The following is a 57,671-nucleotide window of genomic DNA, read 5'->3' as shown; positions in this document are numbered from 1 at the left end:
GCCGTTGAGGTAGACGACGTCGGGCAGTTCACGGGCCCGGAACCGGAAGAGGTGGTAGGCGCCCGCCCGCAGCGCCGGGTGGGGGCCATTGCTGAACGGCATGAGCTGGACGGTCACATGGGGCAGCCGGTTCACCTCCAGGAGGTGGTCGATCTGCGCCCGCATCACCTCCGGTCCGCCGACCGGCCAGCGCAGCACCGTCTCGTCCATCACCACCCACACACGCGGCGGCGCCTTCCGGGCCAGCAGCTCCTGGCGGCGCATGCGCAGCGCGACCCGGCGCTCGGTGGCCTCGGCGGAGGCGTGTGGATTGTCCGCGCCGATCAGGGCGCGGGCGTAGTCCTCGGTCTGCAGCAGGCCGTGCACGAACTGGTTCTCGTACACGCGGATCTGCAACGCGGCCTGTTCCAGGCTGAGATACGCGGCGAACCAGTCGGGCATCACATCGCGGTAGGTGTGCCACCAGCCGCGCTTGTTGGCCTCGCGCACGGACTTCAGGAAGGTGTCGATCTCGTCCTGGTCGGTGACGCCGTAGACCTGGAGCAGCTTCTCGGCGTCCGCGAGGCGCAGCCGGGCCACCTTGGCGGCCTCCATGCGGCGGATCGTGGAGTGGCTGACCCCGATGGCGGCGCCCGCCTCAGCGTAGCTGAGGCCGGCCCGGGTGCGCAGCTCCTCCAGCTGCCGGCCGAGGATCATGCGCAGGACGGAGGGGGCACCGCCCCAGTCGGTCTCCGCGGTCATGCCCACACCCCCCTCACCAGGTCACGGGAACACCGCCGCACACGGTCCGCGTCCCCGGCCCATTCGATCACGTTCTGGCCGGAGCAGCATGCACTTCGCCACTTGCAAATTTCAATGTGACGGTTGCGGAGCGTTGTTGGCGGGTGGGAAAGTGGATCCAACTGCTCCAGCCGACCAAGGAGCAGGCGGCGCGGCCGGGTTGGGGGAGACCGGGCCGCACCACGGCCTCGTGGGAGGCGTGCCGTCTGCTGCGCGGCCGGCCCGACACCGCACCCCACGCGAGGCCGGACGAAAGGCGTACGGCGATGGCTCCGCCCTCCCTCCCCCGACCGCTCCACCACCCGCCCGAACACCGGAGCCCCGCCCAACCACCCCTGCCCGGCGGCCCGTTGCACCTGCCGGCCGTACCCCGCCGGAACCGGCCCGCCGACCGCCATGACCAGTCCGCGGCTTCCGTCCAGCCCCGGCACCGGTCCGCCACCCCCGGGGACCGACCGGACCCGACCCCGGGCGGCGCAAGCCGGTCGGACCGGGCTCCCGACGTCGCGGACCAGGCACACCCGGCCCGGGACGGCGTGAACCAGCCAAACCAGAGCCTGGTCGGCACCGATCGGGCACACGCGGCGACGGACGTCCCGGACCGGCCCTCCAACGGCACCGAGGACTGGCGACGCCCAGACCCGGACGAAACCGGGGAACGCCTGCTCCCCACGCCGTACGACACCGGGGACCGCCCACTCCCCGCCCCGGAGACCCTGGAGCATGCGCACCGACCGCCGGTCCCGGCCGGCGTCCTGAGACCACCCGGAGGCGGGCGTCACGGTCGACTCCCTGGGCCCCTCGGCCCCGACCGGCTCGCCTCCGGGGCCGCGCTCGCCCGGTCCGCCGCCGCGTTCGACCTGCCCGCGCAGCCGGCGGCCGTCGGCACGGCCCGGCGCGTCGTACAGGACCTGCTGACCGCCTGGGGCGTGCCGGACGGCACCCGGGAGGACGCGGTGCTGGTGACCTCGGAGCTGGTCACGAACGCCCTCGTGCACGCGGCCGGTGAGCGGATCGCCTGCCGGCTGCACGGTACGGCGGACCGGATACGGATCGAGGTCGAGGACCAGGACGGCGGCCCCACCCGTCCGGCGGCGCGGCGCCCCGGATCCGACGACCAGCACGGGCGCGGGCTCTTCCTGGTCGACGCGCTGTGCCGCGACTGGGGGGTGACGCCCGCGCCCGGCCGGCCGGCCCGGGTCGTCTGGGCGGAGCTGCCGTCCGACCACGACTGACACCCCACCCCCCGCCCCCCACTCCACCCCCCCACGGACCATCCCCCCACCAGTCCGAAGGACACCCATGCACCCCATCGCTCCCGCCGCCCCCGTCACGGCCCCGTCCGCCGACCCGTCCTGGACCCGGACCCGTCCCAAGGCGGGCTCCCAGGAACAGGCCGACTGACCCCGGGCCACCCCACCACCCTGCCGACTCCGTCATCACTCTCCCGTCCCAAAACCACCCCCACCCACACCCCACCCCGTCCCGAACCCCGGTACATTCGCCGCCGGTGCGGATCGTCCGCATCCCTCGGGGCCCGACGTCCGTACGGGTTCCGTGGTCGTCGCGCGGGCCGTTCCCCGGGGGTGCGCATGGTCTGGTCGGTGATCCGCCGGAGGCGGGCCGCCACGGCCGGGCTGCCCGTGCCCGGGCGGTGCGGGCCCGAGGCCGGCCGGCATGTCCTGGCCACGGAACGGCTGTTGCTGTTCACGCCCCGGACCCGGCTGGACGTCGCGGCGGCCCTGGCCGCCAGCGCGGACGCCGAGGCGCAGCGCTGGCTCGGCACCCAAGCGGACGAGGTCTTGCCCGACCCCGGCACCCGCAAGGCCCTGCTCGCCTGGCGGCCGGCCGGCGACGACGGCCGCCGGGTGCCCCGGAAACTGGCCCAGCCCTACGCACCCGGCCCGGACGATCCCCTGCTGCTGGTCTGCGTGCGCAGGTCGGACCTCGGCTATGCCGGCGCCCTGGAACTGGAGCACCGCACGGGCGAGATGGGCGGCTGGCTGGCGCCGTCCTGCCGCGGCCAGGGCCTGGGCGCGGAGCTGTTCCGCGCGGGGGCCGCGCTCGCGCACACCCACGCCGGACTGACCACGGTCCGGGCGGGCGCGGAGCCCGGGAACACCGCGAGCCGACGGGCCCTGGCCCGGGCCGGCTTCGTACCGGACGAGGGACCGCCCCGGCACACCCTGCCCGACGGCCGTGTGGTCGAGACCGTCTGGCACCGTCACGACAGCGCGGCGGCCGCGCGCTGCCGCTGACGATCACCCGATCACCCCCCACCCCTTCACGGAGAGCCGACGTGACAGACACCGGATTCAGCCCGGAGCGGATCGACACCGGCAAGCCGCACTCGGCACGGATGTACGACTGGTACCTGGACGGCAAGGACCACTACGTCGTCGACGCCGAGGCCGCGAGCAAGGTGCTGGAGCTCTTCCCGGGCGCCAAGGACACGGCCTGGGCCAACCGCGAGTTCATGCACCGGGCCGCCCGCTTCGTCGCCGGCCAGGGCGTGGACCAGTTCCTGGACGTGGGCACCGGGATCCCCACCGGGCCGAACCTGCACCAGGTCGTCCAGGCCGTCACCCCGGGCGCGCGGGTGGTGTACGCGGACAACGACCCGATCGTGCTGCGGCACGCCGAGGCGTTGCTGCACGGCACGCCCGAGGGCCGTACCGCCTATCTGCACGCCGACGTCCGCGAGCCGGAGCGGATCGTGGAGTACGCCCGCGAGCATCTGGACCTCGGCCGGCCGGTGGGCCTGTCGCTGATCGCGCTGCTGCCGTTCGTGACGGACGAGCAGGACCCGCACGGTGTCGTCCGGACCCTGCTGGAGCCGCTGCCCTCGGGCAGCTACCTGATGCTGTCCCACGGCGGCACGGAACTGTTCGACCCGGAGGTGTGGGGGCGCATCGACGCCGTGTACCGCTCCGGGGGCACCTCGGTGCGGTTGCGCTCGTACGCCGACGTGGTCCGGTTCTTCGACGGCCTGGAGCTCGCCGAGCCGGGTGTCGTCCAGGCCACCCACTGGCACCCCGAGCCGGGCATGCGGGTCCGCACGGAGCAGCCGGTGTACGTGGGGGTGGCCCGCAAGCCCTGACCGTCCCGGCTCCCCGGCCGGGGCCGGCGGCCCGCCGGTGCGAGCACTCAGTCCCAGGCCCCGGCTCGGGTGTGAATGTCCAACGCCTCGGCGGCGGTGCGCAGTTGCTCCGCCGCCGTCGTGCAGGCGGCGGCCTGCTGCTCCAGGGTGGGACGGCTCCGGTCGGGCGCCGCCGGGCAGCCGCTCAGAGTGGCCGCGGTGGCGAGCAGCTGACGGGCGTACCCGTCCATGAGGTCGGCGTCGGCCCGCAAGGTGCGGACCTGCGCGAGGAGTTCGTCGGCCGAGGCCGTGATCGATCGCGGGGACTCGGTCACCATGGCGGCTCCCACTCGACTGGGGTGAGGACAGGGGGCTTCAGCGCGGCAGGACGGCACCGGCGCTGCGGTGGAGCATGAACTGGGGGCAGCTCAGGACGAACCGGGGCCGGGCCCGGTCGACGCCGAGCCGGCGCAGCTGCCCGGCGAGGGGTTCGGCGGCCGCGGTGTCCAGCCGAAGCCGCACGCCGGCGCCGGGATGCAGCCGCGGCCTGCCGTGGACCCGCACCAGGGTGCGTACGGTGCTCTCGGCCCGGCGGCCGTAGAGGATCCAGTCGGCCTCCGGGCAGCGGATGCCCGGGCCGAGCCGGCCCTCGACGGAGAGGCCGAGGTCGCCGGACCGGACGGCGATCTCCCGGCCCGTCAGATCGGCCTCGGCGGTCGTCCGCATCGCGGGCTGCCCCCAGATCTCCTGGGCCACCACCCGGGCCTCGTCGCTGGTGACGGCGAGGGAGAGGACGTAACGGCCGGTGCGGCGCAGGTCGACGCGGCGCAGCAGGTCCGCGGCGACGTCGTACGGGCGCGGCCGCCACAGGTCGTCCACCAGGAGGGACAGGACGATCTCGGTGTACGGGCCGACAGTGGAGCAGCGGTGTTCGTACAGCGACAGCAGCGCCAGGGCCCGTCGGCCCAGCCGGCTCGGGGTCAGCCAGGTGGCGCCGGGCAGCAGGCCCCGTGCCGCGTCGGCGGGGACGGGGAAGCAGAGATGGACGGCGGAGGAGTCGTAGTAGCGCACCGGCACGTCGACCGGGCCGGCCGTCGTCGGCAGCGAGGTGGTCGGCACGGTGAGGAAGGGGTAGCCCTCGGGCGGGTGGGCGCGGTCCTTGAGTTGGTAGGCCTGGGTGCGCACGATCGGGCCGCGGTAGGGGGTGAGCGCCGCGTCGACGTCCTCGCGGGCGTCGGGGACGATCGTGCGCAGATGTTCGATGTACTCGCGGAGCATGTGGCACAGCGGGAACTCGTGGGTGGGCCCGGCGTAGTCGACCGCGTACCAGTGGGGGTGCGGGTCGAACGCGGAACCGGCGTCCCGGCCGTCCACGGCGGCCGCGATGTCGTGCTGGTTGGTGATGCCGGCGACCCAGGTGCGCGGGTCGGCGGGCTTCGTGCGGTCGACCGGCGAGCCGACGGCGACGACGTGCGTGACCCGGTAGGTGCGGCAGAACTCCTCGTCCCGGGCGAGGTTCATCAGCGCGACGCCGCCCTCGCCGTGCCCGATCAGCGCGAGGTCGGCGCCGCGCGGGACGCCGTAGTGCGCCAGCGCGAGCCGGACCGAGCGGGTGTGGGGCGAGTCGGTCGTGAACAGGTTCCGCCAGGCGCCGGCGAAGTCCGGCGCGGAGTCGTTGCGCGGCCGGCCCGGCGCCAAGCCGGGTGCCTGCACGACATAGCGGACGACACCGTCGGGACCGCGCACGTTCTGCACGAGGATCCGCCCGTCGGTGGACAGCACGTCGATGTTGCGCAGGAATCCGAGGAACGAGCCCTCGGTGGCGATGAACTGCTTCTCCTGGTCCGTGAGGTCGACGGCCTCGGCCGCGCCCCGGTCCATGGTGGCGAGGGGCGAGGCGCCGATCCCGTGCGGTGGATCGTGCGGCGGACCGGCGGACGGCTCGCGCCCCGCCACGAGCGGCCGGCCGGCGTCGTCGTGCTGCGGAGCCTCCTCCAGCAGGGCGCGGACGGCGACCAGTTCGGCCATCAGCGGGGCCAGCCCGGACAGGGCCCGCTGGGCGCCCGGGTCCCGGAACAGCGCGCGCAGTGCCCGTACGGCCTCCCGGTCGCGGTCGGCGGTGACGGCCGCCAGCAGCCGGCGCATGCCCGGGTCGCGTGCGAACTCCGGGTGGTCCACCAGTACGGCGGCGATCCTCAGGCGCAGCGAGGTGACGGCGACCAGCGCGGCCAGGCTCTCCCGGCCCAGCGCCTCGCCGGCCGCGCCGAGCACCTGGCCCACGCCGTTGGGCGCGCTGAACGCCGAGCCGCCGAGGGCCTGTCTGTTCGTCAGGGCCCGCAGCAGCGCCCACTGGGCGGCGAGGCCGGTACGGGGACGGCGGCGCGCGGAGGCGGTCAGGGACGGCGCGAACAGCGCGGCGCCGGTGCGTGCGGACACCGCACGGATGCCCTCGGCGACGTCCACCACGTCCCGTGCACACCGGCGCAGCAGTGCGCCGGCGTCCTGACCGTCCGGCGTGGGCCGTCCGGGTGCGTGCCCGTCCGCTCGCATCCGACGCTCCCTCGCTCGACGACGTACGACGACACAGGACAGGGGTCAGCCGCGCCGCAGGAGCGCGACCCCGGTCCCATCGTCGGCCAGGCACCCCGGCCCCGCACCTTCATCCCGCCAGCCGGCGGACGCCCACCCGGGCCGCGCCCCGCCCACCGTGCGTACAGGCCGGGTGCCGTCCGAGGAGCGCTCGCGTGTCCGCCCGCGGGCGAGCGGCCTCACGCCTCGGGCATCAGCCCCGCCGCGACCGTGGCCCCGAGTTCCCAGCACGCCTCGGTGTCGGCCTTGGCGGGCTCGCCGGTGACCGTCACCGCGTCGGCCGCGCGGCGCCAGCCGAGGCCGGTGGTGATGGCCTCGATAGCCCGGACGGCGCCGGTGACGTCATTGCCGCCGTGGACGTAGTAACCGAACGGCCGGCCCCGGGTCTCGTCCAGGCAGGGGTAGTAGATCTGGTCGAAGAAATGCTTCAGCGCACCAGACATGTAGCCGAGGTTGGCCGGTGTGCCGAGGAGATAGCCGTCGGCCGCGAGGACGTCGGCGGCGGTCGCGGCCAGGGCGGCCCGGCGGACGACGCGGACGCCCTCGATCTCCGGTGTCGTGGCGCCGGAGACGACGGCCTCGAACATCGCCTGGCAGTTGGGCGACGGGGTGTGATGGACGATCAGCAAGGTAGGCACACCCCGCACCCTGCCGTGCCCCCGCGACGTCTCGCAAACGACGGGGCGGGGCGGGCGGTGCGGCGGGGTGGATGCCGTGCGCGGGAGGACCGAAGGGGCTGCCGTGACCGGCGCGGCCGCAGTCGGGGCCGGTCCCGGCCCGCAGCGGCTACCGGTGGCGGCAGGCGACCACCGCCGACGTGGAGGCGGTCCATGACCTGGTCGCCGCGTACGGACACGCGCTGCAGGGCCGCACGGTGACCGGGGCGGACCGGCTCACCGCCGCACTCACGCGGCCCGGCCCGCGGCCGGAGGACGACACGGTGCTCGTGCACGACGGCACGGGCGTGGCGGCCGGCCACGGCTGGGTGAAGGGCCGACGGCCCAAGGCGCATGTCCTCGCGGCGGGCGGCGCTGCGAGGCGAACCGAGGTGCGGGATCCGCCGGCGGGCGTCACCGTACGACCGTTCCGGCACGGCGACGAACGGGCCGCGTACCGGCTCACCGAGGACGCCTTCGGCGAGTGGCAGCCGCGGCGGAAGAACCCTCCGGAACGGGCGGCAGACCGCTCGTCACCGGTTGACCGTCAGTGTCCTCGGTTACAGTTGCGCCCCTGACCAGGAGGGGAGCGGTTCGTGCAGGTCAAGGTGGGGTCCGTGCGGGGCGCGGTGGTGGTGGCGGTGGCGCTCGCCACGACGCTGGGCGGCTGCGCGAAATCGGCGGACGGTGACGGGAAGAAGGCCTCGGGCGCGACCCCGGCCGCGAAGAGCGAAGGGGCCGGGGGTGCGGCGACGGCGAGCGGCGGTTCGATCGGTGCGGCCGGTTCGGCCTGCGAGCTGCCCGTCCGTTTCGACCTCGCCAAGCACTGGAAGGCCAAGGCGATCGACGCCGAGGCGGAGCTGTCGAGGGCGTCGAAGGGCTCCGACGGCGACCTGAGCGGGTCGCTCGCCGACGCCTTCCTGCGCCAGGGACCGGTCACCGCGGCCTGCGAGATCGACGCCAAGCCCGCGGGCCTCATCGGCTTCCTGCGCGTGTGGACCGGCAAGGCGGGGAAGGCCGACGCGGGCAGCGTGCTGCGGGAGTTCGTCGCCGCGGAGGACAACGTCGGCAAGGAGCGGTACCACTCCTTCCGGACCGCCGGCGGGCTGAGCGGCGTGGAGGTGGAGTACCTCTACACCAGCAAGCTCCTGGGCGAGACGAAGAAGGAGACCGCGCTCGCGGTCGGCACGCCCGGTGGCCCGGTCGTCCTGCACCTCGGCGGAATGGACACCGAGGAGCACGAGGCGATGCGGCCCGCCTACGAACTCGCCAAGCAGACCCTGGAGTTGACCTGAGCGCCGCCGTCCGGCCGGCGCTCATTTCGGGTACGAGCCACGCGCTCCGGGTGGTGCAGGAGGCGGATCATCTCCTCGGTGGGCGTGCAGGCCGGCGCGGTGGGTTCCGGGGCCGGGTAGCGGCCGGCCGGCCGGGGAATCCAGGTCCCCTACAGGGCGCCGCCGTCCAGCGCGGTACGGACACAGACGTCGGCCACCGCGGCACGGGGCGTCGCTCGGGGGACCGCTCCGCGGAGGAGGCCCATCCGTGAAGTGGCCCTCCTCCGCTGGACGGTCGGCCGTCCCGGGCTGATGCCGTCAGTACCGCAGACGCCTGGCCCTGAGCAGCATGATCAGGCCCGACATGGCGAGCAGGGTGCCGAGCGCCGCGGGCCACAGGTGCGCTCCGGTCTCCGCGAGCGCCCCGTGCGTGCCCTGGGGCTGGGGCTGCGCGGAGGTGGGCGGGACGTATCCGGCGGCGGTCGCCTGGGCCGACTCGGACTGGGTGGGCACGGCCTGGGCGGACTCGGCCTGGGTGGACGCCGGCCTGGCGGGCGAGGGCGTGGAGCTGGGCGTGGGCCGTGCCGGCGCGGTGGGCCGGTCCGCCTTGGCCGTGCCGTGATTCCCGGTGCGGTGGTCGTGCTGGGACGTGCCGTCGTGGGGAGCGGTGGTACGCCGGTCCGGAGTGGTCGTGCGGTCCGGCGTGACCGTCGCGTCGGTCCTCGGTTGCTCGCCGGGCTGTGTGGCCGAGGGCGCCGGGGCGGAGGTCACGGTGGCGGTGTCGCCGGGCTGTCCGGTCGTACCGTAGCTGGGGGCGGCCGTCGTACCTGAGCCGGGGGCGGCCGTGGTACCTGAGCCGGGGGCGGCCGTCGTGCCGGAGCCGGAACTCGCCGTGGGAGACGCCGTCGTACCCGGCTGGTCGCCGTCCGAGCCGCAGGTGCGGCCGGCGTTGATGCAGTCGACCATCTGGCGCATCAGGTCCTCGTCGAAGACGTTGATGAAGTCGCCGTGGTCGGTGACGGGCTTGTGCAGTTGCTCGGGGAAGGAGTCGACCGCGAAGAGCGGGGCCGTCCGGCCGCCGTCCTGGAGGCTCGGCGCCTTGACGTCGTAGACGATGCGCTCGACCAGCTGCGGAATGGCCTGGAAGCCGGCCGGGCAGGAGCCGTCGGGGCCGGTGAAGGCCACATGCGTACGGTGGTTGGCGCTGTCGATGTTGCGGCCGTCCCAGCAGCTCTGGAACCGGAAGGAACGCACCACGTCACTGCCCGGCGGGCACAGCGGGTACTTGTCCTTCAGCTGCCGGTCCTCGTAACCGGTGCAGCTCCAGGAGGCGTTGGCGTTGCCGGGACCGTTGACGAAGGCCTTGGCGTCGCCGGTGATGATGCGCAGCAGGCGGGGCATGGCGGTGACCTTGCCGCGCGGGTTGCCCGTGAAGGTCAGCGTGACCTGCTTGGGCGTGACGATCTGGCCGGCGTTGCCCTCCGTGCCGCCGCCCGGGGAGCCCGCGTCCCGCTCCTGTGTGCCGTTCTGCAGGCGCAGCACCGGCCAGTAGTACGAGGACTTGTCGCCCTTGTCCACGCAGCTCGTGCCGGCGTTCGCCAGGTCGTCGTCGCTCGCGAAGGCGTTGTTGCCCTGGTTGCCGACGTAGTCGTGGAAGTGGTGGGCGCCGTTGGAGACGCCGGGGGCGACGATGACGTTGTCGGAGTTGAACAGACCGTTCGCGTTGACACCGCAGTCCGAGGTGAAGCTGCCGCGCGAGGCGTCGGCCTGCTGCGGCGGGTTCGGCGCGGCGGGCGGTACGGAGGTGATGTCCGCGTAGTCGGAGACGACGGGTCCGTTGCCGCCCTGGCCGGCGCCGCCCGGCTGGGCACCCGGGCTCGGGGTGGCGGTGGACTGGGGGCCGGCGCTCGCACCGTCGCCGCCGGGGCGCAGGGAGCAGGCGGCCATGGCGTCGAGGCCCTGCGGGCGCTCCCCGGCCCGGTCGATCGCGTCGGTGATCCGGCCGATCGCCGCGGCCCGCTCGTCCTTCAACGGGTTCATGATGGTGGCGTCGACCGAGCCGGAGTCCTGCCCGCCGGCCTGCCCCGACTGCTGGAGCTTCCGGTAGGCCTCCGCCGTCTGCCGGTCCAGCAGGGCGAGTTCACGGTCCACGTCGGGACGGGCCGCGTCCGGCACGGCGGTCAGCCGGCTGCCGACGTCGGGGCAGTAGATCGTGGCCATGCCCGCGGACAGAACGTGTCCGGTTCCGTTCGCTCCGGATCCGTCACCCCAGCCCTCGGACGCCGAGGCGTAGACATTGGCCGCGACGAGGCCGCCTCCGCCCAGCATCAGAGCCATCGCTGCGAAGGTCGCGCGTCGTGCGCCGGTCGGGCGTCTGCGCCTGTTGCGTACCAAGGTCGTCCCCTGTGTGGTGTGTGCGCCGGTCGGGCATGGAGCTCCCGGGCCCCATACGGAGGGCGGCGCCGATGTGTTCAACGGAATCGCGAATTCACCGGGACCTCACAGGAAAACGCGGAACGCGCCCCTTCCCCTTCGAACGTCACCACGAACATCACAAATACGTATCGGACATTTCGCACCTCAACCTTCACACGAGGTACACACGTTGGCTAGGTTGACGCGAGGCCGCCCGGTCCTCGACTGACCGGACGCAACGGCCCAACTGCCCTGCGGGGCAAGGAAGGAGCGTGTCTTCCATGGCGCCGGAGAGCCGCGACGAGGCTGCGCGGGACGAGGTTCGGCAGCGGATCGACTCCCTCTACGACCAGGCCGAGAACGCGACCGGGAACTACAACGCGACCCGGGCCATGGCCTCGGTGACCCGCTCACGGGGTGTCCCGCTGGCCAAGCGCCCGGGGCGGCGACCGGATCCCGCTCTCGACGAGATCGCCCGGCAGTGGTTCGAAGGGGCACGGGCCAAGCTCGGCCCGACCGTGCCCGCCGTGCTGCCCGACGGCCCCGCGGCGACGGGACGCTCCCGGGGCCGGACGGGCGGCTCACCGGGCGCCCTGGGCCGGAACTCGTCCGCTCGACGGTCCGAGGCCCTGGAGCGGGCCGCCGAGCGCGCGGTGACCGAGCTGACGGCCGGCCGGGCGACGGACCCGGAGAGCCTAGCCCTGGCGGCACGCGAAAGCGCACGCGCCGCACTGCCCGGCCCACGACGCCCCGAACTGCCCAGCGGCGGCACCCGGTCGACACCCCTGAGCGGGACCGGTACGGCCGGCGCGAGCACGGCGGGCCTGGCGCTGTCCGGCGCGGCAGCCCAGGCGGCACCCGATCCGCGCGGAGTACCGGCCGACCTCGCCCCGGTACAGCCGGGCGGCCTCGGAACGGTGTCCCCGGCCGGTCTGGGAGCGGCCGAGCTGACCGCTCTGGGAGCGGTGTCTCCGGCCGGTCTCGCAGCGGCCGAGCTGACCGGTCTGGGAGCGATGTCTCCGGGCGGCCTCGGAACGGCAGAACCCACCAGCTTCGGAACGACAGGATCGGCCAGCCCGGGAACGGCGCAACCGACCGGCCTCGGACCGCTGCAGCCGGGCAGCCTCGGAACGGTGTCCCCGGCCGGTCTGGGAGCGGCCGAGCTGACCGCTCTGGGAGCGGTGTCTCCGGCCGGTCTCGCAGCGGCCGAGCTGACCGGTCTGGGAACGGTGTCTCCAGCCGGCCTCGGAGCGGCGGAACCGACCGGCCTCGGACCGATGTATCCGGCCGGTCCCGGTACTGCGCCACCGGACGGGCCCGGTCCGGTCGAGACCGCCGTCCTCCCGGTGACCACGCTGTCCGCCGCGCCGGGTACCCCGGTTCAGGAAGCGTGGACGCATGCCGGGCCCAGCGCGCCGGGCCGTCCCTCCCCGGCCACCTCCAAGGCGAGCAACCAGCGCAAGCTGGCCGCGGCCAGTGACGTGATCACCCGGTACACCGCCCGGCTCACCACGGCCGCCGCGGCCGCTCAGGCCGCGCCCATGCCGGCGTCGCTGCCGGAGTCCGTTGCGGCCGCACCTCAGGCATTCGTCACGGCCGCACCGCCGACGCCGGTCACCACCGCACCCCCCACGCCCATGACGGCCGCACCCCCGGCGCCACTTGCGGTCACCCCACCCATGCCGGTTACGACCACACCGCTCATGCCGGCACCAACCGCCCCGTCGGCTCCCGTCACCGCGGCACCCCCCGCCCCCGTGACAGCCGTACCGTCGACCGCACCTCCCCTGCAGGCCGCCTCCCCCAACCCCGCAACCACCCAGTGGCAGCAGCCGGTCGAGGCGACCCCTGGCGCGACGGCAGCCGCGATGCCGGTCACGGACGCCTCGCCCGCCGCCCCGGCCCCCGTGGCCGGCCCCGCTTCCCTCACCGCCCTCGCCGAGTCGTCCCGGGCCGGGCGGGCCGCCAAGGCCATCACGTTCGCCCGGGCGCAGATCGGCAAGCCCTGTGTGTGGGGCGCCACCGGGCCGGACTCCTACGACTGCTCCAGCCTCACCCAGGCCGCCTGGCGGGCCGCCGGTGTGCCGCTGCCGCGGGCCGCCTACCAGCAGGCGCTCGCCGGTGCGCCGGTCACCCTCGCCGGGATCGAGCCCGGCGATCTGGTCCTCTTCTTCGACGACGACCGGCACGTGGGCCTCCATGTCGGCGGCGGCATGATGGTGCACGCGCCGGGTCCGGGGGCGTCGATACGCGAGGAGTCGATCTACGGCGCCGGGGAGTCGGCGATCCACCGGATCGTGCGGCCCGCCTGAGCCGGGGGCGGGAAGCCGCGCCGGGCGTCAGCCGTGGCGCCGGGACGCGCGCCGGCTCTCGTAGTGGTCGAGCAGGGTTTCCTCCAACGGCCGGTAGCTGAGGCCCAGTTCGTGGATGCTGCGGCTGTTGTCGACGCGGAAGCGTATGCCGAGGTGCTTGCGTATGTAGTCCTGGGTCAGGCCGAAGGCGGGGCCCAGGACGCGGACCGGCCAGTGCGGCAGCCTGGTGCGCGGGAGCCGGAGGTCGCGGGGGTGGCGGGCGAGGATGACGCGGGCCATCTCGTGGAACGACGTCATGGTCTCGGCGGCCACGATGTACCGCCCGTGCGCGGACGGGTTCTCGGCGGCGGCGATGTGCGCGCCGGCCACGTCCCGGACGTCCGCCGTGGTGAAGCTGAAGTCCGGTGCGCCGTACCAGAAGTAGCCCTTGAACAGCTCGTCCAGCAGGAAGAGGCTCCAGCACGTCGGCATAGTCGCCGAAGACCGCGCCCACGGTCGAGGTGAACACCAGCGTGTGCACCTGAGGGCTCCGCCCGATCGCCGCCAGTACGTTGCGGGTGCCCAGCAGCGCCGGGTCCACGACGTCCCGTCGGCCGTCCTTGATGCGCTCCGGCATCAGGAACGGCGAGGCCACATGGAAGACGACCGAGCAGCCGCGGAACGCCTCGTCGAAGCTGCCGCCCTTGAGCAAGTCGGCCTCGAAGAGCTTCAGTTGACCGGGACAGGCCTCCTGGAGCTCCCACAACGGCCGGAGTTTCGCCGCGTCGGCCCTGTTGCGTACGGTGGCGTGGACCAGGTAGCCCCGCTCCAGCAGGCGTCGTACGAGATGGCTGCCGACGAAGCCGCTGCCGCCCGTCACCGCCACCGTCGTCCCCGCGCGTCCGCCCACGCCCGTCCCCCTTCCCCCACCCCTCGGCCATAAGATGATGCTGGGCCAGTCATAAGATCCCCTTATGAGGTCATAGACCGGACCCGCGTACCAACTTAGGTGTGCCTTAGTTTAGGCTTCCCGATCGAGTCGCCCATTCACGCTCGAAGGGAACCTGATCATGCCGCGCCCCCTGCGGGTAGCCATCGTCGGAGCCGGCCCCGCCGGGATCTACGCCGCCGACGCCCTGCTCAAGTCCGAGGTGGCCGCCGACCCCGGCGTCTCCATCGACCTCTTCGAGCGGATGCCCGCCCCGTTCGGCCTGATCCGGTACGGCGTCGCCCCCGACCACCCGCGCATCAAGGGCATCATCACCGCCCTGCACCAGGTGCTCGACAAGCCGCAGATCCGGCTGTTCGGCAACGTCGACTACCCGACCGACATCAGCCTGGACGACCTGCGCGCCTTCTACGACGCGGTGATCTTCTCCACCGGCGCGATGGCCGACCGCGAACTGTCCTTGCCCGGCATCGACCTGGACGGCTCCTACGGCGCCGCCGACTTCGTCTCCTGGTACGACGGCCACCCGGACGTCCCGCGCACCTGGCCGCTCCAAGCGGAGAAGGTCGCCGTACTGGGCGTCGGCAACGTGGCCCTCGACGTGGCCCGCATCCTCGCCAAGACCGCGGACGAACTGCTGCCGACCGAGATCCCGCCGAACGTCTACGACGGCCTGAAGGCCAACAAGGCCGTCGAGATCCACGTGTTCGGCCGGCGCGGCCCCGCCCAGGCGAAGTTCAGCCCGATGGAGCTGCGCGAGCTGGACCACTCGCCGAACATCGAGGTGATCGTCGACCCCGAGGACATCGACTACGACGAGGGCTCGATCGAGACCCGGCGCGGCAACAAGCAGGCCGACATGGTCGCCAAGACCCTGGAGAACTGGGCGATCCGCGATGTCGGCGACCGGCCGCACAAGCTGTTCCTGCACTTCTTCGAGTCGCCCGCGGAGATCCTCGGTGAGGACGGCCGGGTCGTCGGCCTGCGCACCGAGCGCACCGCCCTCGACGGCACCGGAAACGTCAAGGGCACCGGCGAGTTCAAGGACTGGGACGTCACCGCCGTCTACCGTGCGGTCGGCTACCTCTCCGAGAAACTGCCCAAGCTGCCCTGGGACATGGAGACGGGCACGATCCCGGACGAGGGCGGCCGGGTGATCGAGGAGGGCGGCACTCATCTGCAGTCCACCTACGTCACCGGCTGGATCCGGCGCGGCCCCGTCGGCCTGATCGGCCACACCAAGGGCGACGCCAACGAGACCGTCGCCAACCTGCTGGACGACTACGCGAACAGCCGGCTGCACACCCCGGCCTCGCCCGAGCCGGAGGCGGTGGACGCCTTCCTCGCCGCACGCGAGGTCCGCTTCACCACCTGGGAGGGCTGGTACAAGCTGGACGCCGCCGAGCGCGCCCTGGGCGAGCCGCAGGGCCGTGAGCGCGTGAAGATCGTCGAGCGCGAGGACATGCTGCGGGAGAGCGGGGCGTAGGACCGGGACTCCGCAGGGACTCACGAGGGGCCGGTGCCGATGCACCGGCCCCTCGCCGTGACCGCGCCGCGCGGGCCCGGGCGCGGCCGCGCAGACCGTACGGCCGGCGCGGGGCGGGACAGCACCGGGGTCGGGCCCCGAAGACCCCGAGGCGCTCAGCGTGCCGCGCGTTCGCGGCGGCCGGCCACCGTCAGGAGCACGGTCAGCAGTGCGAGCGCGGCGGTCTGGGCGAGAGCCCCGCCGGTGTACGGGCCGGCGCCGGGCACCCGGAGCCACGGGTAGACGGCGGCGACACGCGCGGCCAGCAGGAGCAGGCCGAGCGCGGCGAGGCCGAGGGCGCCGCCGGGCGCGGCGCTCGCCGCGCGGCGGGCGCTCCACAGCAGCCGGCCGAGGGCGGCGACAAGGAAGCAGTTGGCGGGCCCCCACACCAGGTCGTCGGCGGTGGGCAGCAGCACCAGGGACGCGCCGGTCACCACGCACGTCGCCATGAGGACCAGACCGGGAGTGCCGGCGGGCAGCCGGGCCGGGGGTGCGTCGCGGTGGTGGGCGGCGCACAGCGCGAGGGCGGGCAGCCAGGCGAGCAGCGCCAGCGTCACGACGAACGCCGGCTCGGTGACGACCGTCGCCCCCGTCAGCGAGCTGACCAGCGGCCACAGGGTGGGTACGGCGGCCCCCAGGGCGCCGATCCGGGCGAGGCGACGGCGGTCGTACAGGAGGGCGAAATAGGCGACGGCCCAGCCGAGCGGCAGGATCCACTGGGCGACGGCGACGATCGCGGTGAGGAGTCCGTGGTCGGTGAAGTCCGCCAGGAACAGCCGCCGTTCCGCACCGCCCCGGGTGAACGACCAGGTCAGCCGCAGGACCGGCGCGACGATCGCGGAGGCCGCCAGGAGCAGGACGGCGGCCAGTGCGAAGAGCCGCGCGCCCGATCCGAGCACGACGTAGCGCCGGGGCGCCCCGGCGGCGCCGAGGCGGCTGCGCACAGCCAGGGCGGCGATGCTCGCCACCTCCCCGAGCGTGGGCCGGCTCTGGTCCTGGGTGTCGCGATCGAGGTCCTCCAGGTACGTCTCGACCATCTCCTCCTCCCGCTCCCGCCGGTAGTAGGCGGGGAGCAGGCGCAGGACGGTGCGGTACCGGGCCTCCAGCAGCGTGGTCATGCGTAGCCTCCCGCGAGTCCGGGTGCGGTGGGGGGTTCCAGCCCGGCCGGGCCCCGGGCGGGGCGGGCGCCGGCGCGGCGGCCCTCGGCGATGCGGCGCTTGGCCGCCCCGGCACCGGCGGCCATCCGCTCGGCCTCCGCCTCCAGGGCGGCCACTCCGTCGTCGGTGAGCCGGTAGTAGCGGCGCAGCCGGCCCTGCCGGACCTCTTCCCGGTCCAGCACGATCAGGCCGTCCGCGGTGAGCCGGTCCAGCACTCCGTACAGCGTGCCGACCCGCAACTGCACCTCTCCGTCGGAGAGTTCCGCCGTCTCCCGCAGGATGCCGTAGCCGTGCCGGGGCTGGTCGGCGAGCGCCGTGAGGACGAAGAACGCCGCCCGGGTCATGCTCTTCGCGGTCATGCGGCCAGGATATATCGCCTGCCGATATATATCGAGCAGCAAGATCTGAAGACCCAATAGCCCGCCTACCTCCCCCGAGCAGGCAGAACGGGGTCCGCCCCTAAGCGGATGGATGGGCGGACCCCGTTCGCCGGACCATTGTGGGGGCCGTACGAGGCCCCGACCACGTGTGAACGACGGCCACCCGACGCGTGCCCCGTGCGCCCCGGGTGGACCGCGCGCGTCCCGTGCGCGGGGGCGTGCGGCCGCCGCCACACGCCGCCATCCGGCCCCTGGCGACGTGAGCCCGCGCCGAGCGGTGATACTGGGAGGCACACCCGCCCCCATCAGCAGATTGGCTCATGTCGAACTCCACCGCCGACCGCGCCACCGTCCCGCAGACCCTCTGGGCGGTCCGTGGCCGCCACACCGGTCCCGCCCCCGAGGAGGTCGTCCGCCGCACCCTGCGCCGGCACCAGGAGAGCGGCGACATCGACGACTTCGCCGAACCTCCCGTGCCGGAGGACTCGGCCCGGCGCGTGTTCGAGGCGCGCTGGCGGGTCGCCGGCACGGTGACCGTACGGGCCCGGCTCACGCTCGTGGCGCAGGAGGGCCGGCGCCAGGGGCACGAGTGGCGGCTCGTCGCGGAGGCGGAACGCCCGTGGGACGAGGCGTGGCCCTCGCCGGCGACGCTGTTCTGGCCCGAGGCGGCGGTCGGCGAGGACGGCTCCTGGGACCACCACGCCATGGTGACCGGGCTGCGCCTGAGGCAGGTCAACGCGCTGCCCGCGGACGACAAGGAGATGCGGCGCCGGCTGCGGGACGCGGCGCGCGAGGCGTGGTGCCTCAATGTCGTCGTGCACGAGGCGATGACCCCCGACGAGCAGGGCAGGCTGCCGCTGACCCGGCTGCTGCCGCCGGGCCTCAGGCACCGGGTGGTGGAGCACCGGGCCGCGCCGCACCAGTTCCGTGCCGTCAACTGGGCGCTGAAGGACCTCGGCGTCGAGGTGCCGCGCGGTGGCGCGGTGCTGCTGCCCCCGGACCCGGCGCCGGAGGGCTACGACAGCCGCGAGCACACCGTGCGCAGCGTCTTCCTGGACGGCTCCGAGCCCGCCGAACTCCTCGCGGCCCTGCGGCACTTCGCCGCCCTGCCCCGGCCCCTGCCGCAGGAGGCCGAGGAGGCGCTGACCGACCTGCGGGAGAACTGGACCCTGCTGACCCTCCAGGAGGAGCTGGAACGGGAACGGCGGCTGGTCGCGCGGTACGCCGAGGCGCTGGAGGCGATGACCAGGTCCCGTGACCTGTACAAGGAGGCCGCCGAGCAGGCCCTGGAGGCACTGGCCGCCTACCGTGACGTCCCCGCGCCCGCTCTCCCGCCGCAGCGGCCCGCGTCCCGCACGCCGGGCGCGTTGCAGCAGCTGACCCGGACGTTCGAGCGGCTGCGGTTCGCCCCCAAGGGCCGGCAACAGCCGGCGCCCGCCCCGCAGGGCCCGGCGCCGGGCTCGGTGAACGGCGCGCCGGACGCATCGACGGGGAACGGCAGCACCGAGCCCGCCGACGGCACGGACCGGTCGTCGTAGCCGAGAAGGTGGGGTCGGGCAGCCGTCGTAGCGGTCACCGCGCGGCCGGACAGTCGTCGTAGCCGTACCGTTGCACTCTGGAGGGAGGCCGGATGGATTCCACCACCACCGTGCTGGTGATCGGCGCCGTCGTCGCGGCGGTGCTGCTCGCCGTCGCCCTCGGCCTGCTGGTACGGCTGGTGCGCGCCCGGCGCACGCTGCGGCGGGCCGGGCTGCCGACGGGGCCGCGCTGGGTGTTCTGGGGCGCGGTCGCCTATCTGCTGCTGCCCACCGACCTGCTGCCCGACCCCGTCTACCTGGACGACATCGCCGTCCTGCTGCTCGCCCTGCGCAGCCTGCGCGCCACCCGGCCGCTGCCGCCCGGTCCGGCCGAGCCCTGAACGGCCGCCGCAGGCCTCATCATGGACCGGTGCAGACCGAGTTCACCGGTATACCCGGTACGCCGAAGGCCCCGGACGTGGCCGTGGTCGTCGATGTCATGCGGGCGTTCACCGTGGCCGCCTGGGCGTTCCGGCGCGGTGCCGAGCGGATCGTCTTCGCCCGTACGCAGCAGGAGGCACTGGACCTGAAGGCCCGTCGCCCGGGCTGGCAGGCCTTCCAGGACGGCGCTCCGGTGCCGGGGTTCGACCTGGCCAACTCGCCCGCGCGGCTGCGTTCCCTGGACGTGCGGGGCCGTACGATCGTGCAGAAGACCACCGCCGGGACGGCCGGGGCGCTCGCCGTGGCGGACGCCGGACTGCTGCTGTGCGCGAGCTTCGTGGTGGCCGGTGCGACCGCCGAGGTGCTTCGCCGGGCCCGGCCGGAGAGGGTGACCTTCGTCGTCACCGGGGACGACGGCCGGGCCGAGGAGGACCTCGCCTGCGCCGAGTACATTGCGGACCGCGTCCGGGCCGCCGACGCGGACCCCGCCCCCTACCTCGAACGGGCCCGGCGCTCCGACGCCGCCGGACGGCTCGCCGACGGCGTGCGGCGCGGCTGGACCGGTGTCCATCCCGAGGACGTGGCGATGTGCCTGGAGGCGGACCTCTTCCCGTTCGCCATGGCGGCCGCCCGGGTGGACGGCCATCTGGTGCTGCGCCCGCTGCACGCCGGGAGCCCCGGGCTGGGCCCTGCCGGACCGGCACGACCGGCCGGCTGAGCCGGTCCGCGCTCCCGCGGCAGGTCTTCCCCGCCCCTCTCTCCCCTCTCTTTCCCGCTTCTTTCCCGCTCCTCCCAGGTGCGTCGAAGGCTCCGTCGGGCGCATTCTTGCTGTGTCATCCACCCGGAGGCGCACGGGACGAGGTAGGGGCGATGACTGGGAGCGGTGGGGAGCAGGCGGTCCGTACGCGGGCCCGGCTGGCCGCGCTGCTGGCCGACACCTCGACCGGCGCGCTCGGTGCGGCCGGTGGGCGGGTGGCGGCCGTGTATCTGCGCTCCGGCACGCCGGGCCTGCTGCGCCTCGCGGCGCTCGCGGGGCTGCCCGGGCCACTGTTCCGGCCCTGGTGGCGCATGCACGTCGACCGCCCCTTCCCCGTCGCCGACGCCTACCGCCTCGGTGTACCCGTGGTGCTGGCGAACGCCACCGAGACGGTGCGCCGGTATCCGCAGTTCGCGGCGAGCCTGCCCTTCCCGTTCGGTTCGGTGCACGTGCCGGTGCCGGGCGGGAGCGAGCCGCTGGGGGTACTGATGGTGCTGCGCCCGGCGGTGACGGACACCGCGGAGGAGCTGCTGGACCGGGAGCTGCTCGACAGGCTCGCCGAAGGCCTGGGCGCCGAGCTGCTCGGACTGGCCGACGGCGACCCGGGCGCGGTGATCTGGGACGGTGAGCCACTGTGCGTACGGCCGCCCGCGAACCGGCCCGCGCAGGCCGTCATGGCCCGGTTCGGCTGGAATCCCGAGACCTCGGTGGTGCGCGCGGACGACCGGCTGCACACCCTTCTCGGGCTGCCCCCCGGCGACTTCGAGGGGACCGACACGGCGCTCGCCGACGCGCTGACCCCGCACGACGCGCACCTGGTCCTGGCCGCGCTGCGCGACGCCGCGGCCGGTAAGCCGCCCGCCGCGCCGCTGAGCCTGCGGGCGCGGGACGGCACGCCGCGGCTGCTGGACGTGTGGCCGACCGCCGGGGACGGGCCCGTGGAGCAGGTCGCCGGGGTGGTCGTCGCCCCGGGGCCCGCCGTCTTCGCGGACGGCGCGGCCGACCTGCTGCCGCAGGGCGTGTTCTGCCTGGACCGGCTGGGGCTGATCGTGTACGTCAACGAGGCCGCGGCCCGGCTGGCCGGCCGGGACCGGGAGTGGCTGCTCGGGCGCCCGTTGTGGGAGGCGATGCCGTGGCTGACCGGTGCGCCGTACGACGACCAACTGCGCGGCGCGCTGCTGTCCCCGGGTCCGGTGCACTTCCATGTGCGCCGTCCGGCCGGGGGACGCGGCGAGACAGGTGCGGGCGACTGGCTCGCCGTGTCGGTGCACTGCGGCGAGGACCTGCTGTGCTGCACACTCGTCCCGGCCGGCCGCGTGGACGCCCCGGTCGCGCCGGCCGTCGAGGAGCACGTCCTGGAGGACGTCGTGGCGGCGGGCGGCCCGATGACGCCGCTGTACCGGCCGATCGCCCTGGCCATCGCGCTGACGGACGCGGTGACCGCCCGCCAGGTGTCGGCCGTGGTGGTGCAGGAGCTGCTGCCCGCGTTCGGCGGCGGGTGCCTCGCCATCTACCTGCTCCAGGAACGGCATCTGTATCTCGCCTGGGAGAGCGGCTTCCCGCGGGGGTTCCTCAACCAGTTCGAGGGGGTCGGCCTGGACGCGCGACTGCCGGGCGTGGAGTGCCTGACCACGGGCAGACCGCTGTTCTTCGAGTCGATGGAGCAGATGGCGGCCGCCTACCCGGGCATGCCGCTGGACGCGGACGAGGGCGCCCGCGCCTTCCTGCCACTGATCGCCTCCGGGCGGCCGGTGGGCTCGTGCATCCTCGGCTTCGACCGCCCGCGTGGCTTCAGCACCGAGGAGCGTGCGGTCCTCACCGCGCTCGCCGGGCTGATCGCCCACGCCATGGAGCGGGCCCAGCGCTACGACAGCGAGGCCGCCCTCGCCCGCGGCCTGCAGCAGGCGCTGCTGCCCCGCCGGCTGTCGGCGCATCCGCAGGTGGAGACGGCGGGCCGGTATCTGCCGGGCACCCAGGGCATGGACGTGGGCGGTGACTGGTACGACGTGGTCGAGGCGGGTGACGGACTGGCGCTCGTGATCGGCGATGTGCAGGGGCACGGGGTGCAGGCGGCGGCCACCATGGGGCAGCTGCGCAGTGCCGTACGGGCGTTCGCGCTGGGCGACCGGCCGCCCGACGAGGTGCTGAGCGGCACCAACCACCTGCTGATCGACCTGGACCCCGGTCAGTTCGCCAGCTGCTGCTATCTGCGGCTGGACCCCGCCACCGGCCGGGCCCGGATCGCCCGGGCGGGACATCCGCCACCGCTGCTGCGCTCCCCCGACGGACGGACCCGGCTGGTGGACGTCCCGGGCGGTGTCGTCCTGGGGGTGGATCCGCGGGCCCGGTACCCGGTGGCCGAGCTGCTGCTGGAGCCGGACGCGATCCTCGCTCTGTACACGGACGGGCTGGTGGAGCGGCCGGGCGCGGACATCGACGAGGGCATCGAGACGCTGCGGCTGGCGCTCTCCAAGGCGGGGGGCGCCGCCGGGCGCCGGGGCGGGCGGTCGCTGGCCGGGGTCGCCGACCGGCTCACGGCCACCGCCCGGCACGCCACCGACCGCCCGGACGACGTGGCGCTGCTGCTCGCCGCCCGCCGTTCGGTCCCCGTACACCGCCGGTGAGCGGATCGTGCCGTCCGATCGGCGGCAATCACCTCGGGTGACAGTCTCGCCGGAGCGAGCCGGGCAGTGTAGACATGGGCACATGGTGCGACTGTCCGGCCGGAGCGCGACCCGGCCGCCCCGTCCTTCCGAGCCCCCGCGCGTCTCGGAGGGCCCGCGGCCGCAGGGCCCGGGCGGGAGCGGCGGCGCGCCCGGGGCGCTGCGGTCGGCGGTGACCGGGCGCAGCGTCGCCGGACAGGTGTTCCTGCTCCAAGTGGTGATCGTGCTGCTGCTGATCGTGGCGGCGGTGGTGGCGCAGGTGCTCCAGGTGCGGCGCGACAGCGACCTGGAGGCAAAGAACCGTTCCCTCTCCGTCGCCCAGTCGTTCGCGAACGCGCCGGGCACGGCGGCCGCGCTGCGCTCCGCGCACCCGACGGCCATCCTCCAGCCGAAGGCCGAGGCCGTGCGCAAGGCGACCGGCGTGGACTTCGTCGTCGTGATGAACACCGACGGCATCCGCTACACGCACCCCAACCCCGACCGCATCGGCAAGAAGTTCGTCGGCACGATCGCCCCGGCGGTGGCCGGCGGCACGGTCGTCGAGCACGTCAACGGCACCATAGGGCCGCTGGTGCAGATCGTGGTGCCGGTGAAGGACGCCTCCGGCAAGGTCGTGGGCCTGGTGTCGTCCGGGATCACCACGGCGCACGTGGGCGGGGCGGCCAATCAGCAACTGCCCCTGCTGCTCGTGGCGGCAGCGGCGGCGCTCGCACTGGCCCTCGGGGGCACGGCCCTGGTCAGCAGACGGCTGCTGCGCCAGACCCACGGCCTGGGCCCGTACGAGATGACCCGGATGTACGAGCACCACGACGCGGTGCTGCACGCGGTCCGGGAGGGCGTGCTGATCGTCGGCGACGGCGGCCGGCTGCTGCTCGCCAACGACGAGGCGCACCGGCTGCTGGACCTGCCGGAGGACGCCGAGCGGCGCAGCGTGCTGGAGCTGGGGCTGGACGACGAGACGGCGGCGCTGCTGGCCTCGGGCCGGGTGGCCACCGACGAGGTGCACCTGGTCAAGGACCGGCTGCTGGCGATCAACCAGCGGCCCACCGATGTGCGCGGCGGCCCGGCCGGCAGTGTCACCACGCTGCGCGACTCCACCGAGCTGCGCGCCCTGTCGGGCCGGGCGGAGGTGGCGCGCGAGCGGCTGAACATGCTGTACGACGCCGGGGTGGGCATCGGCACCAGCCTGGATGTGACCCGTACCGCCGAGGAACTGGCCGGCCTGGCGGTGCCCCGGTTCGCGGACTACGCGACCGTGGACCTGTTCGACGCGGTCCTGCACGGCGAGGAGCCCAAGCCGGGCACGGCGCTGCGCCGCGCCGCCTGTGCCGGCATCCGCGAGGACACCCCGCTGTATCCGGTGGACGAGCGGATCCGGTTCGTGGCGACCTCGCCGCAGGCGCGCAGCCTGACCACCGGGCAGTCGGTCCTGGTGCCCCGGCTGCGCGAGGCGCCCGGCTGGCGCGCGCAGAACCACGAGCGCACCGACCGGGTGCTGGACTACGGCATCCACTCGCTGATCACCGTGCCGCTCCGGGCGGGCAGCCTGGTGCTGGGCGTGGCGAATTTCTGGCGTTCGGAGAAGCCGCAGCCGTTCGACTCCGAGGAGCTGGCGCTCGCCGAGGAGCTGGTCGCTCGGGCGGCGGTGTCCATCGACAACGCCCGCCGGTACACCCGCGAGCACAGCATGGCGGTCACCCTCCAGCGCAGTCTGCTGCCGCGCTCGCTGCCGGAGCAGGGCGCGCTGGAGATCGCCTACCGGTATCTGCCGGCGCAGGCCGGGGTGGGCGGGGACTGGTTCGACGTGCTGCCGCTGTCCGGTGCCCGGGTGGCGCTGGTGGTGGGGGACGTGGTGGGACACGGGCTGCACGCGGCGGCCACCATGGGCCGGCTGCGCACGGCGGTGCACAACTTCTCCGCGCTGGACCTGCCGCCCGACGAACTCCTCGGTCTGCTGGACGAGTTGGTCGGCCGGATCGACCAGGACGAGACCGCGGCGGACGGCTCCGCGGCGATCGCCGGCGCGACCTGTCTGTACGCGGTGTACGACCCGGTGGCACGGCGCTGCAGTGTGGCCCGGGCCGGTCATCCGCCGCCCGCGGTGGTGCGCCCCGACGGCGGGGTGGAGTTCCCGGAGGTGCCGGCCGGGCCGCCGCTGGGTCTGGGCGGGCTGCCGTTCGAGACGGCCGAGCTGGAGCTGGCGGAGGGCAGCCGGCTGGTGCTGTACACCGACGGGCTGGTGGAGGACCGTGAACGGGACATCGACGTCGGTCTGGAGCTGCTGAGCGACGCGCTGAGCGGCACGCCGGGCGGCTCGCCGGAGGAGACCTGCCGCGCCGTGCTGGACCGGCTGCCGGCCCGGCCGAGCGACGACGTCGCGCTGATCGTCGCCCGGACCCGGGTGCTGGGCGGCGACCGGGTCGCCGAGTGGCAGGTGCCGTCGGACCCCGCGGCGGTGTCCGAGGTGCGGTCCGCGGTGACCCGCCGGCTCGCCGACTGGGGCCTGGAGGAGCTGGACTTCACGACGGAGCTGGTCCTGAGCGAGCTGGTCACCAACGCCATCCGCTACGGCCGCGGCCCCATCGGAGTACGGCTGCTGCGCGAGCGCACGCTGATCTGCGAGGTGTCCGACCGCAGCACGACCTCCCCGCACCTGCGGTACGCGGCGACCACCGACGAGGGCGGCCGTGGCCTGTTCCTGGTCGCCCAGCTCGCCGAGCGCTGGGGCACCCGCTACACCGCCAACGGCAAGATCATCTGGGCGGAACAGCTACTGCCGTGACGTACGCCGAGGTCCCACCGGTGGGGATTGCGCGACCGGGCCCGGCGGACGACGCACGCATGCGTTCCGCCGGGCCCGTTCCGGGTTACCGGTTCCCCTGAGCGGAGGAGGCGGTCAGGCGCTCAGTCGCTCGCGCAGCAGCTGCTTCCCCATCTCCGCGCCCTTACGGCTGTCCGCCTGTGCCTTGTGGAACAGGTCCACGAGCTCGTTGTCGTGGTCGCGTTCGGCGTCCTGGATGTACGTCTCCAGGCGAAGGGCGTTGTCCAGGCACGCCTCCACGTACCAGATCAGGTCGTAGTTCTTGTCGCGCGTACCGGTGACGCCGCCGGTCTCGCTGGTGCTGGTCATACGGGGTCTCCTCCTTCTGTCGACCCTGCGTCGTTCTCCTTCCGGAGACCTCCGGGTACCCGTACGACCTGCGGACACACCGCCCCGATGGTCAGCCGAGGGCGCGGTCGAGGTTGAAGGCGGCGCTGATCAGGGACAGGTGTGTGAAGGCCTGCGGGAAGTTCCCCTGTTGCTCACCGGTCCGGCCGATCTCCTCCGCGTACAGACCGAGGTGGTTGGCGTAGGTGAGCATCTTCTCGAAGGCCAGCCGGGCCTCGTCGAGCCGGCCGGCCCGCACCAGCGCCTCGACGTACCAGAAGGAGCAGATGGAGAAGGTGCCCTCGTCGCCGCGCAGTCCGTCGGGGCTGGCCTGGGGGTCGTAGCGGTAGACCAGGGAGTCGGAGACCAGGTCCTCGGTGAGGGCGTCCAGGGTGGACAGCCACTTGGGGTCGGTGGGGGCGATGAACTTGGCGAGCGGCATCATCAGCAGCGAGGCGTCCAGCACGTCGCCGCCCTCGTACTGCACGAAGGCGGCGCGCCGCTCGGACCAGCCGCGGTCCATGATCCGCCGGTAGATCGCGTCGCGGGCCTGGCGCCAGCGCCGGTGATCGGCGGGCAGTCCGCGCCGGTTGGCGAGGCGGATGGCCCGTTCGATCGCGACCCAGCACATCAGCCGCGAGTACAGGAAGTTCTTGCGGCCGCCCCGGGTCTCCCACACGCCCTCGTCGGGCTGGTCCCAGTGGGCGCACACCCATTCGACCAGACGGCTCACGTCGTCCCACTGCTGGCTGGAGATCGGCTGGGCCCACTTGTCGTACAGGTAGATCGAGTCGATCAGGGCGCCGTAGATGTCCAGCTGGAGCTGGCCGGCGGCGTCGTTGCCGACCCGGACCGGGGCGGAGCCCTGATGGCCCTCCAGGTGCGGCAGCTCGCGCTCGGGCAGGTCGGCGCGGCCGTCGATGCCGTACATGATCTGCAGCGGGGGCGTGCCGTCGGCGCCGTCGCAGGGGCTGACGTGCGTGGTCAGGAAGCGCATGAAGGCCTCCGCCTCGCCGGTGAAGCCGAGCCGCAGCAGCGCGTAGACGGCGAAGGCGGCGTCCCGCACCCACACATACCGGTAGTCCCAGTTCCGCTCGCCGCCGAGCTGCTCGGGCAGGCTGGTGGTGGGGGCGGCGACGATGGCGCCGGTCGGCGCGTAGGTGAGCAGCTTCAGGGTGAGCGCGGAGCGGTGCACCATCTCGCGCCAGCGGCCGCGGTACCGGGACTGGTGCAGCCAGTGCCGCCAGTAGGCGACCGTGGCGTTGAACTCGTGCTCGGCCTCGGCGCGGGCACAGCCGCGGGGGGCCACCGCCTCGCCGACCTGGTCGAGGGCGAACACCGCGGTCTCGCCCTCGCCGAGCTTGAAGTCGGCGCGGGCGTCCCGGGCATCGCACTCCAGGGCGACCGTGGAGGTCAGCGACAGCGACAGCACGGCGGACTCGAAGACGACGGTGCCGGCCTGGTTGCGCACGGAGTGCGGGGCCGCGCCGTAGTCGAACCGCGGGGCGACCAGCACCCGGAAGGGGACGGTGCCGCGCACGCAGACCACGCGCCGGATCAGCCGGTGCCGGGCCGCCTCGCCCGGCCCGGCCGCGCTGTCGGAGGTGACCGGCATGAAGTCCTGCACCTCGCCGACGCCGTCCTCGGTGAAGAACCGGGTGATCAGTACGTTGGTGTCGGGGAAGTAGAACTGCTTGGCACGCGCGGGTACGGCGGCGGCCAGCTCGAAGCTGCCGCCGCGCTCGGCGTCGAGGACGGCCGCGAAGACGCTGGGGGAGTCGAAGGACGGACAGCAGTACCAGTCGATGGTGCCGTTCGAGCCGACCAGTGCCACGCTGCGCAGGTCGCCGATGAGTCCGTGCTCGGCGATGGGCAGGTAGCGGGCGCGGAGGCGGACGTCCTCGGGAAACGGGGTCTCGGGAAACGGGGTCTCGGCCATCTGCGGCCTCCCGGTGAGCGGTGCGAGATGGATTCCAGCTTAGGAGTGTGTGCTCTCCGGTGGCGTGGGAAGGCGCTGCGGGGAATGGTGAGAGTGTGCCCCGTTCGGCGGCACCGGCACGGATGCGGTCATCCGGACCGAGGAGGAGGCATCATGTCGACGATCACACCCGACGAATCCCGGTCGTCCGACGACCACTGCACCCCGGACGCCCTGCTCCACTCCGCTCCCTCCAGGGATGTCACCCCGGAGGACCTGGTGATGGCGGCGGGCAGGGACGTCACACCGAAGAACCTCGACTGGGCCCGCCGCAAGATGGAGAAGGAGGGCCCGACAGCCATCGAGAGGCTGCTGCCGTAGGGCGGTCCGGGGCGAGCAGAGGGTTCCCTGTGTCAACGGGGGCAGGGAGCCCCCCTCTGGGAAGGCGGACAGCGGCCGGGCCCCAGGTGGGCGTGGTCCGTTGCTCGAGCGGTGCCCCGCATCCCTCGTCCGTGGGAGGGACCGGCGACGCTCAGGGCTCCTCCTCGACCACGTGCACGGCTGCCTCTTCCGCGCCCGCCGCTCCCCCGTCGACGCCCACGTCCCGCGCGACCTCCTCCTTGGTGGTGTCGGTGTGCGCGCCCTCGTCGGGGGCGACCAGGCGGCCGGCCCGGGACGCGCCGGCCTGGGGGTCGAGGGGCTCGCCCTCGCCGCCGGGCAGGTCCCCGATGTCGTCGCCCGGTGGCACGGTCGCCTCCGGCACCTCCTGGCGGAGCCGTTCGTCCAGGGTCTCCCCGGCGTGCTGCTCGGCGGCGGTCGTGCCCTGCTTCGTGACAGCGAGGGGGCGTTCGGGCGGGGAGTAGCCCTCGTCGAGGACGTCGTCGTAGGTGCGCTCGTCGACCGCGTCCTGGAGGTCCAGGGGCCCGGCGTCCTCCTGTTCCTCGTTGGTTCCGGTGGGCTGGTAGGCGTCGTCCGCCATCGGGGTCTGCTCGGACTGCTGGTCGCTCATGGTCGCCTCCCTCTGGGCTCGCGGGCGGTCCCGGTCCGCGTTTCCCGGAAGCGCGGCGTTAACCCCGCCGGTCCTGAGGGTCAGGACCCCGACTGCTCCGCCGGGGCGAGGCTCTGCGTCCACTTCTCCTCGATCCGGCCCGCCTTCCACACCAGCAGGGCGATCGCCCAGGTGGCGAAGAACAGGCCGACGATGACGAAGCCGACGGTGTTGAGGTCGAGGCCGGAGATCCAGTCCCAGAAGGCGCCGTGCAGGCCGAGCTCGTCGGCGAGGAGGCCGAGGAGTTCGACGGTGCCGATGATGAGGGCGACGGCGACGGACAGGCCGGTGATGGTGAGGTTGTAGTAGACCTTGCGGACCGGCTTGGAGAACGCCCACTCGTAGGCGAAGTTCATGAACGAGCCGTCGATCGTGTCCAGCAGGGACATGCCGGCCGCGAACAGGACGGGCAGGCAGAGGATCGCGTACCAGGGCAGGCCCGAGGCGGCGCCGGAACCGGCGAGGACCAGCAGGGCGATCTCCGTCGCGGTGTCGAAGCCGAGGCCGAACAGCAGGCCCAGCGGGTACATCTGCCACGGCTTGCTGATCGAGCCGGTGACCCGGCCCAGCAGGCGGTTCATGAAGCCGCGGTTGTTCAGCTGCGTCTCCAGCGCGGCCTCGTCGTAGGCGCCGGAGCGCATCTGCCGGAACACCTTCCAGATGCCGGCCAGGATGACGAGGTTGATGCCCGCGATGAGGTAGAGGAAGGTGCCGGAGACCGTCGTACCGATCAGGCCGGTGACCTGGTGCAGGTGCGAGTTGTCGTTCTGGACCGGTCCGGCCAGGGCCTTCATGCCGAGCGAGAGCAGCAGGGAGAGCCCGAAGACGATGCTGGAGTGGCCGAGGGAGAACCAGAAGCCGACCGACAGCGGGCGCTGTCCCTCCCCCATGAGCTTGCGGGTGGTGTTGTCGATCGCCGCGATGTGGTCGGCGTCGAAGGCGTGCCGCATGCCGAGGGTGTAGGCGGTCACGCCGATGCCGATGCCGAAGGACTCCTTGCCCACGCTGAAGTGCTGCGGCGCGATGATGCCGACCAGGGTGCCCCAGCCGATGATGTGCAGGGCCAGCACGAAGCCCGCCATCCCGCCGACCCTGATCCACTCCTGCCGCGTCATGGAGCCGCGGACACGCTGCCAGGCCGAGCGCTTGGCGTCGGCCTGGACGGGGAGGGACGGAGCGGAACCAGGGGCGGCCGTCATCGGGAGGGTCATCCTTCGGTGGTGCGGGTACGGCTGCGCAGCACAGCCTGGTGCCATCTTCCCGTACTTGCAAATGGTGTGCAGTACGCGGGGGGTAAAGGCGACGGCAGGCCTTTCCCATGAAGAGGAAAAGACCTGCCGTGGTTGTCGGGGTTTGAGTGGATCCGTCAGGCGGAGAGCATGCCCCGGCCCAGCCAGTCCTCGGTGTCCCGGACGCCGGGCAGGGCGAAGAAGTAGCCGCCGCCCGTCGGGGAGATGTAGTCCACCAGGGGCTCGTCGATCAGGCGGGTCTGCACGACCTCGAACTGGCGCTTGACGTCCTGGTTGTAGCAGCAGAAGACCAGGCCCATGTCGAGGTTGCCGACGCTGTCCACGCCGCGGTCGTAGTTGTAGCCGCGGCGCAGGATGCGGGAGCTGTCGGTATCCGCCCTGCGCGGGTTGGCCAGGCGGATGTGGGCGTCCAGCGGGATCGCGGTGCCGTGCGGGTCCTTGGCGTAGTTGGGGACGTCGGTCTCCTTGGCGCCGTCGAGAGGCGCGCCGGTGTCCTTGCGGCGGCCGAACATCTTCTCCTGCTCGGTGAGCGAGACCCGGTCCCAGAACTCGACCAGCATCCGGATGATCCGGATGACCTGGTAGCTGCCGCCCTTGGTCCACGCCGGCTCGCCCTGGCCGTCGCCGACCCAGATCAGCTTGTCCGTCTCGCGCGCGGAGGTGACGTCAGGGTTGGCGATGCCGTCCTTGAAGCCGAGCAGGTTGCGCTGGGCGCCGGTGGGGCGCGGGGCGTTCTGGAAGCCGTCGATGCGCCACTTGATCTGCATGGCACCGCGGGTGTGCCGGGCGATGTCGCGCAGCGCGTGCAGCACGGTGTCCGTGCTCTGGGCGCAGATCTGCAGGGACAGGTCGCCGTGGCACTCGGCGGCGTTCAGGTTGTCGTTGGGGAAGGTCCGCATCGGGGTGAGCCGGGCGGGCCTGGCCTTGGCCAGGCCGTAGCGGTCGTCGAAGAGGGAGGCGCCGACGCCGACCGTGACGGTGAGGCGGTCGGCGGGGACCTCGGGGCCGAGGATGCCGTTGTCGGAGGGCGGCGCGCCGACGCCCAGGTCCGTGGGGGTCCCCCCGGAGGTGAGGAAGCGGGCCCGCTCCGTGATGGTCCGAAGCAGGTCGGTCAGGCCCTTGCGGTCGTCGGCGATGACGTTCAGGGAGACGAACGTGGCGGCCGCCGGCGCGGGAGTGATGATCCCGGCCTGGTGGGCGCCGTGGAAGGGGACCTTGGCCGAGCCGTCCGGGCCACTGCTCTGGGCCTGGGCCGTGCCGCCGCTCTCGCCGAGGGCGAAGCCGCCGCCGGCCAGGACCGCTCCGGCGGCACCGGCGCCCAGCGCGGTCCGCACGAAGGAGCGGCGGGCAGGGCCGACGGGGCAGGCCGACGGTTCGGCAGTGGACATCGCGGGGTTCCCTTCGGGGTGCGGGTGCGCGGACTTCATCGGACGGGCTTCGGTCATCAGGCGGACTTCCGGATCTCGAGCAGGTCCGGGATCGGGGCGAGGTCCTCCAGCAGCTGGCCGGTGGCGCCGTTCAGCCGTTGCCGGTCGGCCTGGGCGAGCCGGTCCACGGGCGTCCAGCGGGTGCCGTCGTGGGCGGCGTCCAGGAGCTTCTGCACGCGGGCGATGTCCGCGTCGACCGTCGGGAGCAGCTTCGGGGCGCGGCTGGCGAGCAGCGGCCTGAGCACGGTGAGCAGCTCGCGGGTGCCGCTGAGGTTGGCGTCGGCGGTGGCGAGGTTCGTGCCGCTGCCCTCGTCGGTGTCGCCGGTCAGCTCGAACTGGAGGGTGTTCTCCAGGATCTCGTGCGCGCGCAGCGGCAGGTCGCCGGGGTCGAAGTCCTGACCCGGGAAGGCCTTCTGCAGCCCGGCGGCGTCGGCGGCGAGCTGCCGGGCGGGGGCGGTCAGGTCCCCCGCGGACTGGCCGTGCCACAGGCCGTACTCGAGGCGGAGGAAGCCGGTGAAGTCCTTGTCCTGCTCACCGTCCGGCAGTCCGTCGGCCCGACCGTCGATCTTCTTGTCGTAGTCCTCGAAGGTGCCGTAGGCGGCGCCGAGGGAGGCGTAGGTGCGGTGCGCGGTGAGCCAGTCCGTGCGGGCCTTGTCCAGGTGGCCGTGCTCGATGTCGTCGGCCAGGGTGCGAGTCTGGGTGACGAGGGTGCCCAGGCCCTGGCCGACGTACGCCTTGTACGCCTTCAGGGGGGTCGCGAGGTCCTGTTCGGAGACGGGGACGACGGGCTTGGCCGCGCCGCCGCCGCTGACGGTGACCGCCCTGGAGGTGACGGCCTTGCCGCCGGTGGGGACGCAGCGCCAGGCGTAGGTGCCGCCGGCGACGGTGGCGACGAGGTCGCGGGTGGTGCCGGGGGCGAGGCCCTCTATCTCGCCGTAGACCGCGCTGGTCGACGGGTCGATGAGGTACACCTCGGAGGTCTTGCCGCCGGTGTTCTGCATCTGGAAGGTCTGCCGGCCGGGCTTGGGCGCGGTGAAGCCCTTGCCGCACTCGGTCTCGGAGACGGCGACGGTCTGGTCACCGGCGGGCTTGGGCTTGGCGAGGGCGACGACCAGTCCGGCGACCACGGCGGGTACGGCGACCACGGCGGCGGGCAGCACCCAGACCGGCCGCTGCCGCTCGGGCCGGCCGGCCTTCGGCTCCTGCCCGGGGCGTTCCTTCGCCGGCTTCGGAGCCGTGGCCCGCACTCCGCGCACGAACAGCGTCATCACGACGGCCAGGTAGGCGACGTAGGCCACCACCTGGAGCCAGGTCATGGTGGGGGTGAGGTTGAGGACGCCCTGGACCAGGGTGCTGTACCAGGAGCCGGCGTCGACGCTGCTCGCCAGGTCGACCGCGTAGGCCGTCTTGCCGGGCAGCACGCCGCCCTCCTGCAGGTCGCGCAGGCCGTAACCGAGGACGCCCGCGGCGATGACGATCAGGACGGCGCCGGTGGCGGTGAAGAACTTCGTCAGGTTGATCTTCAGCACCCGCCGGTACAGGCCCCAGCACAGGGCCGCCGCGAGGACGAGGCCGATGGCAGCGCCGGTCAGCGGTCCGGCCGACTCACCGGCCGCCTGCGCCGTGGTCCACAGGAACAGGGCCGTCTCCAGGCCCTCACGGCCGACCGCGAGGAAGGAGGTGAGGATCAGCACGCCGGAGCCCATCGCGAGGGCACCGGTCACCTTCTCCTTCAGCTCGCCGGAGAGGCTGCGGGCCGAGCGGCGCATCCAGAACACCATGGCGGTGACGAAGGCGACGGCGATCACGCTGAGGATGCCGCCGAACGCCTCCTGGGCGGTCTGCGGCATGGACGCGGCGGTGAAGGTGAGCACCGCGCCGAAGCTCATCGCCACGGCGACGGCGGCCAGGACACCGGTCCAGACCTGGGCCAGCCGCGAGCGCGCCTCGGCCCGCACCAGGGTGGCGACCAGGATGGAGACGATGAGTCCGGCTTCGAGTCCCTCCCTGAGTCCGATCAGGAAACTCGGAAACGCGTCGTCCCACATGCCCTGCTGCCCTCCCAGTTAGTTAGTGAAGGCATACCTTACCTTCGCGACCATGATGACGATGACCATGTAGGCGTCCGGTCATGCGTAGGCAATGGCAAGGCAAAGTCCGGGAACGTTCGCCACTCTCGATTCGTTTGTGGTCCGATAGACCGTCTACAAATGTGTAGTCGGATCTTCTCGGAACCGAAGCCACAGTCGAAGGAAAGGGCGTACGGCGATGGCCACTCCCCCACATCTGGCGTCGCAGCTCGCGGTCAACGTGCTCGACGCCCACTCGCTGCTCGCCGCCTTCGGCGTGCTCGGCGTCGGCGTAGTGATGTTCGCCGAGACCGGCCTGCTGATCGGGTTCTTCCTTCCCGGAGACTCCCTGCTGTTCACGGCGGGGCTGCTGTGCACGGGCAAGTCCGACAGCGGGGTGCACCTCTCGCTCGGGCCGCTGCTCGTCGCGGCGGCCGTCGGCGCGCTGGCGGGGGCGCAGTGCGGGTTCCTGCTCGGCCGGAAGGCGGGCGGCGCGCTGCTGGCCCGCAGCCGCTCGGCCAAGCTGCGCGAGGGCGCGCAGCGCGCCGAGGAACTGCTGGAGCGGTACGGACACGCGAAGGCGATCGTGCTGGCCCGCTTCATCCCCGTGGTGCGCACGGTGCTGAACCCGCTGGCGGGCGCGCTCGAGGTCCCGGCCCGGACCTTCACCCTCTGGCAGGTGGCGGGCGGGCTCGTGTGGAGCCTCGGTCTCACGCTGGCCGGATACGCGCTGGGCTCCTCGATCCCCAACGTCGACAAGTACCTGCTGCCGGTGATCGCACTGATCGTCGTCCTGTCCCTGCTCCCGCTCGCCGCGGAGCTGCTGCGCTCCCGCAGGGCGGCCAAGGGGGAGGCCCGCTGATGCTCCCCGCCCTGTCGGGCTCCTCGGTCGACGGCACCGTCACCGTGTGGCCGGCCGCCGAGGACCGGCCGTCCCGGAACCCGGCCTTCCGTACCCCGGCTGCGTGTCCCGCGCGGGGCGACCGGGCGTCGCCGAGCAACCACACGGCCGTCGCCATGACCGTCCCGCGCCGCCTGCCGGGCGGCCTCGCGGGGCGGCCGACGGGCACCCGGCCGCACCCGCTGCCGGTGACGGGAACCCCATGAGGCCAGGGAACCTCGCCGAGCGGGCGGGCACGGTGGCCCTGGGCTCCTGGATGGCCTTCGCCGCGCTGGCCGCCGTGCTGGTGAGCGACCAGGGCGACCCGCTCGGCCTGGACCACGGGCTGCTGTCCTGGTCCGTCGGGCACCGCCCGCCGGTCGCGCTGGCGATGGCCCGCGGCCTGACCGCCACGGGCACGGGTGTCGTGCCGTACGTCCTGGTGGTCCTGGCCGGACTCATCGCGGGCCGCACCGGGCGGCAGCGGCTGGTGGCCGTGCTGCTCGGCGTGGTCTGCCTGGGCGCGGGCCAGGCGGTGCGGTACGGCGTGATGGAGCTGGTCACCCGGGCCCGGCCGCCCCGGTACGACTGGCAGACCCACGCCTCCGGCTGGTCCTTCCCCTCCGGTCACACCACCACGGCCGCGCTGACGGCGGGACTGCTGATGACGGCCCTGTGCCTGCGTGCCCCGCGCGGCAGGACCGTGCTGTGCCTGCTGGTCGCGTGCTGGGGGGCGGGGGTCGGGCTGACCCGTGTCTTCCTGGGCGTGCACTGGTTCACCGACGTCGTCGGCGGCTGGCTGCTCGCCGTCGGCTGGCTCGGCCTCTTCGTCTGCGCGGTGGCCCGGTGGCTGCCCGGGCGACACGTCCCCCGTGCCCCGGAGCCGGGCACACCCCACCCGAACGACGCGGCCGACGGGCCGGTGGAGAGAGATGCGCCCCAGGATCCTCATCGTCGAGGACGATCACGCCCTGCGTGACGTGCTGCGCCGTGGTCTGCAGGACGAGGAGTTCGACACGGTCTGCGCCGGCGACGGCGCCACCGCCCTGCGGCTGGCGACACCGGACGTGGCCGCCGTCGTGCTGGACGTCGGCCTGCCCGACGCCGACGGCCGCGACGTCTGCCAGGCGCTGCGGGCGGGCGGCTTCCTCTCCCCGGTCCTCTTCCTGACCGCGCGTCAGGGACTGGCGGACCGCCTGTCCGGTTTCTCGGCCGGCGGGGACGACTATCTGCCCAAGCCCTTCCACCTCGCCGAACTGGCCGCCCGGCTGCGCGCCGCGCTCCGCCGGTCCGCGCCCCCGGCGGTCCCGGCCGCCGCGGACGGACTCGTGCTGGACGCCGTCCGGCACAGCGCCACCGTGTCCGGCCGCCGCGTCGATCTCACGCCGACGGAGTTCCGGCTGCTGGCGGCGCTCGCCGCGGCCGGCGGGGAGCTGGTGCGCCGCCGCGAACTGCTGCGTGCGGGCTGGCCGGAGGGGGCGCAGGTCAGCGACAACACGCTGGACCAGTATCTGACCCGCCTGCGCCGCAAGCTGCGTGCGGCGGGCAGCGAGCGGACCATCGCCACCGCGCGGGGGATCGGCCACCGACTGGCATGAGGCCGCCGTGCAGCAGGCGATCACCGCTCGCCCACCTCGCGCGACGCGCCCTGCGCGGCCGGGCGCGGGTACGGGACCTCCGGTGACCGCTCCCGGACACCGGCGCCTGGATCCGCACGGGCGGCAGCCCGCTCGAGCGGCCCCCGTCCGGGGCCGAGGCGCTCACCCGCGCCGCCCATGCCCCGGCCTCGCGCGGTGGGCGCCGTTGCGCCACGGTGCAGGGCCGCGACACGGTGCGGCTGGACGCGGAGCCGGTGCCCGGTGCGACGGCACGGGCCACCGGGCCACGGCGCCGGACACGGGGATGCTCGCCCGCATCTGCACCCCCGACCCGGCCGGCGGTGGGTCGGGGGTGCGTGCGGTGTCCTCGCGGGCTGAACACCCTGCCCCGCCCCTGACCACCGGCGGCCGGTCCGCGTCACCCGGGTCACCATCAGGAGGACGCCCAGGCCGAGGATGACGGAGGAACAGCGCGCTGGTGATCACGGTGCCCAGGCCCAGACCGCCGTCTCCGGCGGCGATGGCGGCGGCGAACAGCACGGCGACCCAGTACACGCCGGCGCGGTAGGCCCGGATGCGGAACCGCACCATGAGCACGACCGCGAGCAGCGCGCTCATCGGCAGCGAAACTCGGGCCTCTGATGCAGTCAGGGCGCGGCGTGCGGCCCGTCCGGGCGGGCGGTGCGCTGCCGGACCGTCTCGCGGCTGAGTTCCTCGGTCTCCGTCTCCGGCAGCCGCTCGAAGCCGTCCGCCGTGATCACGGACACGACGGGGAAGATACGGCGGTTCACATCGGGGCCGCCGGTGGCCGAGTCGTCGTCGGCCGCGTCGTAGAGCGCCTGCAGTGCGGCGAGGACGGCCTCACGCCGGGTCAGCCCCGGCCGGTACAGCTTCTTCAGGGCGCCGCGGGCGTACGGCGAGCCGGAGCCCTCGGCGTAGAAGTCGTGCTTCTCGTACAGGCCGCCGGCCGCGTCGAAGCCGAAGATGCGGCCGCGGCCGCCGTCGGGCGCGGTGAGGTCGTACCCGGCGAGCAGCGGGACGACGGCGAGGCCCTGCATGGCCTGGGCGAGGTTCTGCCGGATCATGGCCGCGAGCCGGGTCGCCTTGCCGGCCAGGGTCATCGGCGTGCCCTCTATCTTCTCGAAGTGCGTGAGCTCGACCTGGTAGAGCCGCACCATGTCGACGGCGAGGCCGACGGTGCCGGCGAAGGCGACGGCCGTGTAGTCGTCGGCGGGGTGCACCTTCTCCAGGTCGCGCTGGGCGATCAGGTTGCCCATGGTGGCCCGGCGGTCGCCGGCGATCAGCACACCGTCGCGGTAGGTGAGGGCGAGCACAGTGGTGCCGTGCGGGAAGCGGTCGGGGGCCATGCGTGCCCCGGCGGGCAGCACGGGCACGGTGGGCAGCAGCCCGGGCCGGTGCGCGGCCAGGAACTCGGTGAAGGACGACGTCCCCGGCGTGAAGAACGCCTCGCCCGGCAGCCCCGCTGTGTCGTTCCCCGACATGGCTCTCCCCCTCCTGTGCGGCATGCGACACCCGACTCCTACCAGGGGTGGGCGTGCGGGAAACTCCCCGCCCCTCACAGGGCTTTGCGCCGCACCAGCACCCCGAGGACCAGCAGCCCCGGAAGCAGGGGCAGCCACACGGTCAGCAGCCGGTACCCGAGCACTGTGGAGGCGGCGGCCGCGCCGGGCGCGCCGGAGACGGTGAGGGCGAGGGCGAGCGCCGCGTCCAGGGAGCCGAGGCCGCCCGGGGTGGGCAGCAGGGCGGCGGCGCTGCTGGCGGCGAGGTAGAGCAGGGCCACCTGGAGCGGGGGCAGGGGCAGTTCGACCGCCTGGGCGACGGCGATGACGACGAGGGAGTGCAGCGCGGCGAAGGCGAGGCAGCCGCCCCACAGGGCCACGGCTCGCGCGGGGCAGGTGTGCAGGGCGCGGATGTCGGCGAGCACGGCCGTGAGGGCCCGGCGGCAGCGCGCCCACCAGGGGGTGGCCGGCAGGGCGGCGAGCAGCACGAGTGCGCCGAGGGCGACGGCGAGGGTCGTCGGGGTGGGGTGCGGCGGGCGCAGCAGTCCGGGGCAGGCGGGGGCGAGCAGTGCGATCAGGGCCAGGCGGACCATGGCGCCGGCGGTGGCCTTGACGGCGAGGGCGCCGGCCGAGCGTCCCGCGGGCAGGCCGCAGCGCATCAGGAACCTGAGGTTCACCGCGCCCGCGCCCAGCCCGGCGGGCAGCAGATGGTTGGCGGCGGAGGCGGCGAACTGGGCGGCGACCAGCCGGGATCCGGGCAGCCTTCGCAGCACCGCGCCTTGCTGGGCGAGCGCCGAGGCCGCCCAGGTGCCGAGGGCCGCGGTCGCGCCGACCAGCAGCCAGCCCGGGTCTGCGCCGGCCAGCCGCCCGGCCCCGCTCTCCAGCGCGGGCCAGTGCCGGCGGGCCAGGTACAGCCCGCCGAGCAGGACGGCGAGCAGGACACCGGCGTGCCAACGGGCGTGCCGGCGGCCCGGGAACGTGAAGAGGTCCGGCGGGGACGCCGGCGGCCGTCCCCTGGTGCCCGGCGGGGACGTCATCGGCCGCCCCCGGGTACGGCGTAGTACAGCCGCTGTCCGCCCAGCGGTTCGGACGGCCAGTCGCGGGCGTATCCGGGCGGCCGGGTTCCGTCGGGCACCAGCGCGGCGACCGGGATCCGCCGGGCGGTCCGGAGGATGGCCTCCTCCGTGCTGTTGGCGTTGTGCCCGGCCGTCGCGGCCGAGGAGCAGCCGGTGTAGAACGCGACCGGGATGGCCCCGTCCCCGGTGAGCAGGCAGGGCGGTCGGACGCCCAGCCGGTGCAGCGCGTCGGCCGTGCGGGACCAGCCGCGGTGGGCCTCGGTGGTGCCGTCGACCGTGTTCTCCAGGACGGCCAGCTGCACCGCGAGGTGGCCGGCCAGTCCGAGGCACAGCAGTGTGGCGACGACCGGCCGCCAGGGCCCGCGCGGCGCCGTGACCAGGTACGCCAGCGCGCCGGCGACCGGGAGCGCGAGCAGGGCGTAGGCCGGCAGCAGGAAGCGCGGTGCGGCGTAGCCGATCATGAACAGATACGGGAAGGCGGCGGTGGCCGCGCAGGCGAGCGGCAGCAGCGTGGCCGTCGTCCGCCGGGCTCGGACGGCGACGACGAGCCCGAGCACGGCGAGCAGCGGCAGGACGAACCACCAGACGGTGACCACCGGGTTGGGCAGGGCGCCGGTGCACGGCCGGCACAGCGCCCGGCCGCCGAGGCTGCGCACCTGGTCGACGACGGCGAGGTGCCAGCCGAGGCCGCCCTGGATCTCCGAGCCCTCGGACATCCGGCGCAGCAGGCCGCCGTAGTCGGCGTACGCCTCGATCACCCACTCGGCGCTGCCGCCCGCGAGCCCGGCGAGCAGGATCGCGAGTGCCCGCCAGTGGCGGCGTGCGAGGCCGAGGGCGAGCAGCGGCAGCACCGCCCATACGGCGTCCATGGGCCGCATCAGGGCCATGAGCGCGGCACTCGCCGCCAGGCCCCACAGGGCGCCGGGCCCGGCTCGTGCGGCGCGGGCGCGCAGGAAGCAGGCGACGGCGGCCAGGGCGCCGACGGCGACCCAGTAGTTGGGCATGGCCTGCGGGCCGTAGAACAGGGTGACCCACAGGGAGGCGAAGAGGGCGCCGGCGAGGGCGAGGACGCGCGCCGGGAACAGGCCGCGCCAGGCACGCAGGGCCAGGTACAGGGCGAGGCCGGACAGGACGGCGAGGTAGATCCGCAGCAGTGCCGTGGAGGTGGACCAGGAGGCGACGGGCGCGACGAGCAGGGAGACGCCCCGGGCCCGGGGTGCGCTGAAGAAGGCGGCGGGGGCCTGGGGACTGACCTGGCTGACGTACACCGTCTCGTCCCAGCCGAGGCCCATGCCGGGCCGGACCAGGAGGAGTTGGGCCAGGGCGAAGGCGGCGGCCACGGCCGCGAGCGGGGCGGTGGAGCGGACCGCCCGGGTGCCGCGGGACGTGCGCGGTGAGCGTGAGCGCCGGAATCCGGCGAGTGTGGCGTGCGCGCTGCCGGCCATCATCACCCCTCTGCCCCCGCGGCGTGCGGGGACCCTTGCCACCCTACAGCCTGTAGGGCTGGAGACGGGAGTCGGGGAAAACACCGCCAAACTACCCCGAACCCCAGCCCTTTGCCGGGGGGATGGGGCCATCCGGCCGACGGCACTACGCGCTGTAAGGTTGGGGCATGGCTGGCACAGGGTCCCGCGGCAGGGCGGAGCGGCGCAGCGCCGGTGAGCTGGAGAGTGAGGTGCTGGCCGCGCTCTGGGCCACCGAGCGGCCCCTGACCCCGGCGGAGATACAGGCCGAGATCGACGGGGCGCTCGCCTACAACACGGTGCACACCATCCTCAAACGCCTGTACGACAAAGGACTGGTGCTGCGGGACGCCGACGGGCGGCGCGGCGCGTACCGGCCGGCCAAGAACGCGGCCGAGCTGACCGCCGAGGCGATGCACGAGGCCCTGGACCGGGGCCCTGATCCGATCGCCGCGCTCCAGCAGTTCGTGACCGGGCTGAGCCCCGAGGAGGAGCGGGCGCTGCGCGAACTGCTCGCCGGAGGCGGCGCATGAGGTTCGACGTGTACACCCCGCTGGTGCTGTCCCTGCTGCTGTCGGTGGCCGGCCCGCTGATCGCCCGCCGGGTCGCCCCGGCGCTCGCCGCGCGCGTGCTCACCTCGGCGGCCGTGCTGACGGCCGCGGCCACCACCTGGTCGCTGCTCCTGCTGGCCGCCGCGCTCCTCGGGGACGCCCCGCCGGTGATCCGCGAGGCCCGCGAGGACGGACATCCGGTGACGGATCCGGTGCCCGGGGCGATCGGCCTCGCCGCCTGCCTGGCCCTGGTGGCGATCGCCGTACGCATCACCCGGGCCGTACGCGCCGAGCGCCGCACCCGGCGGGCCCTGCACCGGCTGTGCGCGGGACACCCGGCGGACACCGAACTGGTCGTCGCCGCCTCCGAGGTGCCGCAGGCGTTCGCGATCCCGGGCCGGCCGGGCCGGATCCTGGTCACCTCGGGGCTGCTGCGCGCCCTCGAGCCCGCCGAGCGCCGGGTGCTCCTCGCCCACGAGCGCGCCCATCTCGCCCACCGGCACGGGCCGCTGGTCGCGGCGGCGACGCTCGCGGCGGCGGCCGACCCGCTGCTCGGCCCGGTGCGCAAGGCCGTCGGCTTCCTCGTGGAGCGGTGGGCCGACGAGCAGGCGGCGACGACGGTCGGCGACCGGCGCACCACCGCCCGCGCGCTGGCCCGGGCCGCACTCACCGCCGGCCCCTCCCGCACTGCCTGCGCCCTGCACTTCACCGACCGCGCGGTCACCCGCCGCATCGCGGCCCTGCAGACCAGCCCGCCCCCACGCCTGTGGCCGGCCGCGGCGGCCGTCCTCCTCCTGGCCGCCCTCGCCGCGCTGCTGGCCGCGGACGCGACGGGCGACCTGCTGCGGCAGCTGTCGGGCGCCCTGAGCTGAAAGCCGCCCGCCTCAGCCGCCGTTCGGTGCCCGGTGCAACGGCTGCTCAGGTGCCGGCCGGCGCAGTACCGGCGGCACCGCCCGCACCGCCGGCTCGTCCGTGCTCACGGTGAGCGGCTCCCCATGGTGCCGCAGAGTCAGCGGCGCCCCCTCCAGCAACGCGTACGTCGCCTTGTCCGGGCCGATGTCCACCCGCAGCCGCCGGCCGCGGAACTCCACGTTGAAGGCGAGCCGGCTCAGCCGCTCGGGCAGGCGGGGGGCGAACCGAAGGCGTTCGCCGTCGCGGCGCATCCCGCCGAAGCCCGCCACCAGCGCCATCCAGGTACCGGCCAGCGAGGCGATGTGCAGCCCGTCGCGGGTGTTGTGCTCCAGGTCCTGCAGATCCATCAGCGCCGCCTCGGTGGTGTAGGCCCAGGCGAGGTCGAGATGGCCCACCTGGGCGGCGATGACGGCCTGGCAGCACGCCGACAGGGAGGAGTCCCGGACGGTCAGCGGCTCGTAGTAGGCGAAGTTCCGGGCGATCTGCTCCGCGCCCTCCGCAGCCTGCGCGCCGTCCTCGCCGTGTCCCTTCTCGAAGAAGTCCCCGCAGGTGTACATGGCCAGCACCAGGTCGGCCTGCTTGACGACCTGCTTGCGGTAGAGGTCGAAGTAGGGGAAGTGCAGCAGCAGCGGGTACTGGTCGGGACGGGTGCCGGCGAAGTCCCACCGCTGGTAGCGGGTGAACCCGGCGTGCTGCTCGTGGACGCGGAGTTCGTCGTTGTAGGGGATGTGCATGGCCTCGGCGGCGTCCCGCCAGGCCGCGCTCTCCTCCTCGTCCACCCCGAGCCGTGCCGCCTCGCGCGGGTGGCGCTCGACGGCGTCGGCCGCGGCGAGCAGGTTCTGCCGGGCCATGAGGTTGGTGTAGGTGTTGTCGTCGGCGACCGCGCTGTACTCGTCGGGGCCGGTGACGCCGTCGATGTGGAAGACGCCGTGCGCGTCGTGGTGGCCCAGCGAGCGCCACAACCGGGCCGTCTCCACGAGCAGTTCCACGCCGGCCTCGCGCTCGAACACGGTGTCGCCGGTGGCCTCGACGTACCGGACCACGGCGTCGGCTATGCCGGCGTTCACATGGAAGGCGGCGGTGCCGGCCGGCCAGTACGCCGACCCCTCCGGTCCCGCGATGGTCCGCCAGGGGAACGCGGCGCCGCCGAGCCCGAGTTGGGCGGCTCGCTCGCGGGCCTCGTCCAGGGTGTTGTACCGCCAGCGCAGCGCCTCGGCGACCGCCGTGGGGGCGGTGTGGGTGAGCACGGGCAGCACGAACATCTCGGTGTCCCAGAAGGCGTGCCCGTCGTAGCCGGAGCCGGTCAGGCCCTTCGCCGGGATGGCGCGCTGCTCGGCGCGTGCCCCGGCCTGCAGGACGTGGAACAGGGCGAAGCGGACGGCCTGTTGGACCTGCTCGTCGCCCTCCGTCTCGACGTCGGCGCGGGCCCAGAAGTCGTCCAGGAAGGCCCGCTGGTCCGCCAGCAGGCCCTGCCAGCCGTCGTGCGCGGCGGCGGCGAGCGCGGCGTCGACCTGGTCGGCCATGGCGGGCAGCGAGCGGGTGCCGGACCAGCCGTGGGCGACCAGCTTCTCGACCCGCAGGCTCTGCCCGGGCTCCAGTACGGAGGTGACCGTCAGCCGGGCCATGTCGGTGCCGCTCTCGCTGCGGGTGGTGGTGCGCTCGGGGCCGCTGACGACGTGGTCGGCGGCCACGGCCACCCTGAGGCCGCTGCGCCGGGTGCGGTGCACCAGCCGCAGCCGGCCGCCGGAGGCGAAGTGGTCCTCCTGCTCCAGCGGCGACTGCAGCGCCATGGCGGCGCGCGGGTCGCCGTTCGGCCCGGGCAGGGTCTCGTTGGCGACCAGCTCGGACTGGATCACCACCCGGCTGCGGCCGCCGACGGCCTGGACCTCGTAGGCGATCGCGGCCACCGCCCGCTGGGTCAGCGACACCAGCCGGGTCGAGCGCACCCGTACCGTGGAGCCCGCCGGTGAGGTCCACTCGCAGGTCCGCTCCAGCACCCCACGGCGCAGGTCCAGGACCCGCTCGTGGGTGACGAGCCGGCCGTAGCGCAGGTCGAACGGCTCGTCGTCCACCAGCAGGCGGAGGATCTTGCCGTTGGTGACGTTGATGACCGTCTGGCCCGACTCCGGGTAGCCGTAGCCGGCCTCCGCGTACGGCAGCGGGTGCACCTCGTGGACGCCGTTGAGGTAGCTGCCGGGCAGGCCGTGCGGCTCGCCCTCGTCGAGGTTGCCGCGCCAGCCGACATGCCCGTTGGACAGCGCGAACACCGACTCGCTCTGGGCGAGGACGTCGAGATCGAGGGCGGTCTCCCGTACAGCCCACGGCTCCACGCCGTACGACCGGTCGGTGATCACTGCTTGCCTCCCAGTTCGGCGAGATCCTGCACCACGACGGTCGCGCCGTGCGCGTACAGGGCGTCGGCCTGGCCCACGCGGTCCACGCCGACGACGTATCCGAAGCCGCCCGCGCGGCCCGCGTCCATGCCGGCCAGCGCGTCCTCGAAGACGGCGGCCCGGGACGGCTCCACGCCCAGGTCGTGGGCGGCGGCGAGGAAGGTGTCGGGGTGCGGCTTGCCCGGCAGGTGCCGTTCGGCGGACACGACACCGTCGATGCGCACGTCGAAGAAGTGCTCGGCGCCGACGGAGCGCAGCACGTCCCGGCAGTTGGCGCTGGAGGAGACGATCGCCGTGCGCAGCCCCTCGGCGCGTACCGCCTCCAGATAGCGCAGGGTGCCCTCGTAGGCCTCGACGCCGCCGGTGTGGATCCGCTCCAGCAGCAGGACGTTCTTGCGGTTGCCGAGGCCGTGCACGGTGCGGGCGTCCGGCGGGTCCTCCGGGGTGCCCTCGGGCAGGTGGATGCCGCGCGAGGCGAGGAAGGCGCGGACGCCGTCGGCGCGGGGACGGCCGTCCACGTACTCGTCGTAGTCGGCGACCGCGTCGAACGGCCGGCCCTGCTCCCCCGCGTAGTCCCGCAGGAACGCGTCGAACGTCTCCTTCCAGGCCGCCGCGTGCACGACGGCCGTCTTGGTGACGACCCCGTCGAGGTCGAAGAGACAGGCCTGGATTCCGTCGGGGAGACCGAGCTGAGTCATACCCAGCACTGTTCCCCATGAGGCGCCGTCCAGTGAGTGGCGCACGCCACACATCACACGAACTCCTGGTGACACACTCTGCTGTGTGCCGCTGACCTTCGACGACCTCCTCGACCGCGCCCGTGGCCTCGTCCGGGACGGCCGGCGTGCCGTGCTGGGCATCGCGGGCAGCCCCGGTGCGGGCAAGACCACGCTCGCCGAGCATCTGGTGCGCGCCCTGAGCGCCGACGGGCCACCCTGGGCCGCGCACGTCCCCATGGACGGCTTCCACCTCGCCGACGCCGAACTGGACCGGCTCGGCCGCCGGGACCGCAAGGGCGCGCCGGACACCTTCGACGCGGCCGGGTACGCGGCACTGCTGCGACGGCTGCACGAGGACACCGACGACGTGGTGTACGCGCCCGGGTTCGAACGGGTGCTGGAGCAGCCGGTCGCAGGCGCGATCCCGGTGCCGCCGGCCGCCCGGCTGGTCGTGACCGAGGGCAACTACCTGCTGCTCACGGAGGGTTCGTGGGCGCGGGTGCGGCCGTGCCTGGACGAGGTGTGGTTCTGCGAGACGGACGAGCAGGAACGGATCCGCCGGCTCATCGCCCGGCACGAGCAGTTCGGCAAGGACCACGAGACGGCCGCGGCCTGGGTCCTCGGCACGGACCAGAGCAACGCCGACCTGGTGGCGACGACGCGGGAGCGGGCGGACCTGGTGGTGCCGGCGGGCGTGCTCCCGGCAACGGTGCTCCCCGAGCGCTGAAGGCACTCAGCGGCGGAGAGTGAGGGACGGCTCCCCCCGGCGGTCGCCCGCCGGCGGGCCGACGACCGCCGTGAACGCCTCCGTGCGTACGGTGAGCCCGTCCGCGTCCTCCTCGACCAGCGCCTCGAAGACCCCTCCCCGCCCGTACCGCACCGCGAACACGTGCAGCCCCCGAGGCGCATCCGGTACCGGCCCGGCCTCCAGCGCGCTGGAGGACACCAGGTGGCGCCAGCCCTCGTCGGGGTTGCCGTAACCGCGCGGGTCGGCGGCGAGCGCGAACGCCGCCTGCTCCTGCGTGAGTTCGGCGCGTGCGTCGAAGTGGTCGGGGCCGGAGTCCGTGGGGTGTGTGAGGCGCAGGCCACCCGCCGAGGCGACCTCGCCCTCGGCGGTACGGCGCACCCGGTCGCCGTCGTCGGCGGCGTACGGCAGCCCGGACAGCAGGTACGGCGCCCCGTCGAGCCGCTCCACGGCCACCGCCACCCACAGGCTGGTGCCGTCGGTGACGTACAGCGAGCGCACATGGCGCAGCACGTGGTCACGGCCGACGACCGGTTTGGTCACCAGCTTCGCCGTGAGCCCGTCGGCGCGGACGTCCGCGACCCGGATACGCCCCATGGGACGGCACAGCAGGAAGCCGTCCGTGACCGGCCCGAACCCGTGCTGTCGGCGCACGGCCGCCGGCAGGTAGTAGGTGCCGCCCGCCTCGACGAGCGAGGGGGTCATCCGGCTGTCGAAGGCCACGGACACCGTGCCGGAGCGCAGTTGGTGGCGGTGCCGGGTCTGCGACGGCCTGCGGTGCCAGCGAGTGGTGTCCTGGATCTGCCAGACCAGCATGAAGGCGAAGTGCCCGTCGACCGCGCCGTCGGTCTTGACCGCGTGCCGGCCCCAGCGGGTGTCGCCCCGGTAGCGGCCGAGGTCGGCGCCGATGCGCGCACCGAAGTACCGCAGTCCCAGGACGGATTCGAAGCCGGAGTGCTGTTCGCTGTAGCGGGGGCCGCCGATGTCGTAGCCGCCCGAGGTCAGCCGGGCGTCGAGGTAGCGGGCCAGGGTGTCGCCGTCCTCGGCGAACATCTCCTCGCCACTGATCCGGTGGGCCTGGGCCAGGAAGGACAGGGAGATGGGGCCGTAGTTGTTGTCGTAGGCGCCGCCGTGCTCGGGAGGCAGGAGCGCGCCCCGGTCGCACACCCGGTGGGCGCGGATCTCGTCGGCGTACAGGCTCAGCGCTCGGGCCCTGACCAACGCGCCCTGCTCGTCGGGGAGATGACGGGCGAGCATCAGGCCGCCCACCACGCAGCCGATCGCCTGGTTCCCGGCCTCCTGCGGGTTGAAGAAGGTGGCCTCGGTGAGCCACCGCCAGTAGCCGTGCGCCAACTCGCGCAGTTCCGCGTGCTGTTCCTCGTCGAGGAGGCCGTCGGCCGCGTCGAGGAGGTTGACCGCCTGGAGCAGTGCCCAGACCGTACTGGGCCAGTCGCCGATGGGATGGGCTCCGGCTTCGAGTACGTAACGGGCGTAGGGCAGACGGGAGTCGGTGACCCTGAGGTTCGGGTAGCCGGGGTTGTCCTCGGTGTACACGCGCTCGCGCAGGTGGAAGGCGAGGCTGCGGCGGACGGCCTCCGGCAGCCGGGGGTCCGTGCCGCGCTGCCAGGCGAGCGCGAGCAGTGAGGTGATGCCGAGGGAGGTGTCGCCGACGTCGTCGTGGGCGTCGGAGTGTTCGAGGCTGCCCTCGGGGGTGATGCGGGCGAGGGCCTGCTCGGTGACGTCGGCGAGGACGGCGTCGTACGCGTCGGGGGTGTCCGGCAGGTCGTGCAGCGGGCCGCGCTGGTGGGGCAGATGCACGCTGGTCAGCCCTTCATTCCGGTGGTGGCCAGGCCTTCCACCAGTCTCTTCTGGAAGACGAGGAAGCAGATGAGCGTCGGGGCGAGGGCGAGTGTCGACATGGCGAACATCGCGCCGTAGGAGGAGCCGCTGGTCTTGTCCAGGAAGAGGGTGAGGCCGAGGGGCACGGTGAAGCGGGCGTTCTGCTGGAGGTAGACGAGCTGGCTGAGGAAGTCGTCGTAGGTCCAGATGAAGGTGAAGATCGTGGTGGTGACCAGGGCGGGCCGCATCAGCGGCAAGATGATCTTCCAGTAGATCTGGAGCGGGTTGGCGCCGTCCATCATCGCGGCCTGGTCCAGCTCGCGCGGGATGGAGCGGATGAACTGCACCATCAGGAAGACGAAGAAGGCGTCGGTGGCGAGGAACTTCGGGACGATCAGCGGCAGGAAGGTGTTGATCCAGGTCAGGTTGTAGAAGATCGTGTACTGCGGGATGAGCGTGGCCTGCATGGGCAGCATGAGCGTGCCGAGCATCAGGCCGAACCAGATCTTCTTTCCCCGGAACTCGAAGCGTGCGAAGGCGTAGGCGGCCAGCGAGCACGAGATGACGTTTCCGGTCACCGCGCCGATCGTGACGATCAGCGAGTTGGTGATGTACAGCGAGAAGGAGTTTCCGGAGCCGCTCCAGCCCTCGGAGTAGTTCTGCGGATGCAGCGTGCCCGGGATCAGTCCGGGGTGGGTGAAGATCTGGGTGTCGGGCTTCAGGGAGCTGCTGAGCATCCACAGCAGTGGGTAGAGCATGACGATCGCGACACCGATGAGCAGGGTGTGCAGGAGGATGCGGCGGGGGCCGGTGAGCGAGCGGAGCTGCTGGAGCTTCTGGACCGGCGAAACGCTCGGCGTGATGGCGGACATGATCGGAACGGACTCCTCGCTCAGTCGTCGTAGTGGACCCAGTAGCGGCCGGCGATGAAGTTGACCGCCGTGAAGCCCGCGATGACCAGGAACAGCACCCAGGCGAGCGCCGACGCGTATCCCATCTGCAGGTCTGCGAAGCCCTTCTTGTACAGGTAGAGGGAGTACAGCATGGTCGAGTTGAGCGGTCCGCCGGTGCCGTTGCTGATGACGAAGGCGGGCGTGAACGTCTTGAACGCGTCGATGATCTGCAGGACCAGGTTGAAGAAGACGATCGGGGTGAGCAGCGGGAGGGTGATCCGGAAGAACCGGGTGAGCGTTCCGGCGCCGTCGATCGCGGCGGCCTCGTACACGTCCTTGGGCAGCTGCTTCAGGCCGGCGAGGAAGATGACCATCGGGGTGCCGAACTGCCAGACGGCGAGCAGGATGAGCGTGTAGATCGAGGTGTCCGGGCTGGAGATCCAGTCCTGGCCCTTGATCCCGAACCAGCCGAGGAAGTCGTTGAACAGCCCGTCGCCGCCGAAGACCTGGCGCCAGACGATCGCGACGGCGACCGCGCCGCCGAGCAGCGAGGGCAGATAGAAGGCGGCCCGGTAGACGCCGATGCCCTTGAGCGGCCGGTTGAGCAGGACGGCCACGCCGAGCGCGAGCGCCAGCTTCAGCGGGACGGAGATCGCGACGTACAGCAGGGTGGCGCGCACCGAGTCCCAGAAGACCGGGTCGTCGGAGAACATGTGCGTGTAGTTCTGCGCGCCGATCCACCGGGCGGGCGTGAGCAGGTCGAAGTCGGTGAAGGACAGGTACAGCGAGTCCAGCATCGGGTAGATCGTCAGGCCGAACAGACCGACGAACCAGGGGGCCAGGAAGACGTACGGCCACCACCCTCCGCCGCGCCGTCTGGCCAGGCGGCGCCGCAGGCGGTCGCGTTCCCGCCGGTCGGACGGGGTCGCCGGAGCATGCGGCTCCCTCACGACCTCGTCGGTCTTCGCGGTGGTCATACTCATCTCCCTGGCCCTCTCCCGGTGTTCGTCCCTGCCCCGGCCTAGTTGGACAGGATTCCCGCCGCCTGATCGAAGAACTTGCCGAGCTGCGACTTGATCGTCGCCTTGCCGAAGGCGATCGCCAGATTGGACTGGAACAGCAGGTCCCAGACCTGGTCGGCGCCCTGCGGCGGCGGCTGCGGGGCCGGCAGCGCGTCCGTGGCCTTGGCGACACGCTTGGAGATGTAGTCGGCCATCGCCATGTTGCGCTTGTCCGTGTCGTCCAGGCCCGCCTTGATCAGGTTCCGGGCCTTCTCCGTCGGCGGGATGCCCCGCTGCAGCTGCATGTCCTTGATCGCCGTCGGGTCCTGCGCGAAGAACGACATGATCTTCACGGAGTCGGCGAACCTCTTGCCGGCCTTCGTGGCGCTCAGCAGGACACCGCCGTTGACGAAGTTGCCCTCGCGGGCGCCGGAGAAGTCGCCCTGCGGGGTGGGCAGGAAGTCCAGTGTGGCGCTGGTGATCGAGCCGCCCGCGCCGTATACACCGGTGTCGAAGGTGAACAGCGCCTTGCCGATCACGACGGCGTTCTTGGTGAGGTCGTTGTGCGCGGCGGAGGTGATGGCCGGCGGGGGGCAGGCGTTGACCTTGCGCATCTCGGCCCAGTACTCCCACCACTCCTGGAGGGTGTCCGAGGTGAAGCCGAGCTTCCTGCCGCCCGCGGCGAACAGCTGCTGGCCCTTCTCCCGGGCGAAGATCTCGAAGGCCTGAAGGGTGCCGCCGCCCACGTCGTCGGTGCCGTAGATCTTGCCGCCGCTCTTCTTGTACACGTCGACCGAGATGTTCTTCAGGTCGGCCCAGGTCCACTCCGGGTCCGGGAACTTCAGCCCGAGCTTCTCCAGGCCGCTGCGGTTGACGGTGAGCTGGTTGACACCGATGCCGGAGGGGACGCCGTACAGCTTGCCGTCGACCGTGCCGGCGGCCAGCAGCGTCTTCGAGAAGCCCGTCAGGTCCAGGGACTTGCCGACGTAGGAGTCGAGCGGGGCGAGGATGCCCTTGCGGGCGTACTGGGCGACCAGCGCGGTGTCCATCTGGAGCAGGTCGGGGGCGCTGCCGCCGGCGACCTGGGTGTTGAACTTGTCGAAGTAGCCGTCGTAGCCCGAGTACCGGGCCTCTATCTTGATCTTGGGGTTGTTCTTCTGGAAGGTCGCGAGGGCCTTCTTGTAGGCCGCGTGCCGCTCGTCGCTGCCCCACCAGGTCATGATGAGCTTGTCGCTGGTGGTGCCGGCTCCGGTGCCGCCGGCGCAGGCGGTGAGGGCCGGGCCGAGGGCGCCTGCGGCGGCGAGCCCGCTCGCGGTGCGGAAGAGGGTTCTGCGCGAGATCTGGTGACCCACCGGGGTCCTCCCTGAAGGTGCGTGACGGAATGCCCGGCCTGTCGCCGCGGCACGGGTGCGGGGTGCGGGTGCGCGGTCGCTGCGGCACGGATGCGTTGCTCGGAAACGTGCGCCTCCCGGGGGCGGCCTCGCCCGGCCGCACCGCCTGTGTACGGGTGGGACATCCCGGCCGCCCGAGGGCCGACCGGTGCCGCACGAGCACGCCCTCGTGCGCCGCGCCGTACGTCGTGTACGGCCCGGATGCCATCCCAAGCCGGTGTTCCCGACCGGCTTAGAAAGCGCTTGTCCGGACATTGGCAGAACGAGCCGGAGGCCGTCAATCCTCCCTTCGCGCGGCCTCGGTCACGGTTCGGACACCGCGGGCGACCGCGAGCCGGGCCGCACCCACGACCGTGCCCAGGTCACCGACCGTGCTGCTGACCACCTCGGTGGGCCAGCTCAGCCGCGCCAGTTCGGCCCGCACCCCGGGCAGGAGCTGCGGGTCCACGCCGGTGCTGCCGCCCAGCACGATCAGCCCCGGATCGAGCACGGCGGCCACGGCGGCGGCGAGCCGGCCCACGTCGGCGGCGTGCCGGGCGACGACGGCACGGGCCGGGGCGCAGCCCTGCCCGGCGAGGGCGAACAGCCGCTCGGTGCCGACCGGGCACGGCCCGTCGGTGTCCCGCCAGGCCTCGGCGGCGCGCCGCAGCAGGGACTCGGCGCCGATGTACTCCTCCAGCGCCTCCAGGCGCGGCTCGCGGCCGTCGTCCCAGGGGTAGGGCAGCCGGGCCAGTTCACCGGCGGCGCCGTTCGCCCCGCGCAGCACCCGGCCGTCGACGACGATGCCGAGGCCGACGCCCACGCCGACGCGGAGGTAGCCGAAGGTGCCGCGGCCCCGGGCTGCGCCCTCGTGAAGTTCGGCGAGGGCGGCGCAGTTGACGTTGTTCTCGAGGTGGACGGGGACTCCCGGCGGGAGTGCGACGGCCATGGCGTCGAAGACCGGCCCCGCCTTCTCGGTCGCCGGACGCATCGCGCCGCCCTCCGCCGCCCGCTCGGTGACATCGCCGACGGCGACCACGACGGAGCGCAGCGGGGTACCGGCGGGCAGCGCCCCGAGGGCCCGGCGCACGGCGTCGGCGGCGTCGGCCCGGGAGCCGGTGGCCTCGGCCAGCAGGGTCCCGTCCAGGGCGCAGCCCCGCACCCGGGTGAGGTCGGGACCCAGGTCCACGGCGAGTACGGCGCCGGCGTCCGGTCCGAGCCGGTAGACGGCGGCGGTGCGGCCGGTGCCGCTGGAGGCGGTGCCGGAGAGGGCGGCGAGCCGGGCACCCTGCAGCTCGGCGACGGCGGAGGACACCGTCGGCTTGGACAGGCCGGCGAGGCTTGCCAGTTGCGGCCGGGTCGCGCTGCCCGCCCGGGCGAGCACGGCGAAGACCGCGCTCGCGCTCTCGGACAGCCGCGGCGCCGTCACCACGTCGTGTTCCACGGTTCTCCCACAGGTCAAGGACCGCTCTCGGCAGGGGTACGCGCCGGGATACGGCGATGGGACTCCTGGCGTCACGCGGTGCGGCCCGGTCGTTCCAAGGGGCCGGGGCGCGACGCCTCTTGACGCACTGTACTTCGTTAGTTAACTTCCTAACGAACTTCACGGTACTCGCCTGCCGTACTCCGCCCGAGGCCCGTCCCGGGGCTTCCCGACCTCCCCGACACCCCCTCAGCACGGCACGGTTCGCCCACCGTCGTCAGCCGGAGCACCGACGAAAGAGGTTCCGTGCAGGACTTCATGCCCGTCCTGGTCGGCATCGACGTGGGCGGCACCAAGACGCACCTGCGCGCCGTGGCCGAGGACACCCGGGTCGCCGACCACGTCCGCGCGAGCAGCGGCTGGCGGCCGCACGACCCCGTGGCCGCCGCGTCCTGGCTGGCCGGGCTGGTCGCCGGCGGGCTGCCGTCCGGTGTCCGCCCGTCGGCGCTGGCCGTGGGCGGTCACGCCTGTGAGACCCCGCGCCAGTGCGAGCAGATCCGCCTCGCCCTGCAGCTCCACTTCGATGTGCCCGCCCTGGTCGTGGGGGACGCCGAACTCCTCGTGCCCGCCGCCGGGTTGGACCAGGGCGTCGGGCTGGTCGCCGGCACCGGATCGGTGGCGGTGGGCCGGTGCGCCGACGGCACTCCCGTGCAGGTCGGCGGCTGGGGTGCGGCCCTCGGCGACGAGGGCGGCGCGGCCGGGCTGGTCCGAGAGGCGGCACGCGCCTGCTGGGCCGCGCACGACCGCGGCGAGCCGCCCGACGCACTGGCGGCGGCACTCCTCGAGGCGTTCGGGGTGCCCGAAGTGCCCGCACTGGGCGCGGCGTTGGAATGCGCCACCGATCCCTCCGCCGCGTGGGGGCGGCACTCACCCGCTGTCTTCGCCGCCGCGGAGGCCGGCTCGGCGCTCGCCCACTCCGTGATCTCCGCCGGGGGCCGCTCGCTGGCCTCCCTCGTGGCACTGCTGGCCCGGCGCGGCGTGGCGGCGGACGACGTGGTGGTGGCGGGCGGCACGATCCTCGCCCAGCCGCTGCTCCACGACGCGTTCACCGCCGCCCTCGCCGAGGCCCTGCCGTCGGCCCGGCCGCAGTCCCTGCGGGTGCCGCCGGTCGACGGCGCGGTGGCGCTGGCTCGTTCCCTGCTGGGGACCGCAGCACCTTCTCTCCGGTGATGGTGCGGGCGTTCGCTCCTGTGCGGCGGCGGGCGTTCCCGCGCGCGGCACGCCCCGCGTTCACCCGCCGACCATGTGGAGATCACCGGGGCCACCCCGGCGGGCCACACCACGGCCCTAGATATTCCCCCGTTCAACTTCTTCCCCCCTCCTTCTCCACGGGATCGCACAACTCGGCACACCCCGCCGGGCACCGTGGACGACCCCTGAGAGGCACAGGCATGCCGTCACCTGCCGGGCACTCCTCCTCCGCACTGAACCGGCGCGGGTTCCTCAAGACCTCGCTGGCCGCGTCGGCCGGCGTGCTCGCCGCCCCGGCCGTCGCCGCCTGGCTGCCGGCGGCCGACGCGAAGGCCGCCACCGCCCCGGCCGCGTTCGTGGACGACTACCAGACCAACGTCATCGCCAACCTCACGCCCGAGACCAACGCGGTGGTCCGGATCCTCGGCGGCTTCGCCCAGGTGTGGAAGACGGGCTACGCCTGGAGCACCGGCACCCCTCTGCGCCCCGAGGTGCTGCGCGCCGACATCGACTACTGCGCCCGCGTCACGCGGACGCGCACCGACGCGGCTGCGAAGGAGGCGTTCGTCTACGACCGGCAGCACCAGAGCTACGCGCTGATCGCCGGCCTCGGCCCGCTCGCCGACCTCTACAAGGCGGGCGCGAAGGCCGTCACGTCGATCACGAGCGCGCCCGACGGCACACCCGCGACCACGATCAGCGACGCCGTGCCCGCGGACGCCCCGGCCGGCTCGGCCCTCGGCGCCGGCTCCCACGACTCGGCCCTCGGCAAGGTCGCCGAGCTGGTCGACACCGTGCGCGGCCCCTACGCCTCCGCCAACCCCTCCAAGTACGCCTACCAGTACCCGCGTCCCTGGCGCCTGACCGAGGACAGCGAGGTCGTCGACACCGGGGAGACGGACGCGTTCGGCTTCCCGGTGTACGACTCGCCGGTGGTCGTGGCCCCGCAGCTGCTGCGCCAGCGCGGCACGTCACCGGCCGACGACGGCGGCTTCCCGAGCGGCCACACCAACGCCTTCCACCTGGCCGCGCTGGCCTACGCCTACGCCGTACCCGAGCGCTTCCAGGAGCTGGTGACCCGCGCGTTCGAGCTGAGCCACACCCGGATCGTGGCGGGCATGCACCACCCCGTCGACGTCATCGGCGGCCGGATCATGGCCACCGCGCTCGCCGCGGCCACCCTCGCCGACCCCGCCAACGCGCAGCTGAAGGCCGCCGCCCGCTCCCAGGCCCTCGCCTACTTCACCGCGCGGACCGGCACCACCGCCGACACGCTGTACGCCTACGCCCACACCGGCACCGACCCGTACGCCGACCGGGCCGCGAACGCCGGCGCGGTCCGGCCCCGGCTGACGTACGTCCTCACCCGGCAGGGCCGCGATGTGCCGCTGACCGTGCCGAAGGGCGCGGAGGTGCTGCTGGAGACCCGGCTGCCGTATCTGACGGCGGATCAGCGCCGCGAGGTGCTGCGCACCACCAGCCTGCCCTCGGGGTACGTCCTCCTCGACGGCTTCGAGCAGTGGGGGCGGCTGAACCTGTTCGCCGCGGCCGACGGTTACGGCGCCTTCGACGCCGACGTCTCGGCCACACTGGACGCGGCGGCGGGCGGCTTCTCGGCGGCCGACGCCTGGCGCAACGACATCGGCGGGCGCGGCGGACTGACCAAGCACGGCTCCGGCTCGCTGACGCTGAGCGGCCGCAACCGCTACACGGGCGGGACGGTGCTGGCCGGGGGCACACTGGTCGCCGGCTGCGAGGACGCACTCGGACACGGGGACGTCCGGGTCGCGGGCGGCACCCTGCGGGTGGCCGGGCGGCTGCGGGTGCGCGGCGCGTACACCCAGGACGCGGGCACGCTGGAGGTCGCCCTGCGCGCCGGTCACCGGGCGCCCCTGGCGGTGAAGCACCTCGCCGTGCTGGGCGACTCCACGGTGCTGTCGCTGCGGCTGGACACCGAGCGGCCGCCGGCCGAGGGCAGCATCCTGCCGGTCGTCGACGCGCCCCGGCTGCGCGGCCGGTTCACCGGGATCGAGGTGAACTCCGGCCGGCTGCGGGCCGTACCCCTGTACACGGCAGAAGGTCTGTCGGTACGACTCGTGAAGCGGTGACACCTCCGGCGGCGGGAGCGGTGCGACAGTAGGGCCATGATCCGGCCCACAACCGCTGCCGCCGCCGTGCGGCCGGTGCCACCGCGGGGCGGATGATGGCGCGCGAACAGCACCTGGTCCTCACCCGTGCGGCTGCCCCCGAGGCCCCGCGACGGCCGGCCCCCGCCCGCCTCCGGGCCCGGCTGCACCGGCACCGGCGGTGGCTGGTGCCCCTGCTGGCCGCGGTGCTGCTCGCCCAGATGGCCGCGGCGATGGTCACGACGGCCGTCCAGCAGACCCCGACCATCGACGAGCCGGTGTACGTCGCGACCGCCACCGACTATCTGCACGAGCACCGGATCCGCTACAACCCCGAGCATCCGCCGCTCGGCAAGCTGCTGATCGCGGCCGGCGTGGCGGTGGCCGACCCGCACTACGACCCGTCGTACCGCGGCACCCAGGGCGATGTGGGCCGGCATCTGCTCTACGAGTCGGGCAACGACCCCTGGCGTGTCATGCTCTGGGCCCGCCTGCCGGTGATCGTGCTGACCCTGCTGTTCGGGCTGGTCGCCTTCGCGTTCGCCCGCGACCTGACGGGCACGGCGGGCGGCCTGGTGGCCCTCACGCTGTACGCCTTCTCGCCCGACCTGATCGCCCACGGTTCGCTGGCCACCCTCGACGTGCCGATGGCCGGGTTCGTCCTGACGTCGGCCTGGCTGGCGTGGCGGGCCCGGCGCCGGCCCAGGCTGTACCTGCCGCTCGCTGGAGCGGCTCTCGGGGCGGCCGTGGCCACCAAGATGAGCGCCCTGCCCGCGGTTCCCCTCCTGATGGCCCTGGCCGCGCTGTCCGCCCTGACGGCACACCGGGGACCGGGCCGCCGGCCGGCCTCGCACACGGACGGCGCACCGGGCACACCCCCAACGGCCGGACCGCACGACACCGGTCCGACCGACACGCGCCCGGACACGAACACCGGCCGGAAACGGAAGGTGCCGCGGATCGGCGGGCCGGACACCGGCGACGGCCTGGAACAGGACACCCACCGAACCGGAGGACCGGACACAGGAGACGGCCAAACACGTCAAGTACCGCAGACAGACGGACCGGACACACGCGACGGCGGGGAACGGGAGACCCCACCGACCGGCGGGGCGCCTGCGCGCACGCGCCGAGAACGCCAGACCCCGCAGACCGAAGAACGACATACGAACGACGGCCGACACCCCAAGACACCGCAAACCGACGCGCCGGACACCGACGACGACCGGAAACGCGAGACCCCACCGACCGACCGGACGCCTGCGCGCACGCGCCGAGAACGCCAGACCCCGCAGACCGAAGAACGACATACGAACGACGGCCGACACCCCAAGACACCGCAAACCGACGCGCCGGACACCGACGACGACCGGGAACGGGAGATCCCCCCGACCTACGGGGCGCCTGCGCGCACGGGCCGGGTCCGGGGCTTGGTGTGTGCGCTCACGGCACCGCTCGAACCTCGCCGGCGCAAGGCCCGCCCCACGCTCGCGGGTCCGGAAGGCGCTCGCCGGCAGCCGGGCCCCCTCTCCCCGTGTGCCGGCACGGCCGGCCCTCGCCGGTACGAGGCCCACTTCCCCCTCGCGGGCGCCCCCGGTGACCGGTGGCGCAACGTGCTGCCGGCGGCCGCCGGTGCGGTCGTGGTGGGGGTGGTGGCGGTCGCCGTCGTCTGGGCCGTGTATCTCGCCGTCGATCCCGGGCTGCGGTTCTCGCCCGCCGAGCCGGTGCCGGCCGCGCACGGGCTGCGCGGCCGGCTGGTGGGCCTGCTGCCGGTGCCGGAGGCCTACCGGGCGGGGATGCGGGTGCAGTTCGGGCTGGAGGACTACCCGTGGCAGGGCTATCTGTTCGGGCACGTGTACACCGGCTCGCTCTGGTACTACCTGCCGGCCGCCCTGCTGGTGAAGACGCCGCTCGGGCTGCTGGCGCTGGGCGGAGCCGGTGCGGTGGCGGTCGTGGCCGTACGGCGGCTGCGGCCCGCGGTGCCGTATGTGCTGCTGCCGCCCGGGGTGCTGCTCGCGGCGGCCATGACGGGGTCGCGGGACTTCGGGACGCGGTACGCGCTGTTCGTGCCGATGTTCCTCGCGGTGGCGGCGGCCTGTGTGCCACGGCCCGGCCGGCGGTGGACGGCCGGGGCGGCGGCCGCGCTGGTGCTGTGCACGGCCGTGAGCTCGCTGCGGACGTTCCCGTACTACCTGCCGTACTCCAACGAGGCCTTCGGCGGCCCCGCCCACACCCACCGGCTGCTGCACGACTCCAACGTGGACTGGGGACAGGACCTGGGCCGGCTCGCGGACCGGCTCCGGCAGCGGTATCCGGGCGAGCGGGTGTGGCTGGTGTACAAGGGCAGCGGTGTGCCGTCGTACTACGGCATCCGTGCCGCCGATCCGCGCACGGTGCCCCCGGACCGGGTGCACGGACTGCTGGTGGTGTCGGACTCCGCGCTCGCCAAGGCGCGCGGACGCCTCGCCGAGCTGGTCGGCAGCAGCCGGCCGGCCGGTGACGTGGGCCATTCGATCAGCCTCTTCCGGCGCTGAACCTGCTGCTCAACCCGCTGTTCCTGACGGTGGGTGGGCTATGT

The 57,671-nt window shown here is 73.6% G+C and carries 46 protein-coding genes and 1 pseudogene (1 of these 47 running past the window's edge); 23 read left to right on the top strand and 24 right to left on the bottom strand.

Translation table 11 applies throughout. The features are described from left to right. Positions 1-741: the 5' portion of a helix-turn-helix domain-containing protein gene (locus tag FB563_RS38185; RefSeq protein ID WP_142219213.1), read on the bottom strand. 135 nt of this gene lie to the left of the window's left edge; only the first 741 of its 876 coding nucleotides appear in the window; it begins with the start codon at positions 739-741; its stop codon lies off the left edge, out of view. Positions 742-1,316: 575 nt separating this feature from the next. Here FB563_RS38185 and FB563_RS43625 point away from each other — a divergent pair. From FB563_RS43625 to FB563_RS38170, 3 genes are all read left to right on the top strand, one after another. Beyond that, a complete protein-coding gene (locus FB563_RS43625) occupies positions 1,317-2,015 on the top strand; it encodes an ATP-binding protein (RefSeq protein WP_244329071.1) in 699 nt (232 codons plus the stop codon). Positions 2,016-2,384: 369 nt separating this feature from the next. After that, positions 2,385-3,038: a GNAT family N-acetyltransferase gene (locus FB563_RS38175; protein WP_234358033.1), complete on the top strand. Its 654-nt coding sequence runs from the start codon at positions 2,385-2,387 to the stop codon at positions 3,036-3,038. Between the two features lie 41 nt (positions 3,039-3,079). Further along, positions 3,080-3,880: an SAM-dependent methyltransferase gene (locus FB563_RS38170; protein WP_079049073.1), complete on the top strand. Its 801-nt coding sequence runs from the start codon at positions 3,080-3,082 to the stop codon at positions 3,878-3,880. A gap of 47 nt (positions 3,881-3,927) precedes the next feature. Here FB563_RS38170 and FB563_RS38165 read toward each other — a convergent pair whose 3' ends face one another. From FB563_RS38165 to FB563_RS38155, 3 genes are all read right to left on the bottom strand, one after another. Continuing rightward, on the bottom strand, positions 3,928-4,197 hold the full coding sequence (locus FB563_RS38165; RefSeq protein WP_055709703.1) for a hypothetical protein: 270 nt from the start codon (positions 4,195-4,197) through the stop codon (positions 3,928-3,930). A 37-nt stretch (positions 4,198-4,234) separates the two neighbouring features. Further along, positions 4,235-6,409, bottom strand: coding sequence for an acetoacetate decarboxylase family protein (locus tag FB563_RS38160; protein ID WP_055709702.1), 2,175 nt, complete (start codon positions 6,407-6,409; stop codon positions 4,235-4,237). A gap of 218 nt (positions 6,410-6,627) precedes the next feature. Further along, positions 6,628-7,086: a flavodoxin family protein gene (locus FB563_RS38155; RefSeq protein ID WP_055709701.1), complete on the bottom strand. Its 459-nt coding sequence runs from the start codon at positions 7,084-7,086 to the stop codon at positions 6,628-6,630. Between the two features lie 179 nt (positions 7,087-7,265). Here FB563_RS38155 and FB563_RS38150 point away from each other — a divergent pair, with 179 nt between their 5' ends. Together FB563_RS38150 and FB563_RS38145 are read left to right on the top strand one after the other, a co-directional pair. Beyond that, on the top strand, positions 7,266-7,682 hold the full coding sequence (locus FB563_RS38150; RefSeq protein WP_055709700.1) for a hypothetical protein: 417 nt from the start codon (positions 7,266-7,268) through the stop codon (positions 7,680-7,682). 18 nt (positions 7,683-7,700) lie between these two features. Then, positions 7,701-8,399 carry a lipoprotein gene (locus tag FB563_RS38145; RefSeq protein ID WP_055709699.1) on the top strand — a complete coding sequence of 233 codons (699 nt, stop codon included), beginning with the start codon at positions 7,701-7,703 and terminating at the stop codon, positions 8,397-8,399. A 297-nt stretch (positions 8,400-8,696) separates the two neighbouring features. Here FB563_RS38145 and FB563_RS38135 read toward each other — a convergent pair whose 3' ends face one another. After that, positions 8,697-10,715, bottom strand: a complete 2,019-nt coding sequence (locus FB563_RS38135) for a DUF1996 domain-containing protein (RefSeq protein ID WP_234358032.1) — start codon at positions 10,713-10,715, stop codon at positions 8,697-8,699. Positions 10,716-11,074: 359 nt separating this feature from the next. On the opposite strand from FB563_RS38135, the gene FB563_RS45320 reads away from it, so the two are divergent. After that, the gene (locus FB563_RS45320; protein WP_341874453.1) at positions 11,075-13,105 is read left to right on the top strand and encodes an NlpC/P60 family protein; all 2,031 of its coding nucleotides are present in this window, start codon (positions 11,075-11,077) and stop codon (positions 13,103-13,105) included. 27 nt (positions 13,106-13,132) lie between these two features. Here the strand turns inward: FB563_RS45320 and FB563_RS38125 are convergent. Beyond that, positions 13,133-13,994 (bottom strand): annotated as a pseudogene (locus FB563_RS38125) (NAD-dependent epimerase/dehydratase family protein). A gap of 160 nt (positions 13,995-14,154) precedes the next feature. Between FB563_RS38125 and FB563_RS38120 the strand changes: the two are divergent. Further along, positions 14,155-15,519: an FAD-dependent oxidoreductase gene (locus tag FB563_RS38120; protein WP_055709352.1), complete on the top strand. Its 1,365-nt coding sequence runs from the start codon at positions 14,155-14,157 to the stop codon at positions 15,517-15,519. A 155-nt stretch (positions 15,520-15,674) separates the two neighbouring features. On the opposite strand, the gene FB563_RS38115 is transcribed toward FB563_RS38120, so the two are convergent. Together FB563_RS38115 and FB563_RS38110 are read right to left on the bottom strand one after the other, a co-directional pair. Further along, complete coding sequence (locus FB563_RS38115; protein WP_055709353.1) at positions 15,675-16,676, bottom strand: hypothetical protein; 1,002 nt, start codon at positions 16,674-16,676, stop codon at positions 15,675-15,677. After that, entirely contained in the window at positions 16,673-17,059 is a 387-nt protein-coding gene (locus FB563_RS38110) for a PadR family transcriptional regulator (protein WP_055709354.1), read from the bottom strand. The genes FB563_RS38115 and FB563_RS38110 overlap by 4 nt, the downstream gene beginning before the upstream one ends. 356 nt (positions 17,060-17,415) lie before the next feature. Here FB563_RS38110 and FB563_RS38105 point away from each other — a divergent pair, with 356 nt between their 5' ends. The 5 genes from FB563_RS38105 to FB563_RS38085 all read left to right on the top strand — a co-directional run bounded on the left by FB563_RS38105 (position 17,416) and on the right by FB563_RS38085 (position 25,255). After that, positions 17,416-18,633, top strand: coding sequence for a hypothetical protein (locus FB563_RS38105; protein WP_234357983.1), 1,218 nt, complete (start codon positions 17,416-17,418; stop codon positions 18,631-18,633). Between the two features lie 92 nt (positions 18,634-18,725). Then, complete coding sequence (locus FB563_RS38100; protein WP_055709355.1) at positions 18,726-19,013, top strand: DUF1232 domain-containing protein; 288 nt, start codon at positions 18,726-18,728, stop codon at positions 19,011-19,013. Between the two features lie 29 nt (positions 19,014-19,042). Beyond that, a complete protein-coding gene (locus FB563_RS38095) occupies positions 19,043-19,771 on the top strand; it encodes a 2-phosphosulfolactate phosphatase (protein WP_055709356.1) in 729 nt (242 codons plus the stop codon). 152 nt (positions 19,772-19,923) lie between these two features. Beyond that, complete coding sequence (locus FB563_RS38090) at positions 19,924-22,434, top strand: SpoIIE family protein phosphatase (protein WP_055709357.1); 2,511 nt, start codon at positions 19,924-19,926, stop codon at positions 22,432-22,434. Positions 22,435-22,516: 82 nt separating this feature from the next. Then, a complete protein-coding gene (locus FB563_RS38085; protein WP_079049042.1) occupies positions 22,517-25,255 on the top strand; it encodes a SpoIIE family protein phosphatase in 2,739 nt (912 codons plus the stop codon). Between the two features lie 114 nt (positions 25,256-25,369). Here the strand turns inward: FB563_RS38085 and FB563_RS38080 are convergent, their stop codons facing one another. Both FB563_RS38080 and FB563_RS38075 read right to left on the bottom strand, forming a co-directional pair. Then, on the bottom strand, positions 25,370-25,603 hold the full coding sequence (locus FB563_RS38080; protein WP_055709358.1) for a hypothetical protein: 234 nt from the start codon (positions 25,601-25,603) through the stop codon (positions 25,370-25,372). A 91-nt stretch (positions 25,604-25,694) separates the two neighbouring features. Then, a complete protein-coding gene (locus tag FB563_RS38075; RefSeq protein WP_055709359.1) occupies positions 25,695-27,560 on the bottom strand; it encodes a glycoside hydrolase family 15 protein in 1,866 nt (621 codons plus the stop codon). Positions 27,561-27,713: 153 nt separating this feature from the next. Here FB563_RS38075 and FB563_RS38070 point away from each other — a divergent pair, with 153 nt between their 5' ends. Further along, entirely contained in the window at positions 27,714-27,920 is a 207-nt protein-coding gene (locus tag FB563_RS38070) for a hypothetical protein (protein ID WP_055709360.1), read from the top strand. Between the two features lie 151 nt (positions 27,921-28,071). On the opposite strand, the gene FB563_RS38065 is transcribed toward FB563_RS38070, so the two are convergent. From FB563_RS38065 to efeU, 4 genes are all read right to left on the bottom strand, one after another. Continuing rightward, positions 28,072-28,548 carry a DUF5709 domain-containing protein gene (locus FB563_RS38065; protein WP_055709361.1) on the bottom strand — a complete coding sequence of 159 codons (477 nt, stop codon included), beginning with the start codon at positions 28,546-28,548 and terminating at the stop codon, positions 28,072-28,074. Positions 28,549-28,628: 80 nt separating this feature from the next. Further along, complete coding sequence (gene nicT, locus FB563_RS38060) at positions 28,629-29,786, bottom strand: Nickel transporter NicT (protein WP_208766333.1); 1,158 nt, start codon at positions 29,784-29,786, stop codon at positions 28,629-28,631. A gap of 167 nt (positions 29,787-29,953) precedes the next feature. Beyond that, complete coding sequence (efeB, locus tag FB563_RS38055) at positions 29,954-31,225, bottom strand: iron uptake transporter deferrochelatase/peroxidase subunit (RefSeq protein ID WP_055710315.1); 1,272 nt, start codon at positions 31,223-31,225, stop codon at positions 29,954-29,956. A gap of 56 nt (positions 31,226-31,281) precedes the next feature. Further along, positions 31,282-33,312 (bottom strand): iron uptake transporter permease EfeU, encoded by a 2,031-nt coding sequence (gene efeU, locus FB563_RS38050; protein ID WP_055710314.1) that lies wholly within the window; start codon positions 33,310-33,312, stop codon positions 31,282-31,284. Positions 33,313-33,532: 220 nt separating this feature from the next. Between efeU and FB563_RS38045 the strand changes: the two genes are divergently transcribed. The 4 genes from FB563_RS38045 to FB563_RS38030 are packed head-to-tail and all read left to right on the top strand — an operon-like array spanning position 33,533 to position 35,811. Next, positions 33,533-34,195 carry a DedA family protein gene (locus FB563_RS38045; protein WP_055710313.1) on the top strand — a complete coding sequence of 221 codons (663 nt, stop codon included), beginning with the start codon at positions 33,533-33,535 and terminating at the stop codon, positions 34,193-34,195. Beyond that, positions 34,195-34,440, top strand: coding sequence for a hypothetical protein (locus tag FB563_RS38040; protein WP_055710312.1), 246 nt, complete (start codon positions 34,195-34,197; stop codon positions 34,438-34,440). The genes FB563_RS38045 and FB563_RS38040 overlap by 1 nt, the downstream gene beginning before the upstream one ends. Then, positions 34,437-35,192 carry a phosphatase PAP2 family protein gene (locus FB563_RS38035; protein WP_055710311.1) on the top strand — a complete coding sequence of 252 codons (756 nt, stop codon included), beginning with the start codon at positions 34,437-34,439 and terminating at the stop codon, positions 35,190-35,192. Before FB563_RS38040 ends, FB563_RS38035 begins: the two co-directional genes overlap by 4 nt. Then, positions 35,146-35,811 carry a response regulator transcription factor gene (locus tag FB563_RS38030; protein ID WP_055710310.1) on the top strand — a complete coding sequence of 222 codons (666 nt, stop codon included), beginning with the start codon at positions 35,146-35,148 and terminating at the stop codon, positions 35,809-35,811. The genes FB563_RS38035 and FB563_RS38030 overlap by 47 nt, the downstream gene beginning before the upstream one ends. 647 nt (positions 35,812-36,458) lie before the next feature. Here FB563_RS38030 and prcB read toward each other — a convergent pair. From prcB to FB563_RS38015, 3 genes are all read right to left on the bottom strand, one after another. Further along, entirely contained in the window at positions 36,459-37,313 is an 855-nt protein-coding gene (gene prcB, locus FB563_RS38025; protein WP_055710309.1) for a proteasome subunit beta, read from the bottom strand. A gap of 74 nt (positions 37,314-37,387) precedes the next feature. Beyond that, entirely contained in the window at positions 37,388-38,368 is a 981-nt protein-coding gene (locus tag FB563_RS38020; protein WP_142219212.1) for a lysylphosphatidylglycerol synthase domain-containing protein, read from the bottom strand. Then, positions 38,365-39,852 (bottom strand): hypothetical protein, encoded by a 1,488-nt coding sequence (locus FB563_RS38015; protein ID WP_055710389.1) that lies wholly within the window; start codon positions 39,850-39,852, stop codon positions 38,365-38,367. The genes FB563_RS38020 and FB563_RS38015 overlap by 4 nt, the downstream gene beginning before the upstream one ends. Positions 39,853-40,019: 167 nt before the next feature. On the opposite strand from FB563_RS38015, the gene FB563_RS38010 reads away from it, so the two are divergent. Both FB563_RS38010 and FB563_RS38005 read left to right on the top strand, forming a co-directional pair. Beyond that, positions 40,020-40,403 (top strand): BlaI/MecI/CopY family transcriptional regulator, encoded by a 384-nt coding sequence (locus FB563_RS38010; RefSeq protein WP_063797171.1) that lies wholly within the window; start codon positions 40,020-40,022, stop codon positions 40,401-40,403. Further along, positions 40,400-41,293, top strand: a complete 894-nt coding sequence (locus tag FB563_RS38005) for a M48 family metalloprotease (RefSeq protein WP_055710385.1) — start codon at positions 40,400-40,402, stop codon at positions 41,291-41,293. Before FB563_RS38010 ends, FB563_RS38005 begins: the two co-directional genes overlap by 4 nt. A gap of 12 nt (positions 41,294-41,305) precedes the next feature. On the opposite strand, the gene FB563_RS38000 is transcribed toward FB563_RS38005, so the two are convergent. Beyond that, complete coding sequence (locus FB563_RS38000) at positions 41,306-43,687, bottom strand: glycoside hydrolase family 65 protein (RefSeq protein ID WP_055710386.1); 2,382 nt, start codon at positions 43,685-43,687, stop codon at positions 41,306-41,308. Next, positions 43,684-44,424 (bottom strand): HAD family hydrolase, encoded by a 741-nt coding sequence (locus FB563_RS37995; protein ID WP_055710387.1) that lies wholly within the window; start codon positions 44,422-44,424, stop codon positions 43,684-43,686. The genes FB563_RS38000 and FB563_RS37995 overlap by 4 nt, the downstream gene beginning before the upstream one ends. A gap of 85 nt (positions 44,425-44,509) precedes the next feature. On the opposite strand from FB563_RS37995, the gene FB563_RS37990 reads away from it, so the two are divergent. After that, complete coding sequence (locus FB563_RS37990) at positions 44,510-45,172, top strand: nucleoside/nucleotide kinase family protein (RefSeq protein ID WP_055710388.1); 663 nt, start codon at positions 44,510-44,512, stop codon at positions 45,170-45,172. A 6-nt stretch (positions 45,173-45,178) separates the two neighbouring features. Here FB563_RS37990 and FB563_RS37985 read toward each other — a convergent pair whose 3' ends face one another. From FB563_RS37985 to FB563_RS37965, 5 genes are all read right to left on the bottom strand, one after another. Further along, positions 45,179-47,008, bottom strand: coding sequence for a hypothetical protein (locus FB563_RS37985; protein ID WP_142219211.1), 1,830 nt, complete (start codon positions 47,006-47,008; stop codon positions 45,179-45,181). 5 nt (positions 47,009-47,013) lie between these two features. Then, entirely contained in the window at positions 47,014-47,901 is an 888-nt protein-coding gene (locus FB563_RS37980; RefSeq protein ID WP_055703412.1) for a carbohydrate ABC transporter permease, read from the bottom strand. A 20-nt stretch (positions 47,902-47,921) separates the two neighbouring features. Next, positions 47,922-48,899 carry a carbohydrate ABC transporter permease gene (locus FB563_RS37975; RefSeq protein ID WP_055703411.1) on the bottom strand — a complete coding sequence of 326 codons (978 nt, stop codon included), beginning with the start codon at positions 48,897-48,899 and terminating at the stop codon, positions 47,922-47,924. 44 nt (positions 48,900-48,943) lie between these two features. Then, positions 48,944-50,275, bottom strand: coding sequence for an ABC transporter substrate-binding protein (locus FB563_RS37970; protein ID WP_055703410.1), 1,332 nt, complete (start codon positions 50,273-50,275; stop codon positions 48,944-48,946). Positions 50,276-50,591: 316 nt separating this feature from the next. Further along, positions 50,592-51,737: an ROK family transcriptional regulator gene (locus tag FB563_RS37965; RefSeq protein WP_055703409.1), complete on the bottom strand. Its 1,146-nt coding sequence runs from the start codon at positions 51,735-51,737 to the stop codon at positions 50,592-50,594. Between the two features lie 285 nt (positions 51,738-52,022). On the opposite strand from FB563_RS37965, the gene FB563_RS37960 reads away from it, so the two are divergent. From FB563_RS37960 to FB563_RS44645, 3 genes are all read left to right on the top strand, one after another. Further along, the gene (locus FB563_RS37960) at positions 52,023-52,946 is read left to right on the top strand and encodes an N-acetylglucosamine kinase (RefSeq protein ID WP_055703408.1); all 924 of its coding nucleotides are present in this window, start codon (positions 52,023-52,025) and stop codon (positions 52,944-52,946) included. Between the two features lie 221 nt (positions 52,947-53,167). After that, entirely contained in the window at positions 53,168-55,075 is a 1,908-nt protein-coding gene (locus tag FB563_RS37955; protein WP_055703407.1) for a phosphatase PAP2 family protein, read from the top strand. Positions 55,076-55,167: 92 nt separating this feature from the next. Then, positions 55,168-57,627 carry a phospholipid carrier-dependent glycosyltransferase gene (locus FB563_RS44645; protein ID WP_234357542.1) on the top strand — a complete coding sequence of 820 codons (2,460 nt, stop codon included), beginning with the start codon at positions 55,168-55,170 and terminating at the stop codon, positions 57,625-57,627. Positions 57,628-57,671 lie beyond the last annotated feature (44 nt).

Source organism: Streptomyces puniciscabiei (assembly GCF_006715785.1).
GTDB lineage: Bacteria > Actinomycetota > Actinomycetes > Streptomycetales > Streptomycetaceae > Streptomyces > Streptomyces puniciscabiei.
Note: the sequence above shows the minus strand (reverse complement) of the source record. Positions and strands in the feature narration are given on the sequence as shown.

Coding starts and splice junctions, on each gene's coding strand:
- FB563_RS38165 (WP_055709703.1), bottom strand. CDS start 4,197: ATGGTGACCGAGTCCCCGCGATCGATCACGGCCTCGGCCGACGAACTC.
- FB563_RS38160 (WP_055709702.1), bottom strand. CDS start 6,409: ATGCGAGCGGACGGGCACGCACCCGGACGGCCCACGCCGGACGGTCAG.
- FB563_RS38135 (WP_234358032.1), bottom strand. CDS start 10,715: ATGGCTCTGATGCTGGGCGGAGGCGGCCTCGTCGCGGCCAATGTCTAC.
- FB563_RS45320 (WP_341874453.1), top strand. CDS start 11,075: ATGGCGCCGGAGAGCCGCGACGAGGCTGCGCGGGACGAGGTTCGGCAG.
- FB563_RS38120 (WP_055709352.1), top strand. CDS start 14,155: ATGCCGCGCCCCCTGCGGGTAGCCATCGTCGGAGCCGGCCCCGCCGGG.
- FB563_RS38115 (WP_055709353.1), bottom strand. CDS start 16,676: ATGACCACGCTGCTGGAGGCCCGGTACCGCACCGTCCTGCGCCTGCTC.
- FB563_RS38110 (WP_055709354.1), bottom strand. CDS start 17,059: ATGACCCGGGCGGCGTTCTTCGTCCTCACGGCGCTCGCCGACCAGCCC.
- FB563_RS38105 (WP_234357983.1), top strand. CDS start 17,416: ATGTCGAACTCCACCGCCGACCGCGCCACCGTCCCGCAGACCCTCTGG.
- FB563_RS38100 (WP_055709355.1), top strand. CDS start 18,726: ATGGATTCCACCACCACCGTGCTGGTGATCGGCGCCGTCGTCGCGGCG.
- FB563_RS38090 (WP_055709357.1), top strand. CDS start 19,924: ATGACTGGGAGCGGTGGGGAGCAGGCGGTCCGTACGCGGGCCCGGCTG.
- FB563_RS38085 (WP_079049042.1), top strand. CDS start 22,517: ATGGTGCGACTGTCCGGCCGGAGCGCGACCCGGCCGCCCCGTCCTTCC.
- FB563_RS38080 (WP_055709358.1), bottom strand. CDS start 25,603: ATGACCAGCACCAGCGAGACCGGCGGCGTCACCGGTACGCGCGACAAG.
- FB563_RS38075 (WP_055709359.1), bottom strand. CDS start 27,560: ATGGCCGAGACCCCGTTTCCCGAGACCCCGTTTCCCGAGGACGTCCGC.
- FB563_RS38070 (WP_055709360.1), top strand. CDS start 27,714: ATGTCGACGATCACACCCGACGAATCCCGGTCGTCCGACGACCACTGC.
- FB563_RS38065 (WP_055709361.1), bottom strand. CDS start 28,548: ATGAGCGACCAGCAGTCCGAGCAGACCCCGATGGCGGACGACGCCTAC.
- nicT (WP_208766333.1), bottom strand. CDS start 29,786: ATGACGGCCGCCCCTGGTTCCGCTCCGTCCCTCCCCGTCCAGGCCGAC.
- efeB (WP_055710315.1), bottom strand. CDS start 31,225: ATGTCCACTGCCGAACCGTCGGCCTGCCCCGTCGGCCCTGCCCGCCGC.
- efeU (WP_055710314.1), bottom strand. CDS start 33,312: ATGTGGGACGACGCGTTTCCGAGTTTCCTGATCGGACTCAGGGAGGGA.
- FB563_RS38045 (WP_055710313.1), top strand. CDS start 33,533: ATGGCCACTCCCCCACATCTGGCGTCGCAGCTCGCGGTCAACGTGCTC.
- FB563_RS38040 (WP_055710312.1), top strand. CDS start 34,195: ATGCTCCCCGCCCTGTCGGGCTCCTCGGTCGACGGCACCGTCACCGTG.
- FB563_RS38035 (WP_055710311.1), top strand. CDS start 34,437: ATGAGGCCAGGGAACCTCGCCGAGCGGGCGGGCACGGTGGCCCTGGGC.
- FB563_RS38030 (WP_055710310.1), top strand. CDS start 35,146: ATGCGCCCCAGGATCCTCATCGTCGAGGACGATCACGCCCTGCGTGAC.
- prcB (WP_055710309.1), bottom strand. CDS start 37,313: ATGTCGGGGAACGACACAGCGGGGCTGCCGGGCGAGGCGTTCTTCACG.
- FB563_RS38020 (WP_142219212.1), bottom strand. CDS start 38,368: ATGACGTCCCCGCCGGGCACCAGGGGACGGCCGCCGGCGTCCCCGCCG.
- FB563_RS38015 (WP_055710389.1), bottom strand. CDS start 39,852: ATGGCCGGCAGCGCGCACGCCACACTCGCCGGATTCCGGCGCTCACGC.
- FB563_RS38010 (WP_063797171.1), top strand. CDS start 40,020: ATGGCTGGCACAGGGTCCCGCGGCAGGGCGGAGCGGCGCAGCGCCGGT.
- FB563_RS38005 (WP_055710385.1), top strand. CDS start 40,400: ATGAGGTTCGACGTGTACACCCCGCTGGTGCTGTCCCTGCTGCTGTCG.
- FB563_RS37995 (WP_055710387.1), bottom strand. CDS start 44,424: ATGACTCAGCTCGGTCTCCCCGACGGAATCCAGGCCTGTCTCTTCGAC.
- FB563_RS37980 (WP_055703412.1), bottom strand. CDS start 47,901: ATGTCCGCCATCACGCCGAGCGTTTCGCCGGTCCAGAAGCTCCAGCAG.
- FB563_RS37975 (WP_055703411.1), bottom strand. CDS start 48,899: ATGACCACCGCGAAGACCGACGAGGTCGTGAGGGAGCCGCATGCTCCG.
- FB563_RS37955 (WP_055703407.1), top strand. CDS start 53,168: ATGCCGTCACCTGCCGGGCACTCCTCCTCCGCACTGAACCGGCGCGGG.
- FB563_RS44645 (WP_234357542.1), top strand. CDS start 55,168: ATGATGGCGCGCGAACAGCACCTGGTCCTCACCCGTGCGGCTGCCCCC.